The sequence below is a fragment of the Sinorhizobium glycinis genome (genome assembly GCF_001651865.1).
GTDB classification, from domain to species: domain Bacteria; phylum Pseudomonadota; class Alphaproteobacteria; order Rhizobiales; family Rhizobiaceae; genus Sinorhizobium; species Sinorhizobium glycinis.
In genome coordinates, this window is record NZ_LPUX01000062.1 from 171613 (window position 1) to 228572 (window position 56960).

Annotated in this window: 50 protein-coding genes (1 of these 50 running past the window's edge); 21 read left to right on the forward strand and 29 right to left on the reverse strand. The window is 64.2% G+C overall.

The window, feature by feature from the left end; genetic code table 11:
- The 3 genes in view from AU381_RS18940 to AU381_RS18950 are tightly spaced (at most 45 nt apart) and all read left to right on the forward strand, a layout consistent with a single transcriptional unit that may run on beyond the window.
- A protein-coding gene (locus tag AU381_RS18940) for a GFA family protein (RefSeq protein ID WP_064243288.1) crosses the window boundary here: on the forward strand, window positions 1–138 show its final stretch. Its footprint begins 261 nt before the window's first position; 138 of the gene's 399 nt are visible here — the last part of the coding sequence; the start codon falls outside the window, past its left edge; the stop codon is at window positions 136–138.
- A 45-nt stretch (window positions 139–183) separates the two neighbouring features.
- Window positions 184–1428, forward strand: a complete 1245-nt coding sequence (locus AU381_RS18945) for an aconitase X (protein ID WP_064243289.1) — start codon at window positions 184–186, stop codon at window positions 1426–1428.
- Window positions 1425–1847 (forward strand): aconitase X swivel domain-containing protein, encoded by a 423-nt coding sequence (locus AU381_RS18950; RefSeq protein WP_064243290.1) that lies wholly within the window; start codon window positions 1425–1427, stop codon window positions 1845–1847. Before AU381_RS18945 ends, AU381_RS18950 begins: the two co-directional genes overlap by 4 nt.
- A 174-nt stretch (window positions 1848–2021) precedes the next feature.
- Here the strand turns inward: AU381_RS18950 and trhO are convergent, their stop codons facing one another.
- The 3 genes from trhO to AU381_RS18965 form a co-directional block, all read right to left on the reverse strand.
- Window positions 2022–2966 carry an oxygen-dependent tRNA uridine(34) hydroxylase TrhO gene (trhO, locus tag AU381_RS18955; RefSeq protein WP_064243291.1) on the reverse strand — a complete coding sequence of 315 codons (945 nt, stop codon included), beginning with the start codon at window positions 2964–2966 and terminating at the stop codon, window positions 2022–2024.
- 68 nt (window positions 2967–3034) lie between these two features.
- Complete coding sequence (locus AU381_RS18960) at window positions 3035–3943, reverse strand: CHAD domain-containing protein (RefSeq protein ID WP_064243292.1); 909 nt, start codon at window positions 3941–3943, stop codon at window positions 3035–3037.
- Entirely contained in the window at window positions 3940–4413 is a 474-nt protein-coding gene (locus tag AU381_RS18965) for a CYTH domain-containing protein (protein ID WP_064243293.1), read from the reverse strand. The genes AU381_RS18960 and AU381_RS18965 overlap by 4 nt, the downstream gene beginning before the upstream one ends.
- 197 nt (window positions 4414–4610) lie before the next feature.
- Here AU381_RS18965 and AU381_RS18970 point away from each other — a divergent pair, with 197 nt between their 5' ends.
- The 4 genes from AU381_RS18970 to AU381_RS18985 all read left to right on the forward strand — a co-directional run bounded on the left by AU381_RS18970 (window position 4611) and on the right by AU381_RS18985 (window position 7136).
- Window positions 4611–5249: a 2-dehydro-3-deoxy-phosphogluconate aldolase gene (locus AU381_RS18970; RefSeq protein WP_064243294.1), complete on the forward strand. Its 639-nt coding sequence runs from the start codon at window positions 4611–4613 to the stop codon at window positions 5247–5249.
- Between the two features lie 157 nt (window positions 5250–5406).
- Window positions 5407–6105, forward strand: a complete 699-nt coding sequence (locus tag AU381_RS18975; RefSeq protein ID WP_064243295.1) for a tellurite resistance TerB family protein — start codon at window positions 5407–5409, stop codon at window positions 6103–6105.
- 120 nt (window positions 6106–6225) lie between these two features.
- Window positions 6226–6924, forward strand: a complete 699-nt coding sequence (locus AU381_RS18980; RefSeq protein WP_064243296.1) for a GNAT family N-acetyltransferase — start codon at window positions 6226–6228, stop codon at window positions 6922–6924.
- Window positions 6921–7136: a hypothetical protein gene (locus tag AU381_RS18985; RefSeq protein WP_064243297.1), complete on the forward strand. Its 216-nt coding sequence runs from the start codon at window positions 6921–6923 to the stop codon at window positions 7134–7136. The genes AU381_RS18980 and AU381_RS18985 overlap by 4 nt, the downstream gene beginning before the upstream one ends.
- A 210-nt stretch (window positions 7137–7346) precedes the next feature.
- Here the strand turns inward: AU381_RS18985 and AU381_RS18990 are convergent, their stop codons facing one another.
- The 3 genes from AU381_RS18990 to AU381_RS19000 all read right to left on the reverse strand — a co-directional run bounded on the left by AU381_RS18990 (window position 7347) and on the right by AU381_RS19000 (window position 10042).
- Window positions 7347–8384, reverse strand: a complete 1038-nt coding sequence (locus AU381_RS18990; protein ID WP_064243298.1) for a nickel/cobalt transporter — start codon at window positions 8382–8384, stop codon at window positions 7347–7349.
- A complete protein-coding gene (locus tag AU381_RS18995; RefSeq protein ID WP_064243299.1) occupies window positions 8378–9022 on the reverse strand; it encodes a DUF1007 family protein in 645 nt (214 codons plus the stop codon). The genes AU381_RS18990 and AU381_RS18995 overlap by 7 nt, the downstream gene beginning before the upstream one ends.
- A 126-nt stretch (window positions 9023–9148) precedes the next feature.
- Window positions 9149–10042 (reverse strand): LysR family transcriptional regulator, encoded by an 894-nt coding sequence (locus tag AU381_RS19000; protein WP_064243300.1) that lies wholly within the window; start codon window positions 10040–10042, stop codon window positions 9149–9151.
- A 604-nt stretch (window positions 10043–10646) separates the two neighbouring features.
- Between AU381_RS19000 and odc2 the strand changes: the two genes are divergently transcribed.
- Window positions 10647–11780 carry an ornithine/lysine decarboxylase gene (gene odc2, locus AU381_RS19005; protein ID WP_064243301.1) on the forward strand — a complete coding sequence of 378 codons (1134 nt, stop codon included), beginning with the start codon at window positions 10647–10649 and terminating at the stop codon, window positions 11778–11780.
- Between the two features lie 88 nt (window positions 11781–11868).
- On the forward strand, window positions 11869–12459 hold the full coding sequence (locus AU381_RS19010) for a GNAT family N-acetyltransferase (RefSeq protein ID WP_064243302.1): 591 nt from the start codon (window positions 11869–11871) through the stop codon (window positions 12457–12459).
- A gap of 119 nt (window positions 12460–12578) precedes the next feature.
- On the opposite strand, the gene AU381_RS19015 is transcribed toward AU381_RS19010, so the two are convergent.
- Window positions 12579–13214, reverse strand: coding sequence for a LysE family translocator (locus tag AU381_RS19015; protein ID WP_064243303.1), 636 nt, complete (start codon window positions 13212–13214; stop codon window positions 12579–12581).
- Between the two features lie 283 nt (window positions 13215–13497).
- On the opposite strand from AU381_RS19015, the gene AU381_RS19020 reads away from it, so the two are divergent.
- Window positions 13498–13944, forward strand: a complete 447-nt coding sequence (locus AU381_RS19020; protein ID WP_064243304.1) for a glyoxalase superfamily protein — start codon at window positions 13498–13500, stop codon at window positions 13942–13944.
- Between the two features lie 169 nt (window positions 13945–14113).
- On the opposite strand, the gene AU381_RS19025 is transcribed toward AU381_RS19020, so the two are convergent.
- The 3 genes from AU381_RS19025 to AU381_RS19035 all read right to left on the reverse strand — a co-directional run bounded on the left by AU381_RS19025 (window position 14114) and on the right by AU381_RS19035 (window position 17170).
- Entirely contained in the window at window positions 14114–15103 is a 990-nt protein-coding gene (locus AU381_RS19025) for a WD40 repeat domain-containing protein (RefSeq protein WP_064243305.1), read from the reverse strand.
- Between the two features lie 64 nt (window positions 15104–15167).
- The gene (locus tag AU381_RS19030) at window positions 15168–16265 is read right to left on the reverse strand and encodes a CobW family GTP-binding protein (protein ID WP_064243306.1); all 1098 of its coding nucleotides are present in this window, start codon (window positions 16263–16265) and stop codon (window positions 15168–15170) included.
- Between the two features lie 113 nt (window positions 16266–16378).
- A complete protein-coding gene (locus AU381_RS19035) occupies window positions 16379–17170 on the reverse strand; it encodes a creatininase family protein (protein ID WP_064243307.1) in 792 nt (263 codons plus the stop codon).
- Window positions 17171–17283: 113 nt separating this feature from the next.
- On the opposite strand from AU381_RS19035, the gene AU381_RS19040 reads away from it, so the two are divergent.
- The 3 genes from AU381_RS19040 to AU381_RS19050 all read left to right on the forward strand — a co-directional run bounded on the left by AU381_RS19040 (window position 17284) and on the right by AU381_RS19050 (window position 19946).
- Window positions 17284–17787, forward strand: a complete 504-nt coding sequence (locus AU381_RS19040) for a MarR family winged helix-turn-helix transcriptional regulator (protein WP_064243308.1) — start codon at window positions 17284–17286, stop codon at window positions 17785–17787.
- A gap of 97 nt (window positions 17788–17884) precedes the next feature.
- On the forward strand, window positions 17885–18907 hold the full coding sequence (locus AU381_RS19045; protein ID WP_064243309.1) for a LacI family DNA-binding transcriptional regulator: 1023 nt from the start codon (window positions 17885–17887) through the stop codon (window positions 18905–18907).
- A gap of 76 nt (window positions 18908–18983) precedes the next feature.
- Window positions 18984–19946 (forward strand): 2-hydroxyacid dehydrogenase, encoded by a 963-nt coding sequence (locus AU381_RS19050; RefSeq protein WP_064243310.1) that lies wholly within the window; start codon window positions 18984–18986, stop codon window positions 19944–19946.
- 6 nt (window positions 19947–19952) lie between these two features.
- Here AU381_RS19050 and AU381_RS19055 read toward each other — a convergent pair whose 3' ends face one another.
- Window positions 19953–20708 (reverse strand): gamma-glutamyl-gamma-aminobutyrate hydrolase family protein, encoded by a 756-nt coding sequence (locus AU381_RS19055; protein WP_064243311.1) that lies wholly within the window; start codon window positions 20706–20708, stop codon window positions 19953–19955.
- Between the two features lie 348 nt (window positions 20709–21056).
- Between AU381_RS19055 and AU381_RS19060 the strand changes: the two genes are divergently transcribed.
- The 4 genes from AU381_RS19060 (at window position 21057) to AU381_RS19075 (ending at window position 24583) form a co-directional block, all read left to right on the forward strand.
- Window positions 21057–21281 carry an aa3-type cytochrome c oxidase subunit IV gene (locus AU381_RS19060; protein ID WP_012709412.1) on the forward strand — a complete coding sequence of 75 codons (225 nt, stop codon included), beginning with the start codon at window positions 21057–21059 and terminating at the stop codon, window positions 21279–21281.
- A gap of 333 nt (window positions 21282–21614) precedes the next feature.
- The gene (locus tag AU381_RS19065; protein WP_064243312.1) at window positions 21615–22763 is read left to right on the forward strand and encodes a Re/Si-specific NAD(P)(+) transhydrogenase subunit alpha; all 1149 of its coding nucleotides are present in this window, start codon (window positions 21615–21617) and stop codon (window positions 22761–22763) included.
- Window positions 22763–23173, forward strand: a complete 411-nt coding sequence (locus tag AU381_RS19070) for an NAD(P) transhydrogenase subunit alpha part 2 (RefSeq protein ID WP_012709410.1) — start codon at window positions 22763–22765, stop codon at window positions 23171–23173. The genes AU381_RS19065 and AU381_RS19070 overlap by 1 nt, the downstream gene beginning before the upstream one ends.
- A gap of 9 nt (window positions 23174–23182) precedes the next feature.
- Complete coding sequence (locus AU381_RS19075) at window positions 23183–24583, forward strand: NAD(P)(+) transhydrogenase (Re/Si-specific) subunit beta (protein WP_064243313.1); 1401 nt, start codon at window positions 23183–23185, stop codon at window positions 24581–24583.
- Window positions 24584–24767: 184 nt separating this feature from the next.
- Here the strand turns inward: AU381_RS19075 and AU381_RS19080 are convergent, their stop codons facing one another.
- The 4 genes from AU381_RS19080 to rpsU form a co-directional block, all read right to left on the reverse strand.
- Window positions 24768–25988: an adenylate/guanylate cyclase domain-containing protein gene (locus AU381_RS19080; protein ID WP_064243314.1), complete on the reverse strand. Its 1221-nt coding sequence runs from the start codon at window positions 25986–25988 to the stop codon at window positions 24768–24770.
- A gap of 173 nt (window positions 25989–26161) precedes the next feature.
- Window positions 26162–26635, reverse strand: coding sequence for a DUF992 domain-containing protein (locus tag AU381_RS19085; RefSeq protein ID WP_064243315.1), 474 nt, complete (start codon window positions 26633–26635; stop codon window positions 26162–26164).
- 155 nt (window positions 26636–26790) lie between these two features.
- Entirely contained in the window at window positions 26791–27681 is an 891-nt protein-coding gene (locus AU381_RS19090) for a tetratricopeptide repeat protein (RefSeq protein ID WP_064243316.1), read from the reverse strand.
- Window positions 27682–27928: 247 nt separating this feature from the next.
- Window positions 27929–28141, reverse strand: coding sequence for a 30S ribosomal protein S21 (rpsU, locus tag AU381_RS19095; protein ID WP_012709405.1), 213 nt, complete (start codon window positions 28139–28141; stop codon window positions 27929–27931).
- Window positions 28142–28474: 333 nt separating this feature from the next.
- On the opposite strand from rpsU, the gene AU381_RS19100 reads away from it, so the two are divergent.
- From AU381_RS19100 to soxG, 4 genes are all read left to right on the forward strand, one after another.
- Window positions 28475–29728: a sarcosine oxidase subunit beta family protein gene (locus AU381_RS19100; protein WP_064243317.1), complete on the forward strand. Its 1254-nt coding sequence runs from the start codon at window positions 28475–28477 to the stop codon at window positions 29726–29728.
- Window positions 29729–29797: 69 nt separating this feature from the next.
- Entirely contained in the window at window positions 29798–30139 is a 342-nt protein-coding gene (locus AU381_RS19105; RefSeq protein WP_064243318.1) for a sarcosine oxidase subunit delta, read from the forward strand.
- Window positions 30136–33129: a sarcosine oxidase subunit alpha gene (locus AU381_RS19110; RefSeq protein WP_064243319.1), complete on the forward strand. Its 2994-nt coding sequence runs from the start codon at window positions 30136–30138 to the stop codon at window positions 33127–33129. Before AU381_RS19105 ends, AU381_RS19110 begins: the two co-directional genes overlap by 4 nt.
- Window positions 33122–33670, forward strand: coding sequence for a sarcosine oxidase subunit gamma family protein (soxG, locus tag AU381_RS19115; protein WP_064243320.1), 549 nt, complete (start codon window positions 33122–33124; stop codon window positions 33668–33670). The genes AU381_RS19110 and soxG overlap by 8 nt, the downstream gene beginning before the upstream one ends.
- 286 nt (window positions 33671–33956) lie before the next feature.
- On the opposite strand, the gene AU381_RS19120 is transcribed toward soxG, so the two are convergent.
- The 14 genes from AU381_RS19120 to AU381_RS19185 all read right to left on the reverse strand — a co-directional run bounded on the left by AU381_RS19120 (window position 33957) and on the right by AU381_RS19185 (window position 56841).
- Window positions 33957–34445 carry a MaoC family dehydratase gene (locus AU381_RS19120; protein ID WP_064243321.1) on the reverse strand — a complete coding sequence of 163 codons (489 nt, stop codon included), beginning with the start codon at window positions 34443–34445 and terminating at the stop codon, window positions 33957–33959.
- Window positions 34446–34522: 77 nt separating this feature from the next.
- Entirely contained in the window at window positions 34523–36487 is a 1965-nt protein-coding gene (gene glgX, locus AU381_RS19125; RefSeq protein WP_064243322.1) for a glycogen debranching protein GlgX, read from the reverse strand.
- A gap of 287 nt (window positions 36488–36774) precedes the next feature.
- Window positions 36775–38403 carry an alpha-D-glucose phosphate-specific phosphoglucomutase gene (locus AU381_RS19130; RefSeq protein ID WP_064243323.1) on the reverse strand — a complete coding sequence of 543 codons (1629 nt, stop codon included), beginning with the start codon at window positions 38401–38403 and terminating at the stop codon, window positions 36775–36777.
- 5 nt (window positions 38404–38408) lie between these two features.
- Window positions 38409–39851, reverse strand: a complete 1443-nt coding sequence (glgA, locus tag AU381_RS19135) for a glycogen synthase GlgA (RefSeq protein ID WP_064243324.1) — start codon at window positions 39849–39851, stop codon at window positions 38409–38411.
- Window positions 39852–39860: 9 nt separating this feature from the next.
- Window positions 39861–41123 carry a glucose-1-phosphate adenylyltransferase gene (gene glgC / locus AU381_RS19140; protein WP_064243325.1) on the reverse strand — a complete coding sequence of 421 codons (1263 nt, stop codon included), beginning with the start codon at window positions 41121–41123 and terminating at the stop codon, window positions 39861–39863.
- A 114-nt stretch (window positions 41124–41237) separates the two neighbouring features.
- Window positions 41238–43448 carry a 1,4-alpha-glucan branching protein GlgB gene (gene glgB / locus AU381_RS19145; RefSeq protein ID WP_064243326.1) on the reverse strand — a complete coding sequence of 737 codons (2211 nt, stop codon included), beginning with the start codon at window positions 43446–43448 and terminating at the stop codon, window positions 41238–41240.
- On the reverse strand, window positions 43445–45910 hold the full coding sequence (locus AU381_RS19150; RefSeq protein WP_082910225.1) for a glycogen/starch/alpha-glucan phosphorylase: 2466 nt from the start codon (window positions 45908–45910) through the stop codon (window positions 43445–43447). Before AU381_RS19150 ends, glgB begins: the two co-directional genes overlap by 4 nt.
- A 271-nt stretch (window positions 45911–46181) precedes the next feature.
- Window positions 46182–47423, reverse strand: coding sequence for a vWA domain-containing protein (locus AU381_RS19155; protein WP_064243327.1), 1242 nt, complete (start codon window positions 47421–47423; stop codon window positions 46182–46184).
- A gap of 173 nt (window positions 47424–47596) precedes the next feature.
- Complete coding sequence (locus AU381_RS19160) at window positions 47597–48475, reverse strand: transglutaminase family protein (protein WP_064243328.1); 879 nt, start codon at window positions 48473–48475, stop codon at window positions 47597–47599.
- A gap of 264 nt (window positions 48476–48739) precedes the next feature.
- Complete coding sequence (locus tag AU381_RS19165; RefSeq protein ID WP_064243329.1) at window positions 48740–51148, reverse strand: circularly permuted type 2 ATP-grasp protein; 2409 nt, start codon at window positions 51146–51148, stop codon at window positions 48740–48742.
- On the reverse strand, window positions 51149–54475 hold the full coding sequence (locus AU381_RS19170; RefSeq protein WP_064243330.1) for a transglutaminase family protein: 3327 nt from the start codon (window positions 54473–54475) through the stop codon (window positions 51149–51151). It lies immediately after the preceding gene.
- A gap of 252 nt (window positions 54476–54727) precedes the next feature.
- On the reverse strand, window positions 54728–55492 hold the full coding sequence (locus AU381_RS19175; RefSeq protein ID WP_064243462.1) for a VOC family protein: 765 nt from the start codon (window positions 55490–55492) through the stop codon (window positions 54728–54730).
- 46 nt (window positions 55493–55538) lie between these two features.
- A complete protein-coding gene (locus tag AU381_RS19180) occupies window positions 55539–56012 on the reverse strand; it encodes a DUF1579 domain-containing protein (protein ID WP_064243331.1) in 474 nt (157 codons plus the stop codon).
- A gap of 121 nt (window positions 56013–56133) precedes the next feature.
- The gene (locus AU381_RS19185; RefSeq protein WP_064243332.1) at window positions 56134–56841 is read right to left on the reverse strand and encodes a DUF899 domain-containing protein; all 708 of its coding nucleotides are present in this window, start codon (window positions 56839–56841) and stop codon (window positions 56134–56136) included.
- Window positions 56842–56960 lie beyond the last annotated feature (119 nt).

Sequence of the window (56960 nt, forward strand, 5' to 3'; positions counted from 1 at the left end):
GACCAATGGACGGTTTTTGCGGGCACGCTCGACGACACCGCGTTGTTTGAACCGACAAATGCGGTCTTCACCCGGAGCCGCCCGCATTGGGACCCGCCCGCCCTTCGCGTGGACGAGTACGAGATGCTGCCGGTCTGAAAGGCCTGAATTGACAACCGGGCGAGGCTCACGTCTAACGTCGACATGCGTGTTCAGCTTTCCACCTTCGACCAGTTGCTTCTTGCGGGCGACGAGGGCGAGGCTGCCGCCTTCGCCATGCGGCTGCTTGTCCGCTTCGCCGAGGCCGTCGGCGCGGCGCGCTTCGTAGATATCGAAGCGGCGCATATCGACGGCTGTCTCTATCTCGGCGAGGTGAGCCTCGATTTCGTCGAGCATCTGCTGCGGCTCGGCGGCCGCGTTCGCGTGCCGACGACGCTGAATGTCGGCTCCGTCGATCTCATCCATCCGGAGCTTTTCGTCGGCAGCGACCAGGTCGGCCGGGGCGGGGCGCGGCTGATGAAGGCGCATGAGGAACTCGGCTGCGTGCCGACCTTCACCTGTGCGCCCTATCAGACGATCTTCCGGCCGCGCTTCGGCGCCCAGATCGCCTGGGCCGAGTCGAACGCCATCGTCTTTGCCAATTCCGTGCTCGGCGCCCGCACCAACCGCTACGGCGATTTCATCGACCTCTGTTGCGCTTTGACCGGTCGCGCGCCCTATTACGGCCTTCATGTCGGCGAGAACCGCCGCGCGCGCATCCTTGTCGAGGTCGAGAGCGTGCCTGAGGAATGGGCGGAAGCAGGGCTTGCCTGCGTCGCCGTCGGGCATGCGGTCGGCCGGCGCTGCGGCGACCGGGTGCCGGCGATCACCGGTCTGCCGGCCTCGACGAGCGAGGACGATCTGAAGGCGCTCGGCGCCGTAGCCGCTTCCGCGGGTGCTGTTGCGCTTTTCCATGCAGTCGGTCTGACGCCGGAGGCGCCGACCGTCGATGCGGCTTTCCAGGGCCGAGCGCCGGAAGAGGTGATCCGGCTCACGGCGGAGGATCTCCGTGAGACTGTGCGCAAGCTTTCGACCGTTCCGGACGGAACGCCGCTGACCGCCGTCAGCCTGGGCACGCCGCATTTCTCGCTTGCCGAGTTCGAGCGGCTGATGCCGTTGATCGACGGCGTGCGGCCGATGATCGACGTCTATGTCAACACCCATCGGGCAGTGCTCGAGGAGCTGCAGCGACGCGGCTGGGAGGAGCGCCTGCGGGCAGCCGGGGTGACGCTGGTCATCGATACCTGCACCTATGTGACGACGGTGATGCGCGACCTGTCCGGCACCGTCATGACCAATTCCGGCAAGTGGGCCTACTACGCGCCCGGTAACATCGGCGTCGATGTCGCCTTCGGATCGCTCGCGGACTGCGTCGCATCGGCCCGAGCCGGAAAGCTGGTGCGACTGTGACGGTGCGACTTGAGGCGACGACGCTGGTGAGTGGATCGGCGCAGGCAGAAACGCTGGTGCTTTCCGAGCCTCTGAGCTTCTGGGGCGGTCTCGACTCGGCGACCGGCCGGATCATCGACCAGTGGCATCCCGAGAGGAACGACGTGATGAACGGCCGGATCCTGGTGATGCGGGCAGGGCGCGGATCGAGCTCCGGGAGCTCGGTGCTGGCGGAAGCGCTGCGGCGCGGCACCGGTCCGGCAGGTATCGTGCTGCTGGCGGGCGACGCGATCGTCACCGTCGGGGCGATGGTCGCGGCCGAACTTTATGGCAAGACCTGTCCCGTGGTCCTTGCCAGCGAGGCGGATTGGGCGGCGATCACCGGGGCCGGATACCTCGCGATCGAGGCGCGAGAAGAAGCGGCAGTGATTGAGATTTGATGCTGGCTTGTGGGCCCTTGGTTACGACTCTGATTTGCCCCTCTCCTCGGGTTTAACCCGAGGACTAACCCTCTCCCCGCACGCGGGGAGAGGGGACTTCAGAGGGTGCTGCGAGTCTCCTTCGCCCCGCTTGCGGGAGAAGGTGGCCGGCAGGCCGGATGAGGGGCGGACCGTTCAGCTTCCCAAATGCCGCTCGCCGCGCTTCTTTGCCAGAGCGATCTGCCGCTGCCGCTCGCGGTAGCGCTCGCGGTCCTCGTCAGTGCGTACCTCATGGCAATGGACGCAGGAGACGCCCTCCTCGTGAAGCGGCGACAGGAGGTCCTCGGCCGTCAGCGGCTGGCGGCAGGCATGACAGAGCGTGTGCTCGCCTTCCGCAAGACCATGCGTGACGGATACGCGTTCGTCGAAGACGAAGCAGGCGCCGTCCCAGAGGCTTTGCTCGGCCGGGACCTCCTCAAGGTATTTGAGGATGCCGCCCTTGAGGTGGTACACCTCCTCGAAGCCCTGTTCCTTCATGAAGGCGGTCGCCTTCTCGCAGCGGATGCCGCCGGTGCAGTACATGGCGATCTTCGGCTTGTTGTGCAGGCCGGTGTGATTGCGGACCCAGTCGGGAAACTCGCGGAACGTCTTGGTCTTCGGATCCACGGCGCCGCGGAAGAGGCCGATCGCCGTCTCGTAGTCGTTGCGCGTGTCGATAACCAGCGTTTCGGGATCGGAGATCAGCGCGTTCCAGTCCTGCGGCTCCACATAGGTGCCGACCACTTTGTTGGGGTCGACGGTCTCGACGCCCATGGTGACGATCTCCTTCTTCAGCCGCACCTTCATGCGCAGGAAGGGCATGGCCGAGGCCCGGCTTTCCTTGTGCTCGAGGCTGGTGAATTCGGGCTGTGCGCGCAGATAGGCAAGCACTGTCGCAATGCCCTCGTCGGTGCCGGCGATCGTGCCGTTGATGCCTTCATGCGCGAGGAGCAGCGTTCCCTTCACGCCGCTGGCGTCGCAGATCGCCTGCAGCGGCGCGCGGAAGTCGCCGAAGCGCGGGAAGGAAACGAAATGGTAGAGCGCGGCCACCAGAAACTGGCCCTGCGGCTCCGGGCGCGGTGTCGTGAACATGTCGGTCATGGGCACGCAGATACAGCTTTCGGGCGCCAAGCGCAATTGCGGCGGATCGCGCGCACCTTCGGCTCACGCTACCGCCCCGCCTTGAGCCACAGCAGCTCTACCGTTCTGCTTTCCCACTCAGGGGCGTCCAGGAAGACTGCCTCGGCCCGCCGCAAGGCTTCCGGCCTCAGTTCCGCTTGCCGAGCAATGACGGCGGAAAGCAGATGCGCTTGATTCTGGCTGTCTCCGGCGAGTTCCGGCTCTTCGTCGATGAGACAGGTCATCGTGGCGAGGTCGTTCAAATGACCAAGCACCTCGACCAGTTCCTTGGCAGCCGCCCTCTTCGCCTCCATGGCCGAGGGCCATGCCTCGCGCAGGAGCGCCAGATGCATCCTGTAATCCTGGGCACGCTTGCGCAACTCGTGGAGGAACGCGGCCTCCGTACTCGTTTCGCAGGTGGCCCTGGCACGCGCCGCGCGCTTCAGTGTCCGCCGCCAACCTTCCTCCATCCGGCGGGCGGATTTTCGCTTGCCGTCGTGAAAGGAAACAAGCGCGAGAGCCGCAAGCGCCTGCTCGCAACTGGCGATGGTCGCCTCGATCTTTCCGTCGAGATCGGTCTCGCCCTCGGCAATCCGGTCGCGGCGGTCGGCAAGGATCAAGCAGACCGTATCGAGGGCCAATTGCTGCTCTTCGCTTGCCGCATAGCCGCGCAGGTAGTTGGCGTTTTCAACGAGGGCTGCGGCGTCGCGGACGGTCGAGAGGTTCCGTGCCATGTTCCGGATTCGGGCGTTTTCCTGCTTCTGAAAAAGAGGTGCGTCCGAGGCGACGAGCCGGTAGAGCGAGCGCAGGCGCTTGAAATTCTTGCGGGCGTCGTGGATGGCCTCGTGCACGCCCGCCGGCTGATCCTGAAGCACCGCCACCGCGCACTCGATCTGCTCGGCACCGACGGCACGAAAGTCCTCGGTGAAGGGGTGGCTCGGATTGAAGGCGTAGGTCATGGTTGCGCGACCAAGAGTCCCTCGGTGGCCAGCGCCTGATTGGAATAGCGGCGGTCGCCCGTGATCTCGCGCCCGAGCCACTCCGGCAGCGCGGGCAGGTCCGTTTCCTTCTTCATCTCCACCTCGGCGACCACGAGGCCTTCGAGCGCTCCCTCGTAGACATCCACCTCCCAGGTGAAGCCCTTGTGCGGCACGCGATAGCGGCGCTTCTCGATCACGACGCCGATCGCCTGGGCCAGCAACTCGCGGGCATCCTCCATCGGCAGGTCGTATTCATACTCGTTGCGGACGAGCGACGACTTGCCGATCTTGACGGTAAGGCGCGCCCATTTGTTGCCGTGGATCCGAACCCGTACCGAACGATCCTCCATGGTCGCGACATAGGCCTGACGAAGCTTGATACCCTTGTCCGCCTGCTGCCGCCAGCCGTCGGAAACGACCAGGAACTTGCGCTCTATCTCCTTCGCCATGGATGTCCTGCCACGTTGAGGTCGACCGTCATCAAACTATCGCATTGCGGGTTAGGCTCAAGTCATCTCTTCGTTGCAGATGAGATTTAGCCGTCTGCTTTTGTTCGGCTGGGCCGTACCGCGCCTTTCGGTCTCGACAATGACAGGCGGCCGGAGTATGCGAGTGCAGATTCAATCGTTTTAAAAGGACGGCGGGCATGAGCGCGAAGACCGACAAGCTTCTTTCCATCCTCAAGCTGCAACCGGTGGTGCCGGTGCTGGTGATCGACGATGCGGCAACCGCAGTTCCGCTCGCGCGGGCGCTCGTCGCCGGCGGCTTGAAGGCGATCGAGATCACGCTGCGCACGCCGGCGGCGCTCGAGGCGATCCGCGCCGTGGCGAACGAGGTCGAAGGCGCGGTTGCCGGCGCCGGCACCATTCTCAACGCCGCCCAGTTCGAAGACGCAGTGAAGGCCGGTTCCGAGTTCATCGTCAGCCCCGGCACGACACAGGAGCTGATCGATGTCGCCAACGACCACGCCGTGCCGCTGCTGCCGGGGGCGGCAACGGCGAGCGAAGTGATGGGGCTGCGCGAGGAAGGCTACGACGTCATGAAGTTCTTCCCGGCCGAACAGGCCGGCGGTGCCGCCTATCTGAAGTCGCTGTCCTCGCCGCTTGCCGGCACCTTGTTCTGCCCGACCGGCGGGATTTCGCTCGGCAATGCGCGCGACTATCTTTCGCTGCCGAACGTCGTCTGCGTCGGCGGTTCCTGGGTGGCGCCGAAGGACCTGGTCGCCAGGGGCGACTGGGCCGGCATCACCAAGCTTGCCGCCGAGGCTTTTGCGCTCAAGGGCTGACAGGGCCAAACTGACAACCCACAAGAAGCCGGGCGCACGTCCGGCTTTTTCGTGTCCGGCGCCCATTTGTATTTTCGCCTCGCGGTTCCTATGTCTCACTCCGCAACGACGTGGCGAGGCGAGAGCTTCCGCGCGTCAATTCCAAGGAGCGAGGCCGATGTTCGACGCGAAGAAATTGCTGGATCAGTTCCTGGGTTCGCAGCTGCCCGGTGCCGGCGGAACGGTTGGCGGCCGCGCCGATCAGGTGACCAAGCTCGCCAAGGACAATCCGCTGGCGACCGGCGCGATCGCGGCGGTACTGCTCGGCACCAAGTCGGGACGCAAGCTGGCGGGCAATGCGGCTGTTCTCGGCGGTCTGGCGGCGATCGCCGGCCTCGGCTACCAGGCCTACAAGAACTACCAGGCCGGCCAGGCGCCGCAGCCGGCGTCCCGCGCACCCGCCGAACTTTCCGCACCGCCGGCCGATTCCGGCTTCGCGGCGCCGGAAGCGCTCAGCAACGACTTCGCGCTGGTGCTCGTCCGCGCCATGATCGCCGCCGCCCGGGCGGACGGCCATATCGACGAGACCGAGCGCGGCCGCATCATGGACAAGCTCTCCGTTTCGGGTCTCTCCGCGGATGCTGCGGCTTTCCTGGAAGCGGAGCTCGCCAATCCGATCGATCTGGACGCCATCGTCGCTGCCGGCGAGACGGAGGAGGAGCGGGTCGAGATCTATACGGCGTCGCGGCTTGCGATCGAGCCGGATGGCCGGGCGGAGCGCGGCTATCTCGATCTTCTCGCCGGCCGGCTTGGACTTGCCGATGCGCTCGTCGACCACATCGAGGCGACGGTTTCGGCGGCAAAGGTATCCGTCTGAGATGCAGCGCGAAATGAACCGAGCGTATCCGTTCCGCTCATGGTTCGATCACCAGATTGAATTTGAAACGGGTTGGCGTCTGCCCTATTGCCGAAGCAAGTGAAACGCAGGGAGTGACCGATGCGCGATCTTGCCAATTGGAAGGGATGCCCGGCGCCGCAGCCGGTCTCGATCGAAGGCCGGTATGTCCGGCTGGAGCCCTATGACCGGGCGGCGCATCTGGAACCGCTCTGGCACGACGCCTTCGGCGGCCTGGCGATCAACCCGCTGCTCAAATATTTCACGCAGGACGATTTTCCGGGAATCGGCGCCTTCGATGCCTGGCTCTCCGCGGTTCAGTCGAAGTCGGGCTGGATCACCGAGGTGTTTCGCGAGAGCGCGACCGGCATGGTCGTCGGCATGGCGAACTACATGCGTGCGGACCCCGCCAATGGCGTCGTCGAGGTCGGCGGTGTCGCGCACGGCCCGGCCATGGCGCGGTCGCCGCTTTCAACGGAAGCGCACTACCTGTTGGCGAGGCACGTTTTCGAGGATCTCGGCTATCGCCGCTACGAGTGGAAATGCCACAGCGAGAACCAGCCGAGCCGCAAGACGGCGCTCAGGCTCGGCTTCACTTTCGAGGGCATTTTCCGCCAGCACATGATCTCCAAGCACGCCAATCGCGACACGGCCTGGTTCTCGATGATCGATGGCGAATGGCCGCTCCTCAAGGCCGCTTTCGAGGGCTGGCTTTCGCCGGACAATTTCGATAGCGAGGGGCGCCAGAAGCGGCGTCTTGAGGACATCCGCGCCGGACTCGCGAAAAAGGAGCGGGCGTGAACATACCGGAGAAGAAGGAAAAGTCGCCGGCGATCGCGGCCGCGATCATTATGGCAGTCGTCGGCATCGGCTTCTTCGTGCTGCCGTCGATCATAGTCCGGCTCGGCGACGTTTCCCCATGGCTCGCCGCCGGCGTCGGCGCGCTCTTCGTGCTCGGCTTCTTCCTGATCTTCTGGCTCCGCGCCCGCCATCAGCGGCGCAAAGGGCTGTGATTGCGCCGATTCGGTAATGTCGCAGACTTGGGATGCCGTCGAGGAATCGCCCCTCTCCTCGGGTTTAACCCGAGGACTAACCCTCTCCCCGTCAGAACGGGGAGAGGGGACATTGGCGGCGCGGCATATCCCTTCTCCCCGTCAAACGGGGAGAAGGTCGCGGCAGCGGGATGAGGGGCAGCAGCGGACGGAGAGTTTTTGGAAACTCTCTCACCCCTGCAGGGCAGCACCCAACAGAACAAGCCCCAGAATCAGAACCAGCAGCGCACCGGCGATTTCGATGCCGTTCGAGATGCGTGCCGCTGCCGATTGGCTGGCGGCATAACGCAGCGCAAAGCCCTTGGCTGTGACGGCCATGGTGGCGAGGATCGACACGGTGATCGCAGTGCCGATCGACATGGCGAAGACCGAAAGGACCCCGCCCAGATAGAGCCCGTTGAGGAGCGCGAAGGAAAGTACGATCAGGGCACCGGAGCAGGGGCGCAGGCCGACCGCGACGATTGCCGACCAGGCTTCGCTGAGCGCAAAGCGATCGCCTTTCAGCAGCGCCGGGTCGGGCGCATGGGCGTGGCCGCAGGTGGCGCAGACCTCGCCGGGGCCATGTGCGTGTGCTTGAACAGGGTGATGATGATGATGCGAGTGATCGTGGCTATGCTGCCCACGATCGTGGTGGGCGTGCCCGCCGGCAATCGCCGGCGCCGGCCGCGTCATTGACCTGAGTTTGCGGAAGACGAGCCAGCCGCCGAAGGCCGCGATCAGCGCGTAGCTTGCGACCTCGAGCGAATGGGTCGCGCGCGTCATGCTGATGGAGGAGCCGCGCAGCACGAGGTAGACGGCGCCGATCAACAGGATTGCCACGACGCCCTGCAGGATCGAGGAAAGGAACGACAGGAGGACGCCGCGTTTCAGTTCCGTCTCATTGGCGATCATGTAGGAGGAAATCACTGCCTTGCCGTGGCCGGGGCCGGCCGCGTGGAAGACGCCATAGGCGAAGGAAAGGCCGATCAGCGACCAGAGCTGCCAGGGGTTCTCGCGCATGTCCTTGAGCGCGCCGGTCAGCAGCCGATAGAAGCTCTGCTGCTCCATGTTCACCCAGGCGAAAAACCCGCCGAAGATGCCGGTGGTCTGTATCGAAGGCTCGGCGGAGCCGATGCCGAGCGGCGATTGCGCGAGAGCGAGCGTCGCCGATATTGTCGTCAACAAAAGTGCAGCCGCCAACAGGCGGCCGGTCCTTCGGACGTTCAGCATGTGACCTCGATCCTCGTTGCGAAGAGTTTCGACATGTCGGTGCCGGTCGGATCGTTCCAGAAGGCGTCGGTGAGCGTGTCCTTGTTCTCGGCCAGCACCTCGTCCGGATCCGGCCGCACGACCTGATGCTTGCACGCCTCGATCTTCTCGCCGACGACGGTGAGGTCGTCATCGGTCGGGAAGTCCATGGCCGTGTACATGGTCGGGTCGTAGACGCCGAAGGACAGCTTGCCTTTGAGCGGCATCGCCTCGGCCGGCTTGACCGCGAACATCATCAGGAGCTGGTTGTCCTTGTAATCGACGGTGATGCTGTCGGGCTTGTTGACCTTCACCGATTTTCCATTGTCGGAAATCGTCGTGTAGTAGTTGTACTCCGAAAGCGACTCGAGCACCGTTTGGCCGACCTCTTTCAACTCGTCCGGGTCAAGCGTGGCGTTGGAATTCTTGTCGAAGTCGAGCACGACGCTTGCCGAGAACAACTCGTCGAACCGCCAGACGTTACGCAGCTCGCCAATATTCCCCTGGTCGTCCGAGACGATCTCCAGCCGCGCTTCGGCGAAAATATGCGGATGGGCGGCAGCGAGCTCGGGCGTCAAGAGCGTCGCAAGGCCGGCCAGGACGAGGCGTTGTGTGTTCATTGAAACGGGAAATCCTTTTCGGTCGAAGCGGACCGGACGATTCGCCCCTCGAATGTACCGAAAATGGGACGGAATTGGGACTTGGCGGAGCAAAGCTTTGATTGCCCCCCAAAGGCTGCGGCGCCTTCATTGCGTATTGCGGAACCAGCCGTGGAGAAAATCCACGAAGGTACGCACCTTGGTCGGCAGATAACGCCGGTGCGGATAGATCGCGTAGATGCCGCGGTCCTTGGGCACGTAGCCGTCGAAGAGCGTCACGAGCTCGCCGGACAGGATCCTCGGCCGAGCGATGAAGTCGGGGAGGACCGCGACCCCGATGCCGGTCACTGCGGCGCGGGCTGCGGCAAGCGGGCTGTTGACCTCGATCGGACCGCTCACCGGAACCGTGAATGGCGACCCGTCCGGCTCGATGAAACGCCAGTTCGAATAGGACCGGCCGTTCGTATCGAGGATGCAGGGTATCTTCGAAAGCTCGCTCGGGTGCGCGAACGGACCGGTCTTCGCCATGAAGTCCGGCGAGGCGCAGACCAGAATCTGGAAGTCGTCGAGCTTGCGGGCGATCAGCGTCGAGTCCTCGAGCCGGGTGATGCGGATAGCCACATCGAACCCCTCTTCGACGAGGTCGATGAAGCGGTCGTCGGAAACGATTTCCAGCGACAATTCCGGGTGCTGCCGGCCGAAATCGATCAGCGACTGGCCGATCTCGGCATCGACGAAGGTCCGCGGCACGGTGATTCGAAGCCGTCCGCGCAGGTCCGAATTGTTGGCGCGGACGAGATCGGCAAGATTGTCGATCTCCTTCAGGATTTCGGAGGCGGAGCGGTAGTAGGTGTGACCGGCCTCGGTCAGCGAGAACTGCCGAGTCGTGCGGTTGAGGAGCAGCGCGCCGAGCTCGTCTTCGAGCTCGCGGACATATTTCGACAGCAGCGCCTTGGATTTGCCGACGCGCCGGGCGGCGGCCGAGAAACCCTCTGCGTCCACGACGTCGATGAAGGCGCGGATCCGGGTCAAGGTGTCCATGATTCGTCTTTCTGTTCTGACCCGCGGGAGCCGGAAAGCTCCATCGAATCCCCGGTTTGGGATATCTCCGCGGCGCGCAACGGCGCGGCTGCAATCGTTCATCTAAAGTGAACACTCCCGCCCTGGCCCGGTCCAGAAAAAATTAGGGGCGAAATGGAAAAAACTCTTGATTACGACAGTGATTTTTCTTACCTACGCCCTTGCCCAAAGTCGCACGTGCCTGTGGGTGTCCGCCGACCCTCGATTAGGTGAGGATCTCGGTAAGGTACCTGGAACTAACCCCTCCAGTCGCTATTCCGGCCAACCGGGAAATGCGAGGACATCTTGAAGCAACGACGGTGCGGGCCTTTCTGGTGTCTGCCGGCTCTCCAACAGCCGGGGTTACTGAAGAGGCACACCTTCATTGCCGGAAGTGCGGTTGGGTTATTCCCTCCAATCCATGGCAGACAAAGCCGAGTCTTAGCCTTTGCGGGCTTCGATTCACCGTTACGCGCATCGAGCGCATGCATGGTTCCGGGGTCTCCACCGGCTGGTTCCAGTGCAAGCGCGCGTATGCCCTTTGTCCTCCACAGTCGTGGAGTTTAATGGATCGGGGAATAAGGCCATGACCACCGCACGCATCATCGACTTCCTCAACACCCGACGACCCGAAGGCCCCTGCCTCGTTGTCGACCTCGACATCGTGCGCGACAATTTCAAGGCCTTCCGTCACGCGCTGCCGGACAGCGCGATTTACTACGCCGTGAAGGCCAATCCGGCGCCGGAAATCCTGCGTCTTCTCGCCGGTCTCGGCTCCAATTTCGATTGCGCCTCCGTCGCCGAAATCGAAATGGCCCTCGAAGCCGGTGCGACCCCGAGCCGCATTTCTTATGGCAACACCATCAAGAAGGAGCGCGACATTGCGCGTGCCCATGCGCTGGGGATCAACCTCTTCGCGGTCGACAGCCATGAAGAGGTCGAGAAGGTGGCGCGCGCCGCTCCGGGCGCCCGTGTCTTCTGCCGCGTCCTGACGGACGGCGAAGGCGCCGAGTGGCCGCTGTCGCGCAAGTTCGGTTGCGTGCCGCAGATGGCCGTCGACGTGCTCGTCTATGCGCACCAGCTCGGCCTCGTCTCCTACGGCGTGTCGTTCCATGTCGGCTCGCAGATGACGAAGCTCGACGCCTGGGATGCGGCGCTCGCCGACGCCAAGCGCGTCTTCGTGCAGCTCGCCAAGCAGGGCATCGAGCTCAAGATGGTCAATATGGGCGGCGGCTTCCCGACGAAGTACCTCAGGGACGTTCCGTCGGCCGAAGCCTATGGCCAGGCGATCTTCGGTGCGCTGAAGAAGCACTTCGGCAACAACATCCCGGAGACGATCATCGAGCCGGGCCGCGGCATGGTCGGCAATGCCGGCGTGATCAAGGCGGAGGTCGTCCTTGTCTCGAAGAAGTCGGACAATGACAGCCACCGCTGGGTCTTCCTCGACATCGGCAAGTTCGGCGGTCTCGCCGAGACGATGGACGAGGCGATCCGCTATCCGATCCGCACGGCGCGGGACGCCGACGCGATGGAGCCCTGCGTGCTTGCCGGCCCGACCTGCGATTCGGCCGACGTGCTCTACGAGAAGAACATGTACCCGCTGCCGATCTCTCTGACGATCGGCGACGAGGTTCTGATCGAAGGCACCGGCGCCTACACGACGACCTACTCGGCTGTCGCCTTCAATGGCTTCGAGCCGCTGAAGGCCTATGTGATCTGACCCTGCCTGCTCCCGCTTTGCCGCGGGAGCGGCGACTTCACAATCATCTTTGGTCCGCCTGAAGCGGTTTTGATGACGGGAGGCCCCGATGGCCGCTGTTGTTGACACCCTGCGCGCGTTCTTCGCGCCATCCACCTTTGTGATCGATTCCGAAAATCCGGGCGACGTCGTCGCGCGCGAAAACCTGCTCGACCGGGCCATGGGCCCCGGCCGCCGCAAGAAGTCGTCGGAAAAGCTGCGGCGCGGCCGTGTGCCGGCCGAGGGCCTTGCCCTTGTGGCGCGCGACGTCGACGGACACGTCATCGGCACCGTGCGTCTCTGGGATATCGAGGCCGGTGTCACCCGCGAAGGGCAGGCCGTGCCGGCACTGCTCCTCGGGCCGCTGGCCGTCGACCCGGCGCATGAGGGCAAGGGGATCGGCGGCATGCTGATGCGTGCGGCAATCGAGGAAGCGACGAGCCGCGGCCACGGCGCCATCCTGCTTGTCGGCGATGCCCCCTACTACGAGCGTTTCGGCTTCTTCGCGGAGCGGACGCAGCACCTCGTTATGCCCGGCCCGTTCGAGCGCAACCGCTTCCTGGCGCTCGAACTCAAGGAAGGCTGGCTCGAGGGTGCGGCCGGCATGCTGGTCGCCAGCGGCCGGAAGCTCGCGCTGCCGCCGGTCGAGCGCGCCGCCTGACGTTTCTTCCGCCTCTCACCCTGCGGAGGCGACATGAACAGCGCTCCCGTCGCGAGGCGGGAGCGCTGTCATTTTTGGGGCCGTACTCACGAGTTGAAGGCAGCTCGTTCGTGGAGCCCTCAAGAGGTTGCGCGCCGATAGAAGGCCAGCGATCCGGCAAGCGCCAGAAGCGCACCGCCGCACACCCGGTCGAGCCAGATCGCGCCGGACCGCTTCAGGAAGCGCACGGCCTGCGAGCCAAGCAGCGCATAGCCGCACATCACCATGAAATCGATCGATGCGAAGACGAGGGCGAGCACGGCGTATTGTTGCGCTTGTGGCAGCGCGGGGTCGATGAACTGCGGCAGGAAGGCGGAAAAGAACAGGTAACCCTTGGGATTGGTGACGGCGACGAGAAAACTCTTCAGGAAGACTGCGCGCGGCGTGCCGGGACCGACCGCCTGTACGTCCTGCGATGCGATGTCGAGCGTGCCGCGGGAGCGCAGCAACTGGACGCCCAGAACGGCGAGATAGGCGGCGCCCAGCCATTTGACCACCGTGAACCAGAACTCCGACGCGGCGAGCAGCGCGCCGAGGCCGAGCGCCACCGCTCCGATCAGCACGAAATCCGAGAGCACAGCACCGATCATTCCGTAGCCAGCGCGGCGAACGCCATAGCGCGACCCGTTGGTCAGCGCCAGGAGCACGGTCGGGCCTGGTGTTGCGATGCCGATGAAGGCGACCGCGGCGAATGCAAGGATGGTCGTCTCGTTCATGGAAATCTCCTCTCTCGCGTGACATAGTCGTTCCACATCTTCGAAAGCGCTGCAACGAGGAATTGCGTGGCTCGGTGGCGCGAGCCTGCCGTGGCGTCACCGGAACATTTGACAGCCTGCGCCGCTTCGCCTATGGAGGCGGCGGGCGAGGGCCCCAGCCGTCCGCGAGCGTCAAGCTTTGGTGAAGTCCCTCTTTTCGACTCGGTCACGCCGCGAGGCATGCGAACCGATGGCAATGCGGGCACCATCCAAACGAGCGCATGCCTGAGCAGGAGACCCTGTCATGACGCAAGGATCGCGCACCCTTCCATCATTGGATACGCTGAAGGCCCAGGCCAAACGCTTGCGCGCCCGGCTTGCCGCCGGCGGCGAGCAGATCGGGCATTCGAAATCCCTCGAGCTGATCGCCGCGCAATACGGCTATCGGGACTGGAACACGCTTTACGCCGCCGCCGGCAACCGGCCGCCCTTCAACCCGTGGATGCTCGGCGCGCGGGTGAGGGGCCAGTATCTCGGCCAGGCATTTGAGGGCGAAATCCTTTCGGCCCAGGCGCTGACCGCACAGCCGGGGCGCTATCGCCTAACATTCAAGTTCGACGAGCCGGTGGATGTCGTCACCTTCGAAAGCTTCTCGGCCTTCCGTCAGCGAGTGACGGCGACGATAGACGAGAGCGGACGGACGATCGAAAAGACCTCGAACGGGCGGCCGCATCTGGAACTGGAGTGGTGAGGTTTGGCGAACGAGAGTTGACGTTGGCCCCTCATCCGCCTGCCGGCACCTTCTCCCACAAAGCGGGGCGAAGGGGTATGCCGCGCCGCCTTGTCCCCTCTCCCCGCATAGCGGGGAGAGGGCTAGGGTAAGGGCTAGGGTGAGGGGCTATTGCGTCCGCAAATCCTCTCTATCCCGCAAGGTCCACCACGCCGCAATCGCCGGCAGCCGAGCCGAAGGCAAGCTGCCGGCCGCTCCTGTTCCAGGCCATGGCGGTGATCGCGCCCTTTCCGGGGCGGCGCAGCAGCACTTCCTTGCTGTCGGCGAAACGGGCGGCGATGATCATGCCGTCCTCATAGCCGATGGCGACGATGTCCTCGGCAGGGTGGCAGGCGACCGTCGTCACCATTGTGTTGCCACGCGTGCCGAGTTCGAGCGGCGCCTTGCCCATCGGCCCGTCCTTGCCCTGGAACGGCCAGACGATCGCCGCCGGCGCGCCTGAGGAGGCAAGCCATTTGCCCTTGGCGGACCAGGAAAGCGACTTCACCTTGGCAGGGTAGCCGGTCATGCGCATGTGCCGCGCCTCGGCCCCCGGCTTCGCATCGAGCTTCCAGCCATGCAGCGCATTCTCCTGCATGGTGGTAACGACGAAGCGGCCGTCAGGCGAAAAGCTGACGTCCGTATGCGCGCCCTTCCATTCAAGGTCGACCGGCTGGCCGGCCATTCCCACCCAGTGCAGCGACACGCCATTATAGCGCGCAACCGCGATGCGCAGGCCCTTGGGGGCGAAGGCGATGCCCTCGACGGTGCGTTCCTCGGGGAATTCCTTCGTGGTGCCGTCGGCAAGGCGGACATAGCTCGTCTTGCCATAGGCAAAGGCGACCGCCCTCTGCGGCCCGGCGGCGACTTTCGAAATCCATTTGCGCGGTGTCTCGGCGACAAGGCTCGCCGTTCCGTCGGCCGAAACGCGCATCACCTTGCCGTCCTCGCCGCCGGTCAAGAGCGTATCGGTTGCCTCGTCATAGGCCAGCGATAGCAGGCCGTCGTGCAGCTCGGTCGTCTTGTGGCCCTGATCGAGACGGTGGATGGTGCCGGCGGCTCCGGCGAAAAAGGGAATGTCCTTGAGAAAGGCGACGCCGACGACGTGGCCTTCGAGATCGAGCGGAGCGACGGTCGGCATCAGTTGGCTAGGCTCTCTTGTTTCAGCATGATCTGTTTCGGAAACCGGTGACCACTGTCCGGGATCATGCCTGGACTTCGCATGCCTTGAAGGTGCGCTCGAGCTTCTCGCGGTCGAGGTCTCGGCCGATGAAGACGAGGCGGGTCTCGCGCTTCTCGCCTTCCTTCCAAGGCCGCTGGTGGTCGCCCTCGATGATCATGTGAACGCCCTGCACCACATAGCGCTCCGCATCGCCGGCAAAGGCGATGATGCCCTTGAGGCGCAGGATGTTCGGGCCGTCCGTCTGGGTGATCTTCTGGATCCACGGGAAGAAACGGTCCGGGTTCATCTCGCCGCCGCGCAACGAGATCGACTGCACCGTCACGTCGTGAATCGGAGACGGGGCATGATCGTGGTGATGATGATGATGATCGTGGTCGTGATCATGGTGGTGATGGTCATGATCGTGATGATGATGGTCGTGATCGCAGTCGGGCCCACAGACGTGATCGTCATGCTCGTCGTGGTCGAGGAAGTGCGGATCGTTCTCCAGCGCCTTTTCGAGGTTGAAGGCGCCCTGGTCTAGTACTTTGCCGAGATCGATCTCCGACCGCTGCGTCCGGTAAATGCGGGCGGAGGGATTGATCACGCGAACGGTCGCCTCGATGCGCTCGAGTTCTTCGGGCGTCACGAGATCGGTCTTGTTGAGCAGCACCACATCGGCAAAGGCGATCTGGTCTTCCGCCTCGCGGCTGTCCTTCAGCCGGAGCGGCAGGTGCTTGGCATCGACGAGCGCGACGACGGCGTCGAGCTCGGTCTTGGCGCGCACGTCGTCATCCATGAAGAAGGTCTGGGCGACCGGCACCGGATCGGCAAGGCCGGTCGTCTCGACGATTATCGCGTCGAAGCGGCCGGGACGGCGCATCAGCCCCTCGACGACACGGATCAGGTCGCCGCGCACGGTGCAGCACACGCAACCGTTGTTCATCTCGTAGATTTCCTCGTCCGACTCGACGATCAGGTCGTTGTCGATGCCGATCTCGCCGAATTCGTTGACGATGACCGCATATTTGCGGCCGTGATTTTCGCTGAGGATGCGGTTGAGCAGCGTCGTCTTGCCGGCGCCGAGATAGCCCGTGAGCACGGTGACGGGGATCGGCTTCTGCGTGGTCGTTTCGGTCATGGGAGCCTCGAGGATTGGCGATGCGCCGCGGGCATCTTGCGTTGGGGTCTCATATAGGAGATGGCGCGGCGATGCGCAAATGTGCGGCGCGCCTTTTCGCCGCCGTGAACCGCTCAGGCAAAGTCGTCGATCTCGAAGGCCTGCACGTCCCTGAGCAGTTCGATGATGCCGCCGACCGCATGGCCGAGGAGAGCCTCGCCGCGCTCCGCCGTGGCGGCGGCCGCATCGCCGGCCACGCCCACCCGGCTGAGATCCGACATCTTCCAACCGAAGGCATGCGGTCCATAGGCGCGCAGATGCTTGAACCGGTGCTGGAACTCGCTCTGGCGGGAAGGGAAGAGGCGGGCCTTTGCCATGTCCACCCTGTCCGGGTGGAGTGCCAGCATCACCGAAGTCTCGATGTCGCCGCCATGGATGTCGACCGCCTTGTCCTCATCGCTTATCCAGCCCGCCGGCTGCCCGAAACGGGTCCAGCCCGTCGCGACCGCAAGCATTCCGAAGCGCACTCGCGCTTCGGTTGCCACGATGGTCATCAGCGGGGAATTGCCGCCATGCGCATTGAGCATCACGAACTTGCGGATGCCGAGCCGATTAATGTCTTCCGCGATGCCGAGCCAGCGCGAGATCGCTTCGTCATAGGCAAGCGTCCGGGTTCCGGCGACGTCCATATGTTCGATCGAATAGCCGACGGGCTCCACCGGCAGGAAGGTCGCGGGCAGGTCACGGGGCAGCCCTGCAATGACCCGACGGACGATGCCTTCGGCGATCAGCCGATCGGTTTCGAAGGGCAGATGCGGCCCGTGCTGCTCATGCGCGCCGAGCGGCAGAACGGCGATCCAACCCCGCCGTCCGGCGGGAGCGAGATCGGCGGGATTGTCGTCCCAGCGGGGCTTCGGCAGCGACATTTCCGTTCGGTCCTCCGCGTCGATTGTCGTAAAATCGTTATTTGAGTCATAGAGTTCGTAATCTCAAGCTGTATTGCTATAAAGGCAGTGTAAGGGATTCGGCGGGAGGTCCAATGGGCAAGAAGAGCAAAGCCGAAAAGAAGGCCAAGAACGGCAGGAAGAGAGACGAACCAGCTGCAGAAGTGCATGACCACGACCTTGCTACGCTGCTTGTCCAGGCTGCCCGCTCGATGCGCACCGTGCTCTCCCGCAACCTCGTTGAAAGTGGTCTCTATGCGGGCCAGGACGGCGTCATGCTTGCCCTTGCCGAAACGGACGGCCTGACCGCCGGAGCGCTCGCAGCCAGGCTCGGTGTCAAGGCGCCGACCATGACGCGCACGATCGGCCGCATGGAGGCCCAGGGTTTCCTCGAGCGAAGGCCGGACGAGGACGACGCGCGGCTGACCAAGGTCTTCCTGACGGCCTCGGGGCGCGACCGCCTGCAGGCGATCGTCGAGGCCGGCCAGCATTCCGAAAATCTCGCCACGCGCGGTCTCACCGACAAGCAGGTGCGCACACTTCTGAAACTCCTGCGCGTGGTCGACAGCAACCTTCAGGCGGCGCGCGGCGCCGACTGACGCACGCCTTTAGCGCACTTCCCGATTGCAGCGGCGATTTAAACAGTTTAAAGAGGGTTTAAAACGGGCCGAGAAATCGACGGGCACGGGGGGCACGGTGGCGCAGAAGGTCAAGCTTTCGACAATCGCGGAAACTCTCGGACTTTCGACGGCGACCGTATCCCTGGCATTGCGAGACAGCCCGCTTGTGGCGATCGCCACCCGCGAGAAGATCAAGGAACAGGCGCGCGCCCTCGGCTACATCTACAATCGCCGCGCTGCCAGCCTCAGGACCTCGCGCTCCGGCATCATCGGCGTCGTCGTCCACGACATCATGAACCCGTTCTACGGCGAGATCCTGAAATCGATCGAGGCGGAACTCGATCGCGACAAGCAGACCTTCATTCTTTCCAATCACTACGATTCCGTCGACAAGCAGCGCGATTTCATCGAAACGCTGCTGCAGCTTGGCGGTGACGGCGTCATCATGTCGCCGGCGATCGGCACGCCGCCGGAGGATATCCAGCTGGCCGAGGACAACGGCATGCCGGCGATCCTGATCGCCCGTTCGATCGAGGGGCTCGACGTGCCGATCTTCCGCGGCGACGACGCCTACGGCATCGCGCTTGCCACCAACCACCTGATCGGCCTCGGCCACCGCTGCATCGCGATGGTTGGCGGTACCGACCAGACCTCCACGGGGCGCGACCGCTACCAAGGCTATGTCAATGCCTTGCGCAAGGCGAATATCGAGGTCGATCCGGACCTGCGAATCCCAGGACCCCGTTCGAAGCAGGGCGGCTTCGAGGCGGCCGTGCATCTTCTGTCGCTGCCGCAGAAGCCCACCGCGGTGGTCTGCTGGAACGACCTGGTGGCGATCGGCATGATGAACGGCATCGCCCGCGCCGGCCTCGTGCCGGGCGTCGATATATCGGTCACCGGTTACGACGATCTCGAGGAAGCCTCGATCGCGACGCCGGCGCTGACGACCGTCTGGAACGGCCAGGCGGAAGTCGGCCGCAGCGCGGCCCGCGCGCTGCTAGACAAGCTTTCGGGCAGCCACGAGCCGGACGGCATCCACCTGATCAAGCCGGAAATGCGCATCCGCCAGTCGACCGGTCCGCTCCGCGTAACGGCTTGATCCATTTCGGCGAGTCGGAACAGGATGCGGGGAGCGATCGTCCGCTTTTTCGTCACGCTCCGGAAAGGGAACCTTGATGAGCCGTCCTAAAATCCTCGTGCCCGGCAAGATCAACCCGCGCATCCTCCAACGATTGCCGGAGATGTTCGAGATCGTGCGCATCGAGCGCGCCGATGCGGCCCTGGTGACGGCGGACATGGCGGATGTCGCCGGCATTGCGGTCTCGGGGCGCCTGCCGACAGAATTGATGGATGCCTTCCCTCGGCTCGAAATCGTCGGGAATTTCGGCGTCGGCTATGACGGAGTCGATGTCACCCGTGCGGCGGCGCGCGGCATCGTCGTCACCAACACGCCGGACGTGCTGACGGAGGAGGTCGCCGATACGGCGATCGGGCTGCTCCTCAACACGGTGCGCCAGCTGCCGCAGGCGGAGCAATGGTTGCGTCAGGGCCGCTGGGTTCGCGACGGCGCCTTTCCATTGTCGCCGCTGTCGCTTAGGGGCCGGAAGGTCGGTCTTTTCGGCCTTGGCAGGATCGGTCTGGCAATCGCCCGCCGGCTTGAGGCGTTCCGCGTGTCGATCGCCTATCACACGCGCACCCCGCGCGAAGACCTTGCCTTCGCCTATTATCCGAGCCTGTTGAGCCTCGCCGAGGCGGTCGACACGCTGATCGTGATTGTGCCGGGGACCCCGAGCACCGCGAAGGCGGTCAATGCGGACGTTTTCGCCGCGCTTGGCCCGCAGGGGGTCGTGATCAATGTCGGCCGCGGTTCGACGCTGGACGAGACCGCTCTCATCGCGGCGCTCCGGAGCGGCACTATCGCTGGTGCGGGGCTCGATGTTTTCGAAAACGAACCGCATGTGCCCGAGGCGCTGATTGCTCTTGCGAACGTCTCACTGCTGCCGCATGTCGCGTCCGCATCGGTCGCCACCCGCAATGCCATGGCCGATCTGGTCGTCGACAATCTGAAGGCCTGGTTTTCAACCGGACGAGCGCTCACTCCGGTCGCCGAGACGCCGTTCGAGCGTAAAGACCGATAGGAGCGGCTATTCGCCCTTGCTTTCTCGATAGGCGCGCACCGCATCGCCGAAAGCCTTGAAAAGGGCGGCGGAGGGGCCGTCGGTCCGGACCCAATATTCCGGATGCCACTGGACGCCGACGGCGAATGCCTTGGCACCGATGACCGATACGGCCTCGATCGTTCCGTCGTCGGCGACGGCCTCAACCGCAAGACGCGGGGCTGTTGCGGCGATCGCCTGGCGATGCAGCGAGTTGACCCGGATCCGGCCGGCGCCGAGGACGGGAGCGAGGCAGCTTCCCTCTTTGACGACAACGTCCTGGCGGATGCCGTAGGCGATGTCGAGATCGGGCACGTCCGGCTTGCGATGATCCGAAATTCCCGGCAGGTCCTGAATTTCTGTTGCGAGCGTGCCACCGAGGGCGACATTGAGTTCCTGAATGCCGCGGCAGATGGCGAGCAGCGGGACGCCGCGCTCGAGCGCCCGGCGGATCAGCGGGAGGCTGGTCGCATCGCGGCCCGGATCGAAAGGTCCATCCGCGTCCGTTGCCGCTCTGCCGTAAAGCGACGGATGGACGTTGGAGCGGGCGCCGCTCGCGAGCACGCCGTCGACCCGGTCGAGGATTTCGTCGGTGTCGTTGCCGGTTTCGAGCGCCGGAACGAGGAAAGGCATGACGCCCGCCCCCTCGACGGCCGCACGCACATATTGATGGGCGACCACGTGCCAGACATTGCCGTCGAACTCGCGGAAATCGCAGGGGATGGCAACGACAGGTTTCGACATCATCAAACTCCAAAATCATCGTATGGAAAAGCCTTGCCGCCAGAGCGAGGTCAAAGTCAACCGCGGAGAAGTACCCGTTTGGCAAGTGTGCTCGACCCCGCATTCGCAGGGTCGATGAATCCTGAAAAGCGGCGCCGACGCCGGCCGCCGCGATCGACGCGGGAACTTGCCGGCATCGGCGTTCGACTATGCCGCAGCCTGGCGGGGCGGGTTTTCGTTGCGAAGGGCCGCCGCTTTGTGTATGCGGAAGCTAAAGGACCGCTCTCTCGTCTTGTCGCGGAGCGGTTCCGACAGCGGGTCAAAGCGAACCGCCGAAAGGCGGTGCCACAGCATTCTGGAGAACTGGAGATGGCAGAGCATCACACGGGACCGGCCGAGACGGGCGCCCCGATGGATTATTCCGAGCATGAGAAGACCTACAAGTTCTTTCTCAACGCAACGAAATACGGCACGCTGTTTTGCGTTGCCCTGCTGATCGCCATGGCCGCCGGCTTCTTCACCACTATGGGCTTCATCAGCTCCGTCGTGCTGTTCATCCTTCTCAACGTCGCCGGCTACTTTTTCCTGCGCTGAGCGGCCTCTCCGACATTTCCTTTCGAAGGCGGGGGAGGAGGACGCCCCTGCCTTTGTCTCCGGATGCGATCCGGTACTTACCTCACCGCGTGAGGAGCGTTTTTTCGACGGCGGGCTCCGCCTTCGAAGGAAGAGTGCCTGTCGCCGCAGCGACGTGTGCCTTGCACAATCCTCGCTGCAGCGCTTCGAAATGGTGCATGGCTTCTCTCCTTGAATCGGGCCCGATTCAAGGAGCCAGCATTCGGGGCGGCTCGGTTCAAGCGGCCGGCTCGGCAGTCGAACATGTACCCGCATTTCAGGGAGGGCCTGGTTGTGGGGCGGAGAGGGGGAGTATTGAGCCAGATTGTCTTTATTGCCAAGGAATCGGATCCGGGTGAGCCGCGCGTTGCGGGCTCCGTCGAGAGCGTCAAGAAGTTGAAATCACTCGGCTTCGACGTCGTTGTCGAGGCCGGCGCGGGATTGCATTCCCGCGTTCCGGATGCCGAATACGAAAAAGCCGGTGCCCGGATCGGAAGCGCCGCCGATGCGAAAGAGGCCGACGTCGTCCTCAAGGTGCGCCGGCCGAGTCCGCAAGAGATCGCCGGATACCGGTCGGGGGCGATCGTCATCGCCATCATGGACCCCTACGGCAACGAGGAGGCGATCGCCGCCATGGCGGGCGCCGGACTCACCGCCTTTGCCATGGAACTGATGCCGCGCATCACCCGGGCGCAATCGATGGACGTGCTTTCCAGCCAGGCGAACCTCGCCGGCTACCAGGCGGTGGTCGATGCGGCCCATGAATACGACCGGGCCCTGCCGATGATGATGACGGCGGCCGGCACCGTGCCGGCGGCGAAGGTGTTCGTCATGGGCGCCGGTGTCGCCGGCCTGCAGGCGATCGCCACGGCGCGGCGAATGGGTGCCATGGTGTCGGCCACCGACGTGCGCCCCGCCGCCAAGGAGCAGGTCGCCTCGCTCGGCGCCAAGTTCATCGCCGTCGAGGACGAGGAGTTCAAGGCGGCCGAGACCGCCGGCGGCTATGCCAAGGAAATGTCGAAGGACTACCAGGTCAAGCAGGCGGCGCTCGTCGCCGAGCACATCGCCAAGCAGGACATCGTCGTCACCACGGCGCTGATCCCGGGCCGGCCGGCGCCGCGGCTGGTGACCCGCGAGATGCTTGACGCCATGAAGCCCGGCTCGGTCGTGGTTGACCTCGCCGTCGAGCGCGGCGGCAATGTCGAGGGGGCGGAAGCCGGCAAGGTCGTCGAACTCGGCGGTGTCAAGGTCGTCGGCCACCTGAACGTGCCGGGCCGCATCGCCGCCTCCGCCTCGCTGCTCTATGCCAAGAACCTCGTCACCTTCCTGGAGACCATGGTTTCGAAGGAGACGAAGGCCTTGGCGCTCAACATGGAGGACGAGCTCGTCAAGGCGACGGCGCTGACCCACGGCGGCGCCGTGGTGCATCCGGCCTTCGGCGGCGCGAACGGGGGGGACAAGTGATGGCGAACGAACTTCTGGACAAGGCATTGACCGACCTCGAACGGGCGGTCGAGGCGGTCAGGACCGCCGCCGAATACGTGCCGGATGCGGCCGGCGCCGTGGCGCATGGCGCGACCGGCGGGGCGATCGACCCCTTCGTCTTCCGGCTGGCGATCTTCGTCCTGGCGATTTTCGTCGGCTACTACGTCGTCTGGTCCGTGACGCCGGCGCTGCACACGCCCCTGATGGCGGTCACCAACGCGATCTCCTCGGTGATCGTCGTCGGTGCGCTCCTGGCGGTCGGGATCTCCGCTTCCGGGCTCGCCACAGGCTTCGGCTTCGTCGCTTTGGTGCTCGCCTCCGTCAACATCTTCGGCGGCTTCCTCGTCACCCAGCGCATGCTCGCCATGTACAAGAAAAAAGACAAGTGAGGCGAGCCGATGAACGCTAACTTCGCAGCCTTCCTCTATCTCGTCTCCGGTGTCCTGTTCATCACGGCGCTCCGCGGCCTGTCGCATCCGACCACCAGCCGCAGGGGCAACGCCTACGGCATGATCGGCATGGGGATCGCCATCGTCACGACGCTGTTGCTCGCCATGCCTTCGATCGGCGGTTTTCTGCTGATCGTCGTCGGTCTGGCGCTCGGCGGCGGCGCCGGCGCCTATATCGCCAAGCGCATTCCGATGACGGCGATGCCGCAGCTCGTCGCCGGCTTCCATTCGCTGGTCGGCCTTGCCGCCGTCCTGGTCGCCGCCGGCGCGCTCTACGCGCCGTCCTCCTACGGTATCGGCGCGATCGGCGCCATCCATGCCCAGGCGCTCGTCGAGATGGCGCTCGGCGTGGCGATCGGCGCGATCACCTTCACGGGCTCGGTCATCGCCTTCCTGAAGCTCGACGGCCGCATGTCGGGCAAGCCGATCCTTTTGCCCTACCGGCATCTGATCAATCTGGGGCTCGCCGCGCTCATCGTCTTCTTCATCATCGGCCTGGCGCTGACCGAAAGCCATTTCGACTTCTGGGCGATCGTTCTTCTGTCGCTGGCGCTCGGCGTGCTGATCATCATTCCGATCGGCGGCGCCGACATGCCGGTCGTCGTGTCGATGCTGAACTCCTATTCCGGCTGGGCGGCGGCCGGCATCGGCTTCACGCTCGGCAACCTGGCGCTGATCATCACCGGGGCGCTGGTCGGATCGTCCGGTGCGATCCTCTCCTACATCATGTGCAAGGGCATGAACCGCTCGTTCGTCTCGGTGATCCTCGGCGGCTTCGGCGGCGAGACGGCCGCCGCCGGCGGCGACGACGGCGTGCAGCGGACCGTCAAGCAGGGCTCGGCGGACGATGCCGCCTTCCTGATGCAGAACGCCTCCAAGGTGATCATCGTGCCGGGCTACGGCATGGCGGTGGCCCAGGCCCAGCATTCGCTGCGCGAGCTTGCCGACAAGCTCAAGCAGGCGGGCGTCGAGGTCAAATACGCGATCCACCCGGTCGCCGGCCGCATGCCCGGCCACATGAACGTGCTCTTGGCCGAGGCGAACGTCCCCTATGACGAGGTGTTCGAGCTCGAGGACATCAATTCGGAATTCGCCCAGGCCGACGTCGCCTACGTCATCGGCGCCAACGACGTCACCAACCCGGCGGCGCGCGACGACAAGACCTCGCCGATCTACGGCATGCCGATCCTCGACGTCGACAAGGCCAAGACCTGCCTGTTCGTCAAGCGCTCGCTCGGCTCCGGCTATGCCGGCATCGACAACACGCTGTTCTACAAGGACGGCACGATGATGCTGCTCGGCGACGCCAAGAAGGTGACCGAAGAGATCGTCAAGGCGATCAACCACTGAGGGCTTTCTCGAAGGAGTCTGCCCCTCATCCGGCTGCCGCCACCTTCTCCCCGCAGGCGGGGCGAAGGGGTACGCGGCGGCCGCCTGCCTCAGTCCCCTCTCCCCGTCAGACGGGGAGAGGGCTAGGGTGAGGGGCATCACGGGGGAGGGCTGGGGTAAGGGCTTGGGTGAGGGGCATCCACGATCAACCTCCTGTGATTTCCGGATCCCACGTGAACAGCTCCTTCGCCCTTGCGACGCCGCGCAGCGCGAAGCGCCCGAGCGAAACCGCATTGGCGCGATGCGCGGCAGGCGAAGCCTCGATGAATTCCGAAGACATGATGAGGTGCCGTTCGACCGAGCGGCACATCGAGACGATGCGGCTCACCTCGTTGACGGCGGGCCCGACAACGGTGAAGTCGAGTCGATTCTCGCTGCCGATATTGCCATAGAAAACCTCGCCGATATGCAGCCCGAGATAAACGTCGGTTGTCGGCTTTCCCTCATCGAGCCGTCGCGCGTTCAGGTCGGCGAGCATGATGCGCAGTTGCCGCTCGGCGGCGATCGCCGCGTTGCAGGCGTCGGACGGCTTGCGGCCGTTGAAGATGGCGAGAACACCATCGCCGATCAGCTTCAGCACGCTGCCCCCATGGTCCTCGATCGCAGCGATCACCGTGCCGGAATAATCGTTGAGGAAGGGAATGACCTCTTCCGGCGCGATGCTCTCGGCGATGCGCGTGTAGTTGCGCAGGTCGGAGAACCACATGACCGCCTCGATGCGCTCGGCCGCCCCCCGTTCGATGCTGCCCTCGACGACCCGGCGGCCGGCGTCGTGGCCGAGATAAACGTCTGCGAGCGTGCCGATGATGCGGACGCAGGAGGCCGCCTTCACGGCGAGCGCGAGCGTCGGCACCAGCGTTCGGAGCGCATGGAGGTCCTCGTCACTGAAGCCTGCACGTCTCTTCGTCGTCCAGTAAGAGTAGAAACAATCCATCTGTCCGACGCGGCCGCGGTCGGTGAAGTGATTGATGAAGCCGACGCAGTCGGTGTGCCCCTCGGCCTTCAACTTGTCGAGCATGGTGAAGGCGATATGCGGCTCCTCGGCGAGGCGGACGCGGTGTTCGGTTTCGTTTTCCCGGAGCATGTGGAAGAAGACCGAGCGCTGCCAGTTCTCTTGTGCCTCGCCGCCGCTCGTCGAGCCGTAATGCACGACGTCCGGCACTTCATCGCTTTCGCTGTTCCACTGGAAGGCGCGTCCCTCGAACTCCGGGTGGAGCGTGTCGATCAGTCCGAGGGCTCGATCGATGTGGATCCCGGCGGCGTGGCACCGATCGCAGAAGCCTGCGAGAAGGTCCTGCTCCTTGAGGCCGCGAATTCCCTCGTCCGACATCCACAGAACGATGTCGCGGATTGCCTGATCCTTCATCCTATATCCCGTCGTGCTACGCACCGGTTCAAACAGCTGTCAACAGCACAGTGGCGCGCCTTGCCTCGGCGCGCAAGTCGCCGCGGATTGCGTCGCGGAACGAGAGGGTCGCGGGGAGGAGTGGCCCGTGCGAGGCCCCCGACCGGGCCTCGCAACGTTATTCGCTCGTTTCGTCAGCCCGCCGGCGCCAGAACCAGGTGATCGATGCCGAGGGCAACGTTCAGGCCTTCCTGAACCTGGACATTGACCGGCTGCAGCATGAAGGCCTTGTTCGTGCCGCCGGCGATGACCTTCGCTCCACCGCCGACAGCAAAGCTCGCATCGGCGCCGACGCCGACATATTCCCCAGCCAGGGCAAATTCGGTGAACGGCGTGCCGGTTTTCGCCAGCACGTCCCAGATCATCACGGTCTTGCCGGTCGACCCGATGTCGAGGCCGATTTTGGTGATCCTGCCGGCATAGACGGCTCCGGGCGAACCATCCGCAGGCTTGAAGGTGCACATCAGGTTCTTGGTGGAGGTGACGATGAGCCCGGTGCCGCCTTCTGAGCCGCAGGTGAGACGGCCGAGCGCCACATAATTCTGGGCCGGGGCCGTTCCTGACAGGGCCGCCAGGGTGGCCGCCGCAAGGATGGTCTGTTTGATCATGACTGATCTCCTTGTTGAAGCCATGGTCAAACAGATGGAACGCGTGATGGTTCCGCATTTGCCGATCTGCCGAGGCCCCGAACAGTGGCGTGGCCGGCAAACAGAAACGCCCGCGACATTGCCGCGGGCGCCCCCGAAAACAAAGGAAAGGCCTGTCAGGACATTGCCTTGACGCGGGCAAGCCCGGCCCGGGCCGGCTCGTATTTGGGATCGAGCTGCAGCGCGTGCGAATAGGACTTCTGGGCCTTGGCCTTTTCGCCGCGACGCTCGTAGATCAGCGCCTGGTTCGCCCAGGATTCTGCAAGCTTGCCGTTGAGGTTGATGGCCGTGTTGAAGTCCGAGAAGGCATTGTCGTCGTCGCCTTGCGCCACATAGGAAATGCCGCGGCCGTTATAGGGCTCGGCCGAGCTCGGCGACAGCGAGATTGCCGTCGAGAAATCCTCGATCGCCTGGGCGTGATCGTTGCGGGCCTGATAGATCAGGCCGCGATTGTGGTAGGCTCGAGGATCGGTGGTGTCGAGCTGGATGGCCTTGTTGAAATCGTTGAAGGCTGAGTCGAGCTGGTTGGCCTGGCGGTAGAGATTGCCGCGGCCGATATAGGCGACGTCATAACTTGAATTGAGCTGCAGGGCCGCATTGTAGTCGGCGAGGGCGGCCTGCTGGTCGCCCATGTTGCGGTGGACGAGCCCCCGATTGGCATAGGCCTGGTAGAAGCTTGGGTTGAGCTTGATCGCCTGGTCGAAATCGGCAAGCGCCCGGCGGAATTCACCGGCCCGGCCGTAGGCCGAACCGCGCACGTTATAGGCTTCCGGGTCGCTCGGATTGGAGGCGATGACGCTGGACAGCGAGGCGATGTTTTCATCCGAGCCTTGCGCCCGCTCGACGCGGATCATCGATTCGGAGGTGTTGTCGGTCTGGCATCCGGCAAGCAGCAGGGCCGAGCCGAGTATCAGCATGGCAGCAAGCTTCGGATTGCGCTGGTGGCGGCGATGCGCCTCATGGATGGTGAAACCGGAGACGTCCGCAGTCATGGCAGCAAGTGTCAAAGTCGATCCCTCAAAGCGACAAGGTCCCAGTGCTTTCCTTTACGGAGAGCGGCGAAGGCGGGGGCTCCGGGGCTCAATGAGCGCCTCGGGTAAACCGTCCGGCCCTTTTTCCGGGCGGCTGACCGTCGCCAATTGATGCAGCAGCCACGCTAGACTGCCGACGGACAGGGTGTCCATATCAAAATGGCGGCGGCGATGCCTCGCCCCCGCCACGATTTACATTGGAAAGCGTCGAAAAAACGGCCGATCAGCGGGCCAGAAGGCCTTCACGCTGTGCGCGCTTGCGGGCCAGCTTGCGAACGCGGCGGACGGCTTCAGCCTTTTCGCGCGCACGCTTCTGGGACGGCTTTTCGTAGAAGTCACGCATCTTCATTTCGCGGAAAATGCCTTCGCGCTGCATCTTCTTCTTGAGAGCGCGGAGCGCCTGATCGACATTGTTATCGCGGACAAGTACCTGCACGTGAATCCCGTTCCTTTGTTCGAGTTGGCAGCCTCACCATCAGGTTTGGGAGGCAATAAGTCTGCGTTCGCTGAGCCGAAAGCTCTACGATTAGAGGAGCGGATACCAGATGACAGGCCCGAAGTCCAGCGGCGAGATCGTCGCTCTCGGGAAAAATGCGCCATGACCGGGATCGATGGGCACTCGCGCGCTCGCTTGTCGCAGTTTGTCGCCCATGTCGCAAGTCCGTCGAAGTTCGCCGGATCGCGTCGCAAAAGAAACGTTGCGTCGCCACCGGATTTGCGATTTCTAACGCCGAGGTACGTTTTTCGGGGTTCATGGAGTAGCAGGCGGATGCGCAAATATTCTGTTTTCGCCGTGGCGCGCGAGGCACTGCGCGGCCACAAGGGGTGGGGCCCCCACTGGGCCTCGCCGGAGCCACGCCCGCAATATGATGTGGTCATCATCGGCGGTGGCGGGCATGGCCTCGGGGCGGCCTACTATCTTGCCAAGGAGCACGGCATCACCAATGTGGCCGTGCTCGAAAAGGGCTGGATCGGCGGCGGCAATACCGGCCGCAACACGACGATCATCAGGTCCAACTATCTCTATGAAGAGAGCATGGACATCTACGAGCATTCGCTGAAGCTCTGGGAAAACCTGTCGCAGGACCTGAACTACAACGTGATGTACTCGCCGCGCGGCGTGATGATGCTGTCGCACAACATTCACGACCAGCAGTCCTTCAAGCGGCACATCAACGCCAACCGCCTCTACGGCATCGACAACGAATGGCTGACGCCGGAACAGGCAAAAGCTTATTGTCCGCCGCTCGATATCGCCAAGACCGCCCGCTACCCGATCAACGGCGCGGCGCTGCAGCGGCGTGGCGGCACGGCGCGTCACGACGCGGTCGCCTGGGGCTATGCACGTGCGGCATCCGACCGCGGCGTTCACATCATCCAGAATTGCGAAGTGACGGGCATTCGCCGCGACGAAACCGGCCGGGTCACCGGCGTCGATACCAATCGCGGCTTCATCGGCGCGAAGAAGATCGGCATTTCCGCTGCCGGCCATAGTTCGGTGCTGATGCAGATGGCGGACGTGCGCGTGCCGCTGCAGAGCCAGCCGCTGCAGGCGCTGGTCTCCGAGCCCTTAAAGCCGATCTTCCCCTGCGTGGTGATGTCGAACTCGGTGCATGCCTATATCTCGCAGTCCGACAAGGGCGAGTTCGTCATCGGCGCCGGTACCGACCAGTACAATTCCTATTCGCAGACCGGCGGCCTGCAGATCATCACCCATACGCTCGACGCGATCTGCGAACTCTTCCCGATGTTCCGCCGTGTCAAGATGATGCGGCAATGGGGCGGCATCGTCGACGTGACGCAGGACCGTTCGCCGATCCAGGGCGTCACGCCGGTGCCGGGGCTCTACCTCAATGCCGGCTGGGGAACGGGCGGCTTCAAGGCGACGCCGGGCTCGGCCAATCTCTTTGCCCATCTGATCGCGCGCGGGGAGCCGCACAGGCTCGCGGCGGGGCTGACGCTCGAGCGCTTCCGCACCGGGCGGCTTATCGACGAGGCGGCCGCTGCCGCCGTTGCGCACTAGAGTTGAAGGATAGAGCGACCTTGGCGCCTTGTGTCGAAGGCGCGGCGCTCTAACGCGAGGACATTCCAGATGCTTCTGATTTACTGCCCCTACTGCGAGGAAGAGCGCTCCGAGCTCGAATTCCGCAACGGCGGCGATGCCCATATCGCCCGCCCCACCAATATCGCCGAGATCAGCGACGAAGAATTCGAGGCCTATTTCTTCCTGCGCGACAATCCCAAGGGCGTGATCTTCGAGCGGTGGCGGCACATCCACGGGTGCGGCCGCTTCTTCAACGCCGCCCGCGATACCGTCAGCGACCGGTTCCTCACGACCTACAAGGCCGGCGAGCCGAAGCCTGACCTCGATGCCGAACCGAAGACGAGCGCCGAGGTCGAAACCTACGAGGCTCTGGAAGGAGCGGCCCAATGAGCGGCGTCAATCGCATTTCGGGTGCGGGACGCCTGACGCCGGCCCGCACCGCACGCTTCACCTTCGACGGCCGCACGCTGACGGCGCTCGAGGGCGATACTGTCGCCTCGGCGCTGATCGCCAACGACATTCACCTCGTCGGCCGGTCGTTCAAATATCACCGGCCGCGCGGCATTCTTTCCGCAGGTGCCGAGGAGCCGAATGCGCTGCTCGATGTCTCTCGCGACGCGGCCCGGCGGCAGCCGAACGTGCGCGCGACCGTGCAGGAAGTCTTCGACGGCATGAAGGTGTCGTCGCAGAACCGCTGGCCGTCGCTCGCCTTCGATGTCGGCGGCTTCAACGATCTCCTGTCGCCCTTCTTCGCCGCCGGTTTCTACTACAAGACCTTCATGTGGCCGAAGGCGGCGTGGCACAGGCTCTACGAGCCCTTCATCCGCCGGGCGGCCGGTCTCGGCGTGGCTCCGACCGAGCCCGATCCGGATCACTATGCGAGCCGTTACGTCCATTGCGATGTGCTGGTCGTGGGCGCCGGCGTCGCCGGTCTCGCGGCCGCACTCGCTGCGGCAAAGGCCGGCGCCAAGGTCATACTGTGCGACGAACAGCCTGAAGTCGGGGGGGCGCTCCACCACGACACGGGTACGGTCGTCGACGGCAAGCCGGGCTATGCCTGGGCACAGGAGACCGGAAAGGCGCTGGCCGGCATGGAGAACGTGACCGTGCTGCCGCGCACGACGGCCTTCGGCTATTACAACCACAATTTTGTCGGCCTCGTCGAGCGGGTGACGGACCATCTCGCGGCCGTCGACAAGACGCTGCCGCGCGAGCGGCTCTGGCAGGTACGGGCCAAGAAGGTCATCCTCGCCAACGGCGCGATCGAGCGCCACATGGTCTTCGCCAATAACGACCGGCCGGGCATCATGCTGGCATCGGCGGGCCGCACCTATCTCAACCACTTCGGCGTCGCGGTCGGCAAGCAGGTCGGCATCTATACCGCGCATGATTCCGCCTACGAGGCCGCATTCGACCTCAAGAAGGCCGGCGTCGCGGTTCCGGTGATCGTCGATTGCCGCGAAAGGCCGGGTGATGCGGTGCTGGAGAAGGCGAGACACCTCGGCATCGAGGTGCTGAAGGGGCACTCCGTCGTCAACACGACGGGCAAGCTTCGGATCGCCTCGATCACCGTCGCCCGCAACGGCGGCGGCGGTGCGCGCAAGATCGCCGTCGATGCCCTCCTGGTCTCGGCCGGCTGGACGCCGTCTGTGCACCTCTTCTCGCAGTCGCGCGGCAAGGTGAAGTTCGACGCGGCGACGGAGCGGTTCCTCCCCGGCACCTATGCGCAGGACTGCCTGTCGATCGGCGCCTGCAACGGCACCGACGATCTCCAGGCGACGATCGACGAGGCGCTTGCCGCCGGCGAGCTGGCCGCCCGGGCTGCCGGCGCCGAAGGCGGTGCGCAGGTCGCTCTTACCGGTCAGAACGCCTTCGAATGGACCGGCGGCATGATCGGGGCTGCCGAAGGGGCGGGACCGGATACGACCGTCAAGGCGTTCATCGACTTCCAGCACGACGTCTGCGCCAAGGACATTCGCCTTGCCGTGCGCGAGGGCATGCATTCGGTGGAGCATATCAAGCGCTTCACCACCAACGGCATGGCCTCCGACCAGGGCAAGCTTTCCAACATGCACGGGCTCGCGATCGCGGCGGAAGCGCTCGGCAAGGGGATCCCCGAAGTGGGGCTGACGACCTTCCGCCAGCCCTATACGCCGATAACCTTCGGCGCGATCGTCAACCACTCGCGCGGCAGCCTGTTCGATCCGGCCCGCAAGACGCCGATGCATGCCTGGGAGGAGGCGCAGGGCGCCGAGTTCGAGGATGTCGGCAACTGGAAGCGCGCCTGGTTCTATCCGAAGGCGGGCGAGGACATGCATGAGGCGGTCGCCCGCGAGTGCAGGACCGTCCGCGAAGTGGCTGGCGTCTTCGACGCGTCGACGCTCGGCAAGATCGAGGTGGTCGGCCCCGACGCCGCAAAGTTCCTCAACTTGATGTACACCAACGCCTGGGACAACCTGAAGCCCGGCCGCTGCCGCTACGGCATCATGCTGCGCGATGACGGTTTCGTCTATGACGACGGCGTTGTCGGCCGGCTGGCCGAGGATCGTTTCCATGTGACGACGACCACCGGCGGCGCGCCGCGCGTCCTGCAGCACATGGAAGACTATCTGCAGACCGAGTTCCCTGATCTCAAGGTGTGGCTGACCTCGACGACGGAGCAATGGGCCGTCATCGCCGTGCAGGGACCGAAGGCGCGCGAGATCATCGCACCGCTCGTCGAAGGCATCGATCTTTCGAACGAAGCCTTCCCGCATATGAGCGTTGCCGAAGGCCGCATCTGCGGCGTGCCGACCCGGCTCTTCCGCATGTCGTTCACCGGCGAGCTCGGCTTCGAGGTCAACGTCCCGGCCGACTACGGCCAGGCGGTCTGGGAGGCGATCTGGGGCCGTGCCGAGCCGATGGGCGCCTGCGCCTACGGCACCGAGACGATGCACGTGCTGCGTGCCGAGAAGGGTTACATCATCGTCGGCCAGGACACCGACGGCACCCTCACCCCCCACGACGCCGCGCTTTCCTGGGCGGTCTCGAAGAAGAAGCCGGATTTCGTCGGCATCCGCGGCCTGAAGCGGCCCGACCTCGTCAAGGACGGCCGCAAGCAGCTCGTCGGTCTCCTCACCAAGGATCCGAAGGTGGTGCTGGAGGAAGGCGCGCAGATCGTCGCCGACCCGAACGAACCGAAACCGATGACCATGCTTGGCCACGTGACGTCGTCCTACTGGTCGTCGAATTGCGGCCGCTCGATCGCGATGGCGGTCGTCGCCGGCGGCCAGGCGCGGCTCGGACAGACGCTCTACGTGCCGATGGCCGATCGGACGATCGCCGTCGAGGTGAGCGACATGGTGTTCTTTGACAAGGAAGGAGGTCGCCTCCATGGCTGACCAGGCAATTCGCAAAGCTCCGCTCGCCGGTCTCAGGGGCGGCTCGCACGCAGCGATCCTCACGCCGGCCGCACCCGCCTCGCGTATCTCGTTGCGCGCCGGCAAGGACGCGGTTCCGGCGCTCTCTGCCGCCCTCGGCGTGACGCTTCCGCTCAGGCCGAAGACCTCGGCGTCGAGCGGCAAGCGCCATGCGCTCTGGCTCGGTCCGGACGAGTGGCTGGTGATCGACGAGGACGACGCCGACCTGATGGCCGCCGCCGGCTCGAGCGGCGCCCTTCATTCGGCCGTCGACGTCTCGCACCGCAATACGGCTATCATCGTCAGCGGACCGGGGGCGGAAGTGGCGATCAACAGCGGCTGCCCGCAGGACCTGTCGCTCGGTCTTTTCCCGGTCGGCGCCTGCTCGCGCACCATCTTCGGCAAGGCGGAGATCGTTCTCTTGCGCACTGCCGAGGATACGTTCCGCCTCGAGTGCTGGCGGTCGTTCGCTCCCTTCGTCTTCGGCCTGCTTTCCGAAGGCGCTGAAGACGCGGCGCACTGAAGCGGCGCGTTGTCGAGCTTAAGCGGCGGAGCGATCTGCCGCTTTTCTTTTGTCCGCCTTTGCTGTGCATTGGCCCCTCATCCGCCTGCCGGCACCTTCTCCCCGCAACGCGTCCGCAACGCGGGGAGAAGGGAAGTGCCGCGCCGCCTTGGTCCCCTCTCCCCGCCCGCGGGGAGAGGGCTAGGGTGAGGGGCAAAAATGCCTCGCTCACTTCTCTTTGCTCGAACGTCCTGGGATCGGCTGCTGTTCGCAAAACGCCTTGCCGACGGTCTCAGCCAGCCTACCGTCAGGCATCCGCCGGCCGGTCCTTCGGGTCGAACTGGATGATCGTCTGCCACACCGCCGTCAGGGCCGGCTTGCGTTCGCCTTCGACTTCCACGGTCGCGTCATAGGTGATCATCAGCATGCCGGCACCGCGGAAGCGGGCATCGGCCATGGTGAAGCGGCCGCGCACCCGTGCGCCGCTCTTGACGGGCGCCATGAAGCGCACCTTGTCGAAGCCGTAATTGATCCCCATCGTCTGCTCGCGGATCTTCGGTAGGCAATTGTAGTTCATTGCCGAGAGCAGCGAGAGCGACAGAAAGCCGTGCGCAATCGTGCCGCCGAAGGGCGTTTCGGCCGCCGCGCGCTCGGGATTCGTGTGGATGAACTGGAAGTCGCCCGTCGCCTCGGCAAAATTGTCGATGGTCTTCTGGGAAACGGTGATCCAGTCGGATACGCCGATCTCTTTGCCGATCAGATCTCTTACGTCGGAAAGTGAAATGTCTTGCGGCATGTGCTTGTCCTGAACCAGCGGCCTCCCTAACGATCTATAGGCCGGCCGGGCAATTTCTAGCAAGTGGCGGTAAAACTTTAGAAAACCTCGACCAGGAAGGTGACTGAACGCGCCGGGGCGCAGGCCGGCAGCGCCACGCCCGTAAGGGCGTCGCGCCATTCGCCGTCGAGGCTCGGGGGCGGCCTGAAGGGGTGCGGCGCATGGCTGCGGTTGATGACCACGGCGAGCCGGGTCGATCGCTGCTGTTGCCGATCTCCCGTCGCCAGCACCATGATAAAGTTGTCGGTCGCCGGATGTTCCCAATCCTCGACGGTCATCGGACGGCCGTCGAGCCGCAGCCAGTCGACGTCGCCCTGTCCGGTGAAGAAGGATGTCTCGACGAAGACCCCGAAGCGGCGGCGCATGGCGGAGAGCGCAGCCGTGTGGTCGACGAGTTGCTGGTCGAGCGCCTCCCAGTCGAGCCAGGTAATCGCATTGTCCTGCGCATAGGCATTGTTGTTGCCGTGCTGGCTGCGGCCGCCCTCGTCGCCTGCCGCCAGCATGATCGTTCCGCGCGAGGCAAACAGGCTGCCGGCGAGCGCCATGGTATCGCTCCGCCGCGCTTCCACCACCTCCGGATCCTCGGTCGGGCCTTCGGCGCCGTTGTTCCAGGAGTAATTCTCGTTGTGTCCGTCGCGGTTGCCTTCGCCATTCGCCTCATTGTGCTTGCGCGCATAGGCGACGAGGTCGAAGAGCGTGAAGCCGTCATGGGCGGCGATGAAGTTGACGCTGCGCGTCGTCGTCTCGCCCCAGCGCGAGAAGGTGTCGGAGGAACCGGTGAGCGCTGTGGCGAGCGCGCCGACGGCATGCCGGTCGCCGCGCCAATAGCGGCGGATATCATCGCGCGCCCGGTCGTTCCATTCGAGGAAGGCGGGAGGGAAATTGCCCAACTGATAACCGCCGGGGCCGGTATCCCAAGGCTCGGCGATCAGGATGCGGTCCGACAGCAGCGGATCGGCCGCGATTGCCGCGAAGAGGGCGGCGTCGCGATGAAAGCCGCCCATGTTGCGGCCGAGGATGGAGGCAAGGTCGAACCGGAAACCGTCGACGCCGGCAGCAAGAACGAAATGGCGCAGGCTGTCGAGGATCAGCCTTTGGACCATCGGGTGATCGCAGGCGATGGTATTGCCGCAGCCGGTGTCGTTGATGAGCTCGCCGGGCTGGTCGGTGACATGGCGATAATAGGTGAGATTGTCGAGGCCGCGCATCGAAAGCGTCGTGCCGTAGCGGTCGCTCTCGCCGGAATGGTTGAAGACGAGATCGAGAAGGACGCCGATGCCGGCCTTGTGCAGGGCCTCCACGGTCTGGCGCAGTTCCTTGACGCCCCGCGGCACGAGGCGCGGATCGAGCGCCATCGGCGCGATCGGGTTGTAGCCCCAGCCGTTGTGGAGCCCGAGCGGCGGCAGGTGCCGCTCGTCGATCCAGGCGACAATCGGCATCAGTTCGACGGCGGAGACGCCGAGGCGGGTGAGATGCTCGAGGACGACCGGCTCGGCAAGGGCAGAGAGCGTGCCGCGCTTCTTTTCCGGGATGTCCGGATGGAGCATGGTGAACGGCTTGACCGCGACCTCGTAGATCAGTCCACCCGGCTGGAACAGCGGCGGCTTCGGCTTGACCGCCTTGACGTCCGTCACAATCGCCTTCGGCACGAGGTCGGCCGTTTCCTCGCCGAAGACCGTCAGCCGTGGATCGTGGCGAAAGGGGCGGTCGAGTTCAATGGCATAGGGGTCGACCAGCAATTTCGACGGGTCGAACCAGAGGCCGTGGTCGGGGGAGTAGACGCCTTCGGCGCGCAAGCCATAGCGGGTGCCGAGCGGTACGTCGGCAATTGTGATGCTGTGCATGTCGCCATCCCGCAGCATCGGCAGGCGGCGCAGTTCATTTTCGCCTTGCTTGTCGAACAGGCAGAGATCGATGCGGGCGGCGGTGTGAGACCAGACGGCAAAACGCGTTCCGTCAGTCGTGCGGGTCACGCCGAGGGGTGGGATTCCGGTCGACGGCATGAAGGGCGTCCCTTTCTGGTCGTGGTCTTGCGGTTAAGATCAGTGCCGCCGGCCACCCCCTCTGGCCTGCCGGCCATCTCCCCCACAAGGGGGGGAGAAGACTCGCGGCTCGCTTGGTGCCTCAGGGGGCGTTCTGCTTGCGAAGGTCTGTCGTTGGGGCGAGGGGAAGCCGCACATATTCTCCCCCCTTGTGGGGGAGATGGCCGGCAGGCCAGAGGGGGTGGCCGGCGGCACCAGTTTGGAAAAAAAGGAGGGCCGCGCATCGCAGCCCCATTTGATCCTGAGCCTCAGGTAATAACGCTCGGCTCCTGGCGGCCGGTGCGCGACTTGATCTCGGCGATCTCGTCGGCGACGGCGATCAGGTCGGCAAGCGCTTCCTGGGTGTCGAGGTCGTGGCGCGCCGGGTCCGGCTCGAAACGTTCGATATAGACGCGAAGTGTCGCGCCGGACGTGCCGGTACCGGAGAGGCGGAAGACGACGCGCGATCCGCCCTTGAAGAGGATGCGGATCCCTTGGTTATTGCTTACCGACTTGTCGACCGGATCGTTGTAGGAGAAATCATCGGCGGTCTCGACCGTGAGCGCGCCGAAGCTCTTGCCCGGCAACGCGGCGAGCTTGCCCCGAAGCGCGGCGATCAGGCCGTTTGCGGCGTCGGAATCGACCCCCTCGTAGTCGTGGCGCGAATAATAGTTGCGGCCATAGGTCGCCCAGTGCTGGCGCACGATGTCGAGGGCGCTCTCCTTGCGGACCGCCAGAATGTTGAGCCAGAGCAGCACTGCCCAGAGCCCGTCCTTCTCGCGCACGTGGTTGGATCCGGTGCCGGCGCTTTCCTCGCCGCAGATCGTCGCCAGGCCCTCGTCGAGCAGGTTGCCGAAGAATTTCCAGCCGGTCGGCGTCTCGTAGAGACCGATGCCGAGCTTTTCGGCGACGCGATCGGCGGCCCCGCTCGTCGGCATGGAGCGGGCGATGCCGGCAAGGCCCTTGGCGTAGCCCGGCGCCAGATGCGCATTGGCGGCAAGGATTGCAAGGCTGTCGGAGGGGGTGACGAAAATGCCCTTGCCGATGATCAGGTTGCGATCGCCGTCACCGTCGGAAGCGGCGCCGAAATCGGGGGCATCGGGCGCCATCATTGTTTCGTAGAGGGCGCGGGCATGCACGAGATTCGGATCCGGGTGGTGGCCGCCGAAATCCGGCAGCGGAATGAAGTTCATCACGGAACCCTTCGGCGCGCCGAGCCGCTTCTCGATGATCTCCTTGGCATAGGGGCCGGTGACGGCGCTCATTGCGTCGAAGACGACGCGGAAGCCGCCGGAGATCAGCTTGCGGATCGCCGAGAAGTCGAACAGGCTTTCCATCAGTTCGGCATAGTCGGAGACCGGGTCGATGACCGTTACCGTCATGTCCTCGACCTGCTGCGATCCCTCAATGTCCAGATTGACGTCGGCGGCGTCGGCGATCCTGTAGCCGTCGATCACCTTGGTGCGGGCGAAGATCGCATCCGTCACCTTTTCCGGTGCGGGACCGCCATTGCCGACATTGTACTTGATGCCGAAATCCTCGGTCGGACCGCCGGGGTTGTGGCTCGCCGAAAGCACGATGCCGCCGAAGGCCTTGTATTTGCGGATGACATTCGAGGCGGCCGGAGTCGACAGGATGCCGCCGCGGCCGACGAGCACGCGGCCGAAACCGTTCGCCGCCGCCATCTTGATCGCCTTCTGGATGACTTCGCGGTTGTAGTAGCGGCCATCGCCGCCAATCACCAGCGTCTCTCCCGCGAAGCCTTCGAGCGAATCGAAAATGGACTGGATGAAGTTCTCGGCATAGTTCTTCTGCTGGAAGACCGGAACCTTCTTCCTGAGGCCCGATGTGCCGGGTTTCTGGTCGCTATAGGGATTGGTGGAGACGTCTTTTATCATCTGTCTTAGCCTTTCGCGAGAAGACCGGAGTAGAGCGAAGCATAGCGTTCCGCACTCCTGGCCCAGGAAACGTCGGACTTCATGCCCTGGTTCTGCAGGCGCGCCCATACTTTCGGCTCGCTGTATGCACGCATCGCGCGCCGGATCGCAAGACGCAAGCCGTCGGCGGTGACCGGGCGGAACTGGAAGCCGGTCGCGACCCTTGCCGACAGCGCCGCCTCGTTGGCATCGATCACCGTGTCGGTCAGACCGCCGGTGCGGGCGACGACCGGCACGCACCCATAGCGCAGACCATAGAGCTGCGTCAGTCCGCAGGGTTCGAAACGCGATGGGATGAGGATCGCGTCGGAACCCGCCTGCATGAGGTGTGACAGGGGCTCGTCATAACCCGTCACCATGCCGATGCGGCCGCGATGGCGCGAGGCGGCGGCCATGAGGGACCCCTCCAGAGCGATGTCGCCGGAGCCGAGCACGATAAGCTTGCCGCCGAGCGCCACGATATCGTCGGCCACTTCGGCCAGGAGGTCCATGCCTTTTTGCCAGGTGAGGCGGCTGATGACGCAGAAGATCGGGCCGGGGCCCGGGTCCAGGGCAAAACGCTCTTCCAGAACCCTGCGGTTGGCCGCACGTTGCTTGATCGCGGTCGGACCGTAGTTTCGGGCAATGTGCGGATCCGTTTCCGGGTTCCAGGTGTCGACATCGATGCCGTTGACGATCCCGGTCAGGTCCGTGGCGCGACTTGCCAGAAGCCCTTCCATCCCCATGCCGAATTCCGGCGTCAGGATCTCATGCGCATAGGACGGACTTACCGTGGTGATCGCCGTCGCCGTCTGCAGGCCGCCCTTGAGAAACGCGACATCGCCGTAATATTCGACGAACGGCATCGAGAAGGCTTCGGGCGGCAGGGAGAGCTCGGGGAAGACGGAAGCGCCGAACTGGCCCTGGAAGGCGATGTTGTGGATCGTCAGCACCGTCGGCATGGTCCGCGCCGAGCCGAAGCGCATATAGACCGGCGTCAGCGCCGCCTGCCAGTCGTGGACATGGACGATGTCCGGCTTCCAGCCGGGAACGACGTTGTCGCCGGCGATTTCGGCAGCCGCGAGCGACAGGGCGGCGAAGCGGCGGAAATTGTCCGGGTAGTCGCGCCCGGTCGGATCCAGATAAGGCCCGCCGTCGCGCTCGTAGAGCGCCGGTTGATCGAGTACGAGCAGGTCCAGCCCGTCGAATTCGGCCGCGAGCACGGTCGCAGGATGGCCGAACAGATTGTCGATGCCGCCGACCACCTTTTTCTTCTTGAGCTTGTGGAGCACGGCCGGATAGCCGGGCACCAGGGTGCGGGTCCGGATGCCGTGGGGAAGAAGCGCCGCGGGAAGCGCGCCGACGACATCGGCGAGCCCCCCGGTCTTGACCAGCGGGTAGACCTCGGAGGCAACGGACAGGATGTTCATACGGCGGACCTACATTCCCAACTTGTCGATCATCGTTTGCGTGATCAGGCAGACGCCGTTCTCGGACCGGCGGAAGCGCTTGGCGTCGAGCTCCGGATCATCGCCGACGACCAGCCCTTCCGGAATCACGACCCGGCTGTCGATGACGACGTTGCGCAGGATCGAGTGCCGCCCGATGGTCACGTCGGGGAGAACTACGGCATTTTCGAGTCGGGAGTATGAATTGACCCGGACGCCGGTGAACAGGAGACTCTTGTTGAGCGCCGCACCGGAGATGATGCAATCGCCCGAGACGAGCGAGGAAGTCGCCGAGCCGCGGCGGTCTTCGTCGTCGTGGACGAACTTGGCGGGCGGCTTGATTTCGGAGAAAGTCCAGATCGGCCAGGTGCTGTCGTAGATGTCGAGCTCGGGCGTAATGTGAGTGAGGTCGATGTTCGCCTGCCAATAGGCGTCGATCGTGCCGACGTCGCGCCAATAGGCCTCGCGTTCGAAGTCCGAACGGACGCAGGAGTGGGTGAAGCGGTGGGCGACCGCCTTTCCGTGCTCGACGATATGGGGGATGATGTCCTTGCCGAAGTCGCGACTGGATTTCGGATCGGCCGCATCCCGGCGCAGCATGTCCATCAGGAACTTGGTGTGGAAGACGTAGATGCCCATGGAGGCCAGCGCCATCTCCGGGTTGCCCGGGATGCCGGGCGGGTCGGCCGGCTTCTCGACAAAGGCGATGATGCGATCCTTGTCATCGACATGCATGACGCCGAAGCCTGTCGCCTCCATGCGCGGCACTTCGAGGCAGCCGATCGTCACGTCGGCGCCGGAATCGACGTGCTGCTGCAGCATCAGCTCGTAGTCCATCTTGTAGATGTGGTCTCCGGCGAGGATCACCATGTATTCGACGCCGTGATCCTCGATGATGTCGATGTTCTGATAGACCGCGTCGGCCGTACCTTCGTACCACTGCGTCTCCGAGACGCGCTGGCTCGCCGGCAGGATGTCGAAGCTCTCGTTGCGCTCGGGGCGGAAGAAGTTCCAGCCGCGCTGCAAGTGCCGGATCAGCGAATGGGCCTTGTACTGGGTCGCCACTCCGATGCGGCGGATACCGGAATTCAGCGCATTGGAAAGCGCGAAATCGATGATGCGCGCCTTGCCGCCGAAATAGACGGCCGGCTTGGCACGACGGTCGGTCAGTTCCTTCAGTCGGCTGCCGCGGCCGCCGGCGAGAACATAGGCCATGGCATCACGAGCCAGGGGTTGCGTACGTTTTTCCACCATTTGTCCTCCCCAAGATCAGTTCTTTTCGGGGACCGTCCGGCGGCTTTCTGCGACGCCTCGCGGGCCCCATGATTCATCCTGCCCGTCCGCCGGCGGTGCCGACCGACCTGCTCCTCAATCCTGCTCCAGCATCAGCGTCGCGAGCGGCGGCAGCGTGATGGTGGCCATTGTCCTTCCGTTTGACTTCTTTTCCGCTTGCACGGCGCCGCCGTTGCCCTTGCCGCTTCCTCCATAGATCTCCGCATCGGTGTTGAGGATTTCCTTCCAGCGTCCGGCGACTGGCAGCGGCACGTCGTAGCCCTCGCGGTAGACGGGGGTGAAATTGGTGACGACCGCGACCAGCTTCTCGCCCGGCGCCTTTCTCAGCCAGGCGAAGACCGAATTGTCCCGGTCGTCGGCGATCAGCCACTCGAAGCCCTCGCCCTCGCAGTCGCGCGCGTGCAGCGCCGGCTTCGCGCGATAGGTGCCGTTCAAGTCGCGGACCAGCCGCCGCATGCCTTCGTGAAGGTTGTATTCAAGCAGGTTCCAGTCGAGCTGGCGCTCTTCCGACCATTCGCGCCATTGCGCGAACTCCTGTCCCATGAAGAGCAGCTTCTTGCCCGGATAGCCCCACATGAAGCCGTAATAGGCCCTGAGATTGGCGAACTTCTGCCAATCGTCGCCGGCCATCTTGGCGATCAGCGATCCCTTGCCGTGCACGACCTCGTCATGCGACAGCGGCAGGACGAAGTTCTCGCTGAAGGCGTAGAGCAGCCCGAAGGTCATGTCGTTGTGGTGGAACTTTCGATGCACCGGCTCGCGCGACAGATATTGCAGCGTGTCGTGCATGAAGCCCATGTTCCACTTGAAGCCGAAGCCGAGCCCGCCCGTATGGACCGGATGGGAGACTTTCGGCCAGGACGTCGACTCCTCGGCGATCGTCAGGACGCCCTGATGGATGCCGTAGAGGCGGGTGTTCATCGTCTGCAGGAAGCGGACCGCCTCGAGATTTTCGTTGCCGCCATATTCGTTCGGCACCCATTCGCCGTGCTTGCGGGAATAGTCGAGATAGAGCATCGACGCGACCGCGTCGACGCGCAGGCCGTCGACGTGGAACTTCTCGGCCCAGTAGAGGGCGTTGTTGACGAGATAGGTGGCGACCTCGTCGCGGCCGAAATTATAGATTGCCGTGTTCCAGTCGGGATGGAAGCCCTGCCGCGGATCCTCGTGCTCGTAGAGCGCGGTGCCGTCGAACCAGCGAAGCCCGTGCTCGTCGGTCGGGAAATGCGCCGGCACCCAGTCGAGGATGACGCCGATGCCGACCTTGTGGCAGCCGTTGACGAAGCGGGCAAAGCCTTCCGGCTCGCCAAAGCGGGCCGTCGGCGAATAAAGACCGGTGGTCTGGTAACCCCATGACGGATCGTAGGGAAATTCGGAGATCGGCAGGAATTCGATATGAGTGAAGCCCATGTCGACGCAATAGGGGATCAGCCGCTCCGCCAACTCGTCCCAGGTCAGCATGTCGCCATTGTCGCGGCGCTGCCAAGAGGCGGCATGGACTTCATAGATCGCAATCGGCTGCCGGCGCGGATCGACATCCTCCCAGTGCTGCCGGTGCGCCGCGTCGTCCCAGACCTGGGCGATTTCGCCCGTCGTCACCGATGCGGTGTCGGGGCGGAGTTCCGAGCGCCGCGCGAAAGGATCGGCCTTCAGCGGCAGCAGCGTGCCGTCCTTGCCGAGGATCTCGTATTTGTAAGGGGCACCAATCGGCACGCCGGGGATGAAGATCTCCCAGATGCCCGTGTCGGCGCGCAGGCGCATGACATGCCGGCGCCCGTCCCAATCGTTGAAACTGCCGACGACGGAAACACGCCGGGCGTTCGGCGCCCAGACGGCGAAGTGAAAGCCTTCGGCGCCGTCATGCGCGATCGGGTGGGCCCCCAACTTGTCGAAGAGGCGGAGGTGCGAGCCTTCGCGGATGTAATAGTCGTCCATGGGTCCGAGGACCGGGCCGAAACTGTATGGATCGACCACGATCCATTCGCCGCCCTCGTTGCGAGCCCGGTAGCGGACCGGCTGCTCCTTGCGGACCGAGACGGAACCCTCGAAAAAGCCGGCGTCGTTGCGCCGTTCGAGTATTCCGATTTCCTCTCCGGATAAGGTCTCCGCAACAACCGCTTCCGCGCCGGGGATGAAGCATCGCGCCACATAGCTCATGCCGGATGCATGCACGCCGAGAACGGCAAAGGGATCGTTATGGGTGCCGGAAAGTATTGCCTCAATTTCCTGCGCCGGCAGAAAGCCTGGCGCAGCGGGCGGTTCGTCCTTGCCGGGCGGTGACGTCATCCAGCTCTCCAGATTTCGCCGGCATATTGCCGGATCGTGCGGTCGGAGGAGAACCAGCCCATGCGGGCCGTGTTGCGGATCGTCTTCGAATACCAGTCGGAGGGGGTCGTCCAGAGTTGGTCGACCTCGCGCTGTGCCTTGGCATAGGCTTCGAAATCGGCGGCGACCATGAACCAGTCATGGTTGTAGAGGCCGTCGACAAGACCCGCGAAGCGGTTGCGGTCGTCCGGTGAGAAGACGCCGGAAGCGATCGCCGAGAGCGCCTGCGACAGCTCGCGCGAGGCCTCGATGGTCGCACGCGGGTTGTGCCCCTCGGCCCGCGCCGTCGCCACTTCCTCGGCGGTCATGCCGAAGATCTTGATGTTTTCCTCGCCGACCCAGTCGCGCATCTCGACATTGGCGCCATCGAGCGTGCCGATGGTCAGCGCGCCGTTGAGGCCGAACTTCATGTTGCCGGTGCCGGATGCCTCCATGCCGGCTGTCGAGATCTGCTCGGAGAGATCGGCGGCAGGAACCATCACCTCGGCAAGCGAAACGTTGTAGTTGGGAACAAAGACGATCTTCAGGAGACCACGCACGGCCGGGTCATTGTTGACGACGCGCGCGACGTCATTGGCAAGCTTGATGATCAACTTGGCGTGATGGTAGCTCGGTGCCGCCTTGCCGGCGAAGAGCTTGACGCGCGGCACCCAGTCGAGCTCCGGATGCGAGCGGATCTGATCGTAGAGCGCCACGGCCTCGATGATGTTGAGCAATTGGCGCTTGTATTCGTGGATGCGCTTGATCTGGATGTCGAACATCGCCGATGGATCGAGCCTGATCCCGAGGCTCGCCTGGACCAGTTTCGCCAGTCTCACCTTGTTGGCGCGCTTGACGGCGGCGAAGTGCTCCTGGAAGTCCGCCTTGTCGGCAAAGGCGTCGAGTGCCTGCAGCGCTTCGGTGTTGTCGATGAACTCGTCGCCGATCGCGTCCCGGATCAGCGCGAAAAGGCCGGGATTGCATTGCATCAGCCAGCGGCGTGGCGTGATGCCGTTCGTCTTGTTGTTGATGCGGTCCGGGTAAAGACGGTGCAGATGGGCAAAAACCGTTTCCTTCATCAGGTCGGTATGAAGCGCCGAGACGCCGTTGATCGAGTGCGATCCGACGAAGGCGAGATTGCCCATGCGCACGCGCCGCTCGCCCGTTTCGTCGATCAGCGAGATGCTGCGGATCTCCTCGTCGGTCGCATGCTTCTGCCTGCGCGCCTCGATGAGGACCTTCGCATTGATCGCGTAGACGATCTGCATGTGGCGGGGCAGCAGCCGCTCGAAGAGCGGCACCGGCCAGCTTTCGAGCGCTTCCGGCAGCAGCGTGTGATTGGTGTAGGCGAAGGTCCGCCGCGTGATGTCCCAGGCCTCCTCGAATCCGAGCCCGTGGACGTCGGTCAGCAGGCGCACCAGTTCCGCGACGGACACCGCCGGGTGCGTATCGTTGAGCTGGATGGCAACCGCATCCGGCAGCGACGTGAAGTCCGGATATTGCTGCAGATGGCGGCGCAGAATGTCCTGCAGCGAGGCGGAGGAGAAGAAATATTCCTGCCGGAGGCGCAACTCCTGGCCGGCCGGCGTGGCGTCGGCCGGATAGAGCACGCGTGTCAGGCTCTCCGCCTTGTTGCTCTCGCGCAGCGCACCGATATGGTCGCCGGCATTGAAGGCGTCGAGCAGGATCGGGTCGATCGGCTGGGCCGCCCAGAGCCGCAATGTGTTGACGCGCTTCGCCCGCCAGCCGACGGCCGGCGTGTCGAAGGCGGTGGCGATCACCCGCTCTGCCGGCTTCCAGACGTAGCGCTGAACCTCTTCGTCGATATTGACCGTTTCGACGCTGCCGCCGAAGCCGATCTCGTAGGAGCTCTCCCGCCGCTCGAATTCCCATGGATTGCCGTGGGCCAGCCAGGTTTCGGGCAGTTCGACCTGCCAGCCATCGGCCATCTGCTGGCGGAACAGGCCGTGCATGTAGCGGATGCCGTAGCCATAGGCGGGGACGTCGACGGTCGCCATCGACTCCATGAAACAGGCGGCGAGGCGTCCAAGGCCGCCATTGCCGAGAGCAGCGTCGGGCTCGAGCTGGGCGACCACGTCGATATCGACGCCGAGAGAGGCAAGCGCATCACGCATCTCGTCCATCAGGCCGATATTCGTCATGGCGTCGCGCATCAGCCGGCCGATGAGGAATTCGAGCGAAAGGTAGTAGACCCGCTTCGCCCCGGTCGCATAGGTCTTGCGCGTCGATTCCATCCACTTGTCCGTGATCCGGTCGCGGGCAACCAGAATGGCGGCGGTCAGCCAGTCGTGCGGCTTTGCGACCTTCGGATCCTTGCCGATGCGGTATTTGAGGCGCTCGAGAATCTCGACGGCAAGCTGGCCCGGTTCGGAGGATCTCAGGGCCGGCTGCGGCAGTTCGTTTGTGGAGAGCCGATTCATCATGAGAACTGTCAAACCCTTGTTGCATTTCAGGAAACCGTAAGCCGAACCGGCCGGGAACAGGCATTTATGCATCGATCCGAAGCGCTTGCAACAGGTGTTTTTAAATGGATTAGATCGCTATGCCGCCCGGCGCGGATGCACTTCGCATGCTATTTCAATAGTTTCGCAGGAAGAAAAATGCCGTCCGGCAAAGGCCGAACGGCATGGCAAAAGGGCGGGTTTGCGAGATTTTTCGGGCCCCACGACCTGTGGTCCCGCCGCTCAGGGTCGGTCATTTCGTCAGGCGGGAAATCATTGCCGAGGCGCGTTCGCCAATCGCCTTGAAGGCCGCGACAAGGTCTGCGGTTTCCTCGGCCTCGAAGTAATGCGAGGTGGAGGAGGCGCAGTATCTCAGCAGATCCTGGCCGCGCTGCGGCGCCATGAACGCGACGCTATAGATCTCGACCTTGTTGGCCTTGGCGGTATCGCACCATTGCTTCGTAACCGTATCGTCATTGGCGTAATTGTTCTCGCCATCGGTCATGAAGACGATGTATTTCGTCGGCACCTGGCCGTTCTTGGCGGCATGGGCCGTGTTTTCCGTTTCAGCGCTGACCTTCTGGTAGGCCGTCTTGAAAGCACTGCCCGATGCCGTGCCGCCGGTTGCGACGAGCGCATTGACATAGGTCGCGGCACCGCTCGTACCCCAGGCGAGGTTTCCCGCGGCGTCCTGCGCGGAGTTATACGAGACTGCAGCGGTACGAACATAGATCTGATCCGGGTCCGCTACCAGCAGCTGCGCCAGCAGGTCGCTGACGGCACTCTTCAGAGCGTCGATCTTGGTGACGTAGCACGGGCTGCTGGCGGCGAGACGCGGGAACTTGCTCCAGTTGGCTTCCGTATAGTTCGGGCAACTCGTTTTCGCGGTGTTGATCGTGTTCGTCTTCCATGCCATGGAGCCGGACCGATCGAGGACGAGATACATCGACAGCGCATTCTTGGTCTCGGTGGCGCTTTCCGCCGTGGAACTGGCTGCAAGCTCGATCGAATCCGTGCCGAGCAACTGCGTCATGGCGTTGAACTCGAGAACGCGCTTGTTGACCACGGTGACCTGAAAGATCTTCCCCTTCGCACCGTTCGGTGTCTCGGTGATGTTCACCTCAAGCGTATTGACGTCGTCCCAATCGGGTGTCGACGATGCAGCGCCGGAGGAGGCTCCCTCTCCGCTTTCGGCCGGATCATCGGGCGATGTTGCGCCGCCCCCCTGGGTCCTCAGGAATTTGCGGGCGATCTCCTTGGCAGCAGCGATATCCGGCTGTTCGTCGGAGACGAGCGCGGACGCGGCCGCAAGGGCGGCCGCGTCGGTCGCATCCTGGAGCTGGTTCTTCGTCATCAGCATGTTGGCCATGTCGATGGAAACGCCGCCGGCTGCGAAAAGCAGCGGCGCTGCAACCGCCGTCATCATTCCAAAATTACCGCCCCGGTCCTTCAGCATCATAATGAAGGACCGGCCGATCACGGACCGACTTCCCATATTTGCGCACCCCCGCACGTTGTAGCCACTCATCCGTGACACTAGTGGTGATGCGTTACCGTCCCGTTGAGGCGATCACCGCAATCTTATAGGATCTGCCAGAAAGCCCCTGTTTTCAGGGGTATTCTCCGGCGCAATATGTGTGAAAACGGCGCGAGCTGTGCCGTTTGAGGTCATTCCACCGGGACGACGTCGACAGCCTGTTCGGTTGTGTGGCTGCCGTAGCTTTTCAGCACGCCGATGACCGGAGCCACGTCGCCATAGTCGCGCCCATGGCCGACGACGATATGGTCGGTGCCTGCCGGAATGTTGTTGGTCGGGTCGAGTTCCATCCAGCCGCCCGTCGTGCCGCACCAGAAGCGGACCCAGGCATGCATCGCGTCGGCACCTTCGAGCCGCTCCTTGCCGGGCGGCGGCAAGGTCCTGAGGAAGCCGCTCACATAGCCGGCGGGGATGCCGAGGCTGCGCAGCGCAACGATCATCACATGCGTGAAATCCTGGCAGACGCCGCGCTTCAGCCTGAAGGCTTCGGCGGGCGTCGTGGTGACGGTGGTCGCGTCGGCATCATAGGCGAAATCGCGGTGAATGCGCTCGCAGATGGCGGCGCCGATCTGAAGCACCGTCATGTTGTCCCCGGCGATCTCGCGCGCATAGGCGGCAATTTCCGGAGCCTCGGGCAGCAGCGGACTCGGGCCGATGAAATGGTGCGGCGATTCCGCATCGATCGACCAGGAGGAGGCGAGTTGCGAGGGCAGGCCCTCCAGCGGCGGCGAAAAATCGGCGGTGAGCGCCAATGCTTCGGCCTGTACGCGCGCCTGCATGCGAATGACCAGATCCTCATGTACGGAGCGGAAGAGGATGGAGGTGGTAGCGTTTGCGAAGAAGTCGACGCTCTCCGACCGCTCGCCCGGCGTGGGCTGGAATGTCAGGGAGCCGGCGATCAGGCGCTGGCGGCCCGGGATCGAAGCAGGCAACACGCGCACGAGATGGCGCCCGCCGCTCACCGGAACCTCGTAACCGTAGGTGATCTTCAGGTTGATGTCATAGAGCATCGGAAAGGCCGTTCTTCGTTAGATCACCTACAGTTTCGGTGGGTGGAGAAAACCCCTCCCCAACCCCTCACCACAAGGGCCCACAAGGGGGGAGGGGCTTAGCGGCCGCTGCGATCGTCTGCCACTTCCCCCAGCGCGTCGAGCACAAAGGTCGACAGGGGGGCGGAGGCGGTGCGGCGAAGATTGCCCCTCCCCATTGTGGGGAGGGGTTGGGGAGGGGTTACATATGTGCACTCGTGCGCTGCTGTGTGGCATCGTCCCGTTCTATCCGAGATAGGTTCGTGCGAGCAGGTCCGAGAGTTTTTCGATATCCTGCTCGAGCCGCTTGTAGACCGTCGCGGTCATCGCTTCCGGCGTCATCACCGCAAGGCCGGAATGAAGCCGCATCGTCTCCCGGTAAAAGGGCGACATCTGGCCGTTGACGAAGGCGTTCGGCAGCAGTTCGACCTCCGTCTTGATCTCGTTCAATTGGAAAAGGACGGAGCGCGGGTTGAGCGGGTCGAGCGCCAGAAGGTCGGTGACCGTCAAGGCGGCCGTGTTGACGTTGTAGCGGCGGCGATGGGTCATGACGCTGTCGCCGATCTCGAGCAGCATGTCATAGGCGCCGTCCGGAGCCTCCGGTCCGGACATGTGCCCGAGCAGTCTCGTCATGTGCAGGCCGCGCTCGAGATAGCGACCGATCGACAGGAATCGCCAACCGGTAAAACGGTACATGTTCTCGTGGACGAGGCCGGCAAAGCCCGCAAGCTTGCGCAAGAGAATGGTCATCGCGTGGGTCGCGTCGTCGCCCGCCTGCACGGTCGCATGAAACTTGCGCGCGGTTTTCGACAGGTCGTTCAGGGCGAGCCAGCCGTCGGGGGAGAACCGGTCGCGGATATTGCCGGCGCTGAAAAGTGCGCTGTCGATATTGGCAAGCAGGCTCGCCGGCACCGGCTGGCGCGTGCGGATGTCGAGCGCGGCGAGATAGCTGCTGACATCCTTGAGGAGCGGCATGTTCGGATCTGCCGCTTCGGCAAAGCGAGCGTGCCAGGCGCGCAGGATTCGAAGCGCCCCCTCCGCCCTCTCGATATAGCGGCCGAGCCAGAAGAGATTGTCCGCCGCGCGGCTCGGCAGGCTGCCCGGCAGGTTGCGGGTGAAGCTCTCCTCGGCCGGGAGCAGCGTCGTGCGCTCGACCGGCTTGTCGCTGACGATCCAGACATCGGCGGCCGTGCCGCCCGCCTGCATGGCGATCGCCGCGACGTCGTCGCCCGAGCCGATGCGGGCGAAGCCGCCCGGCATGATCTGCCAGCCGTCGCGGGTGCGCGCCGCAAAGACACGCAAGCTCATCGGCCGCGGCGTCAGCCGGCCGCGGACCCAGGCCGGCGTCGTCGACAGCGTCACCACCTCCTGACCGACCAGCTTGCCTCCGCCTGTCGCCAGCCATTCGGCGGCCGACGTCTTGGTGGTTTCGCGCAGCGCGGTGCCGAGCACCGATTGCCCGTTGTCGTCGAAGAAGGGCCGCGTCGAATAGGCCGGACCGATGACCATTCCCTCGATGTTGCTGGCGACGTGCTGGCGCTCCTGTTCCTGGCCGCACCACCAGGTGGCGATCGACGGCAGCTTCTGCTCTTCTCCAAGCAGGTGGCGACAGAGCGTCGGCATGAAGGCGAGGAACGCACGCGTCTCCAGAATGCCGGAGCCGATCGCGTTGACGATCGAGACGGAACCGGCCCGGAGCGCTTCGACGAGACCGGGCGTGCCGATATGGGAGGATTGATCGAGTTCGAGCGGATCGGCGAAGGAGGCGTCGAGGCGGCGCCAGAGCACGCCGATCGGCTTCAGGCCGGCGACCGTGCGCACCATCACCCGGCCGCCGACGACCGTGAGGTCCTCGCCTTCGAGCAGCATGAAGCCGAGATAGCGGGCGATGTAGGCATGCTCGAAATAGGTTTCGTTGGCGATGCCGGGCGAGAGGACGGCGATGCGGTCGTCCGGATGCAGCTTTTGCGCCTGGAGAGTATCGCGGAAAGCCCCGAAGAAGCTCGCCAGGCGATGGACGTGGGTCTCGGCGTAGAGGTTGGAAAAGGCGCGCGTCGTGGCGACACGGTTTTCGAGCGCAAAGCCGGCGCCTGATGGCGCCTCGCTCCGGTCGGACAGAACCCACCAGTTGCCGTCAGGGCCTCGCCCGATCTCGAAGGAACAGAAGTGCAGGAAGTGCCCGCCCGCCGGCTCAACGCCGACCAGCGGTCGCAGGAACTGCGGATTGGAGGCGACAAGTGCCGGCGGCAGCAGCCCTTCCCGCACAAGCCGGTTCTCGCCGTAAATATCCGCGACCACTCTCTCGAGGAGCTCGGCTCGCTGGATCAACCCCTCGGAAACGGCGGCCCATTCGGCTTCGTCGATCAGCACCGGTATGTGCGAGAGCGGCCAGCTTCGTTCGGTGTTTTCCTTGCCATAGGCCCGATAGAACACGCCGGCGTCGCGCAGATAACGGTCGGCACGAGCGAAGCGGTTGGCGAGCTCCGTTTCGTCCATCCGGCCGAGCGCGGCAAGCAGACGCTGCCAGACCGGCCGGACGTTGCCCTGGGGGTCGAGCATCTCGTCGGCGACGCCCGGCAGGGCGCGATAGCCGAATGCCGGATCGCCCTCGAACCGCCCCTTGCCTGTTGCCTCTGCCGCCTGCTTCTTCGCCATTTACACTCCTGCCGGACGCCTTAGGTCGAGCGTCAGGGGAAACTCCGCCGATGGGGCCTCAGGGCGCAGCCGATACATGCCGGTCGTGTGGCCCCAGGGTTCGAAGCGCGCCAGCCGGCGTGCCTCTGCCTCGTTGCCATTGACCGGGAACGTCTCATAGTTACGCCCGCCTGGATGCGCAACATGGTAGACGCAGCCGCCGATCGCCCGATTCGACCATGTATCATAAACGTCGAATGTAAGGGGAGTGTTCACGGGCAACACGGGATGCAGCCCGGAGGCGGGCTGCCAGGCCTTGTAGCGCACGCCGGCGACGGCGACGCCGTTCGTGCCCGTCCTGGAAAGCGGCACCGGCCGGCCGTTGCAGGTCACGATGTAGCGATCGGGATTGCCGGTCTCGAGCTTCACCTGCAGGCGCTCGACCGACGAATCGACATAGCGCACCGTACCGCCGATCGCGCCCTGCTCGCCCATCACGTGCCAGGGCTCGAGCGCCTGACGGATTTCGAGCTTCGCTTCCTCGTATTCCACTTCGCCGCAGAAGGGGAAGCGGAATTCGAGCTGTGCCGCGAACCATTCCGGCCGGAAATCGAAGCCATGCGCTCTCAGATCGGCGAGAACGTCGAGGAAATCCTGCCAGACATAGTGCGGCAGCATGAAGCGGTCGTGGAGCGCCGTGCCCCAGCGCACGAAACCTCCTTCTACCGGGTTCTTCCAGAAACGGGCAATGATGGCGCGCACCAGCAATTGCTGGGCGAGCGACATGCGCGCATTCGGCGGCATTTCGAAGCCGCGGAACTCGATGAGGCCGAGCCGTCCGGTCGGGCCGTCAGGCGAAAACAGCTTGTCGATGCAGATCTCCGACCGGTGCGTGTTGCCGGTGACGTCGACGAGCAGGTTGCGGAACAACCGGTCGACGAGCCACGGCAGCGGCGGCATGCGGCCAGCGCCGGGCGAGGGTACCTGGGCGAGGGCGATCTCCAGCTCGTAAAGCGAGTCGTGGCGTGCCTCGTCGATGCGCGGCGCCTGGCTGGTGGGTCCGATGAACAGGCCGGAAAAGAGATAGGAGAGCGAGGGATGGCGCTGCCAGTGCAGCACGATGCTCTTCAAGAGATCCGGCCGGCGCAGGAAGGGACTGTCATTGGGGCTGCGGCCACCGACCACCACGTGGTTGCCGCCACCGGTTCCCGTATGGCGGCCGTCGATCATGAACTTGTCGGCGCCAAGCCGGCTCTGGCGCGCCTCCTCGTAGATCGCCGTGGTGATGTCGACGCATTCCCCCCAGCTCGAAGCCGGGTGGATATTGACCTCGATCACGCCCGGGTCGGGCGCCACCCGGATGACATTGATGCGTTCGTCCTGGGGCGGCGCATAGCCTTCGATATGGACGGTGAGACCAAGCGCTGCCGCGGCCCGTTCGGTCGAGGCGATCAGGTCCAGATATTCCTCGATGTCCGTCGTCGGCGGCATGAAGACGCTGAGTCGGCCCTCGCGCGGCTCGACGGTGATCGCGGTGCGCACGGAGCCGCCGATCTCGTCGCGCGCGACGGGCAGCGGCGTTTGCGGCTCCTCGGAGGGCTGGAAGCGTGACTGTTGGGCGCGACCCTTCTCTTCGGTGAAATCGGGCAGGTCTGTGCGCGGAACTGTCGGGTCGAGGGGATTGATATAGGGATAGGCGGAGGGCGAGATATAGGGCAGCGAACCGAGCGGCAGGCGGTAGCCGACTGGGCTGTCGCCGGGCACCAGGAAGATGCGGCCGCGCCGGGTCGCCCACTTCTCGCTCGTCCACTTGCGGCCGAAAGCCCGTGAATTCCAGGCCTGGACCGGCAGCACGTAGCCCGTCGGCGTCGTCAGGCCGCGTTCGAAAACACGGGCGAGGCGGCTGCGTTCCTCCGGGTCCTTGAGCTTCGAGTTGGACGGATCGACATTGTTCGGCAGGTTCGCTTCCTTGACGATCCATTCGGCCGGATCCTCATAGGCCGGAACGACCATGTCCGCTGCGACGTCGAGCTCGCCGGCGATGGCGACCAGCAGGCGCTCGGCATCGCGCTCGGTCACATCGTTCCTGCCGCGCTCCTCGGCAATCAGTTCCGGCCGCTGCCAGATCGGCAGGCCATCGCGGCGCCAATAGAGCGAGAAGGTCCAGCGCGGCAGGCTTTCGCCCGGATACCACTTGCCCTGTCCGTAGTGCAGGAAGCCGCCGGGCGCGAAGCGCTCGCGCAGGCGGCGAATGAGCGTGTCGGCCTTCTCGCGTTTTGTCGGGCCGACGGCGGCGGTGTTCCACTCGTCAGATTCGAAGTCGTCGATCGACACGAAGGTCGGCTCGCCGCCCATCGTCAGGCGAACATCGTTGTCGGTCAGCACCCGGTCGACCTCGTTGCCGAGCGCGTTGAGCGCCTCCCAGCTTTCGTCCGAGAACGGCTTGGTGATGCGCGGATGCTCGGCGACGCGCGCGACCTTCATGTCGAAGGCGAAGTCCGACTGCGTGTCCGGATCGCCGAAAAAGCCGCCGGAGATCGGCGCGGCATTCCGGAAATGCGGGGTGGCGGCGAGCGGAATGTGGCTCTCGCCGGTCAAGAGGCCGGAGGTCGGATCGAGCCCGACCCAGCCGGCGCCCGGGAGATAGACCTCGGCCCAGGCGTGAAGGTCGGTGAAGTCGTATTCGGTGCCGGAGGGGCCGTCGAGCGCCTTCAGGTCCGGCGTCAGCTGGATGAGATAGCCGGAGACGAAGCGCGCGGCAAAGCCGAGATTGCGCAGGATCTGCACCATGAGCCAGCTCGAATCGCGGCAGGAGCCCCTGGCGAGACCGAGGGTCTCCTCCGGCAACTGCACGCCCGGCTCCATGCGGATGACGTAGCCGATCTCCTTCTGCAGCCGCGCATTGAGGCCGACCACCATGTCGACGGTGCGCTGACGCGAGCGATCCACGCCTTCGAGGAACGCCGAAAGCCTTTCGCCCACCGGCTCCGGCGTCATGTAGATCTTCAGGTCCTCGCTGAGGTCTTCAGGATAGCGGAACGGCCAGTGCTCGGCTTCCTCCTCGACGAAAAAGTCGAAGGGGTTGTAGACGGTCATGTCGGCGACGAGATCGACTTCGATCTTCATTTCCGTCACCGGATCGGGAAAGACGTAACGGGCGAGGTAGTTGCCGTAGGGGTCCTGCTGCAGGTTGACGAAGTGGTTTTCCGGCGAGACCTTCAGCGAGTGGCTGATGACCTTCGTCTTCGAGTGTGCGGCCGGTTTCAACCTGATGATCTGCGGTGAGAGCCTGACCGGCCGGTCATATTTGTAATGGGTCAGGTGATAGATGCTGGCCTTGATCGACATGCGGCGTTTTTCCCCTCGACGGCGGGTACGTCGCCCGCCATTCGAAAGGACTTTGTGCAATGCGATGAAAGAAAGCAAGCCGAAACCGGGCTGGTTTCGGCTGCCCTTCGATCCCCTCGCGGTCACCCCTCCCAGCGTCTCAGATGGGCGGCGGATTGATCCGGGCGAAATCCTGAAGCGCTGGACGCACGGGCGTCAGGACAGGCGAAGGCTCGCGAGAACCGAGAGCCTTCCATTCTGACGGCGTTTGCATCAGCGCTTCGGTGCAACCAGAGCGAACATTGCGCCCTGCGGATCGGTGCCTTGCACGATCCAGGCGCCGCCGGGCACCTCCATCGGACCCTGGATGATCTTGCCGCCGCCGGATGTGGCACGATCGATCGCCGCATCCAGCGCCTCGACGTTGAAGTAATAGAGCCAATAGGGGGGCGCGGGAATTTCCTTCGGCTTGGTCATCATGCCGCCGATCGGCTGGCCGTTGAAAGCGAAGATCTGGTAGACGCCCATATCGCCCATATCTATCGCCTGGTCCTTGGTCCAGTTAAACAGCTTCGAATAGAAGTCGAAGGCGGTGTCGAGGTCGCCGGCCATCAGTTCGTGCCAGCCCACATTGCCGGCGGCCATCTGGTCCATGGCTGGCGGCGGCTCGCCGGTCCCCTTGAAAAGGGCGAAGGCGGCGCCATGCGGGTCGGTGACGATCGCGAAGCGACCGACGCCGGGTATGTCGTCCGGTGCGCGGTGGACGGTGCCGCCCGCGGAGGCGAGCTTGTCGGCGGTCGCATCGACATCATCGACCGCCACATAGCCGAGCCAGGCCGGCGGCACCTTAATCTCGAGCGCGCCCTCGGGCATGGTCATCAGGCCGGCCACCTGGTGGTCGCCCATGGAGAAAAGCGTGTAGTCCATGCCAGGCATGCCCGCGTCGCGGGCGGACCAGCCGACGACGCTCTTGTAGAAGGCTTCTGCGGCCTTCGTGTCCGTCGTCATCAGTTCGTACCAGATGAATTTCCCATGCATGATTGCTCCTCCGGTTGTTGGTGCATGCAGCATCGGCCGCATCAAGCTATCGGCGGCGGTACTCCGCCCTCATCATCTCCTTCCAGCTTCCGTCTTTGGCCTGGACGCGGGCCGTCAGCGTGCGGCGGTTCGCGTCGATGAGTGTTATTCTGTCCTGATACCTGGCGGACCTGCCGGGATTTTCAAAGTCCGGGCCTTCACAATTCAGCGCGAGCGTTTTGCCGTCGTCTTCGATCTCGCCGTCATAAACCCACATATGCGTCATCATGGAGCCGACCCATGTGCCGACATAGCGCCCGGTCAGGGGATTGAATCCAAGCGTCATCAGGGTCTGGCCGGAATTTCCGTCCGGCATGGTGCCTTGCCCTTCGCAAACCAACCATAGGCCCCGCATCGAACGAACGTTCTCCACCCATGGAGCACTCGCCTCGCCGCTTCCCGTCGAATCTTCTGACGTGACAGTCCACTCGCCGAGCAATTGTTCCAGCCAGCGATGTTCTTCCTGAGGCTCTGTTTCCACTCTTACCTCCTGGATTTCGCCATAGCGGTGATGCACCCCTCCTCGAGGCTACGAGGGGCGGTACGAGAGATAGGGCCGGCTGCCGTTCTGTCCATTCAGTTTGAGCGGCGGACCGCTTCGGTCAGTCCTCATACTCGTCGTGGCGGCGGACGAAATCCATGATCGTGCCTTCGTTGCGGCCCTTGGGCGCCCGATCGAGCAGCATGAAAGTGCCGACCAACTCCTCCAGACCGCGCGCATAGGTTGAATAGGTGTGATAAACGGTGCCGCCCTCGTCCTGGTAGAAGGCGCTGAGGCCCGGCAGCTCCTCGTAGGCGTCCTTCGGGGCCATCTCGGTGAAGTTGTAGACGACCTTGTCGCCCGCCATTTCAGTGGGCGTGAAGGACACGTGGAAATCTCTGTTGAACGCGCTGCCCCGGGCGGACACCCAGGGAAAATCCCAGCCCATTCGCTTGCGATAGGCCTCGATTTTTTCGAGCGGCGCGCTCGATGCGGCGACCAGCGTGACGTCGTGATGGTTGAGATGGGGCAGGGTGCCACCGAAATGATCGACGAGGAAGGAGCAGCTTGGGCAACCGGCCTCCCAGTTTTCGCCGAACATGAAGTGGTAGACGAGAAGCTGGCTTCGTCCGTCAAAGAGGTCCGCCAGGCTCCTCGGGCCGTCCCGGGTATCGAACCTGTAAGATTTCTCGACCTTCACCCAAGGCATCGCCTGACGCCCGGCATTGACCTTGTCTCGCAGATGGGTGTGCTCCTTTTCGAGCGCCAGCAGCGACTTGCGTGCCTGCAGCCATTCCTCCTGCGACACGACGGCGTGGTTCGGTCCCATATCCGTTCCTCCAAGGGCCTTCGATCGAATTTTCGTTGGAGCACCGATTATAACGCAGCTCGGAACTTGCGGTGAGCACGTCGAACGGTGGATGCATCGCCATTAGTGCTTGACTATTT

Coding starts and splice junctions, on each gene's coding strand:
- AU381_RS19175 (WP_064243462.1), bottom strand. CDS start 55,492: ATGCATGGGAAATTCATCTGGTACGAACTGATGACGACGGACACGAAG.
- AU381_RS18995 (WP_064243299.1), bottom strand. CDS start 9,022: ATGAACACACAACGCCTCGTCCTGGCCGGCCTTGCGACGCTCTTGACG.
- AU381_RS19055 (WP_064243311.1), bottom strand. CDS start 20,708: ATGTCGAAACCTGTCGTTGCCATCCCCTGCGATTTCCGCGAGTTCGAC.
- glgC (WP_064243325.1), bottom strand. CDS start 41,123: ATGGTGGAAAAACGTACGCAACCCCTGGCTCGTGATGCCATGGCCTAT.
- AU381_RS18980 (WP_064243296.1), top strand. CDS start 6,226: ATGCGCGATCTTGCCAATTGGAAGGGATGCCCGGCGCCGCAGCCGGTC.
- AU381_RS19105 (WP_064243318.1), top strand. CDS start 29,798: ATGCTTCTGATTTACTGCCCCTACTGCGAGGAAGAGCGCTCCGAGCTC.
- AU381_RS19110 (WP_064243319.1), top strand. CDS start 30,136: ATGAGCGGCGTCAATCGCATTTCGGGTGCGGGACGCCTGACGCCGGCC.
- AU381_RS19085 (WP_064243315.1), bottom strand. CDS start 26,635: ATGATCAAACAGACCATCCTTGCGGCGGCCACCCTGGCGGCCCTGTCA.
- glgX (WP_064243322.1), bottom strand. CDS start 36,487: ATGCCGTCGACCGGAATCCCACCCCTCGGCGTGACCCGCACGACTGAC.
- AU381_RS18945 (WP_064243289.1), top strand. CDS start 184: ATGCGTGTTCAGCTTTCCACCTTCGACCAGTTGCTTCTTGCGGGCGAC.
- AU381_RS19130 (WP_064243323.1), bottom strand. CDS start 38,403: ATGATAAAAGACGTCTCCACCAATCCCTATAGCGACCAGAAACCCGGC.
- AU381_RS19035 (WP_064243307.1), bottom strand. CDS start 17,170: ATGTCGCTGCCGAAGCCCCGCTGGGACGACAATCCCGCCGATCTCGCT.
- AU381_RS19165 (WP_064243329.1), bottom strand. CDS start 51,148: ATGGCGAAGAAGCAGGCGGCAGAGGCAACAGGCAAGGGGCGGTTCGAG.
- AU381_RS19040 (WP_064243308.1), top strand. CDS start 17,284: ATGGGCAAGAAGAGCAAAGCCGAAAAGAAGGCCAAGAACGGCAGGAAG.
- AU381_RS19020 (WP_064243304.1), top strand. CDS start 13,498: ATGACGCAAGGATCGCGCACCCTTCCATCATTGGATACGCTGAAGGCC.
- AU381_RS19060 (WP_012709412.1), top strand. CDS start 21,057: ATGGCAGAGCATCACACGGGACCGGCCGAGACGGGCGCCCCGATGGAT.
- AU381_RS19000 (WP_064243300.1), bottom strand. CDS start 10,042: ATGGACACCTTGACCCGGATCCGCGCCTTCATCGACGTCGTGGACGCA.
- AU381_RS19160 (WP_064243328.1), bottom strand. CDS start 48,475: ATGCTCTATGACATCAACCTGAAGATCACCTACGGTTACGAGGTTCCG.
- AU381_RS19050 (WP_064243310.1), top strand. CDS start 18,984: ATGAGCCGTCCTAAAATCCTCGTGCCCGGCAAGATCAACCCGCGCATC.
- glgB (WP_064243326.1), bottom strand. CDS start 43,448: ATGACGTCACCGCCCGGCAAGGACGAACCGCCCGCTGCGCCAGGCTTT.
- AU381_RS19025 (WP_064243305.1), bottom strand. CDS start 15,103: ATGCCGACCGTCGCTCCGCTCGATCTCGAAGGCCACGTCGTCGGCGTC.
- AU381_RS19030 (WP_064243306.1), bottom strand. CDS start 16,265: ATGACCGAAACGACCACGCAGAAGCCGATCCCCGTCACCGTGCTCACG.
- AU381_RS19155 (WP_064243327.1), bottom strand. CDS start 47,423: ATGGGAAGTCGGTCCGTGATCGGCCGGTCCTTCATTATGATGCTGAAG.
- AU381_RS19100 (WP_064243317.1), top strand. CDS start 28,475: ATGCGCAAATATTCTGTTTTCGCCGTGGCGCGCGAGGCACTGCGCGGC.
- trhO (WP_064243291.1), bottom strand. CDS start 2,966: ATGACCGACATGTTCACGACACCGCGCCCGGAGCCGCAGGGCCAGTTT.
- AU381_RS19015 (WP_064243303.1), bottom strand. CDS start 13,214: ATGAACGAGACGACCATCCTTGCATTCGCCGCGGTCGCCTTCATCGGC.
- AU381_RS19170 (WP_064243330.1), bottom strand. CDS start 54,475: ATGTCGATCAAGGCCAGCATCTATCACCTGACCCATTACAAATATGAC.
- AU381_RS18960 (WP_064243292.1), bottom strand. CDS start 3,943: ATGACCTACGCCTTCAATCCGAGCCACCCCTTCACCGAGGACTTTCGT.
- AU381_RS19075 (WP_064243313.1), top strand. CDS start 23,183: ATGAACGCTAACTTCGCAGCCTTCCTCTATCTCGTCTCCGGTGTCCTG.
- AU381_RS19080 (WP_064243314.1), bottom strand. CDS start 25,988: ATGAAGGATCAGGCAATCCGCGACATCGTTCTGTGGATGTCGGACGAG.
- AU381_RS18975 (WP_064243295.1), top strand. CDS start 5,407: ATGTTCGACGCGAAGAAATTGCTGGATCAGTTCCTGGGTTCGCAGCTG.
- AU381_RS19185 (WP_064243332.1), bottom strand. CDS start 56,841: ATGGGACCGAACCACGCCGTCGTGTCGCAGGAGGAATGGCTGCAGGCA.
- AU381_RS18965 (WP_064243293.1), bottom strand. CDS start 4,413: ATGGCGAAGGAGATAGAGCGCAAGTTCCTGGTCGTTTCCGACGGCTGG.
- soxG (WP_064243320.1), top strand. CDS start 33,122: ATGGCTGACCAGGCAATTCGCAAAGCTCCGCTCGCCGGTCTCAGGGGC.
- AU381_RS19070 (WP_012709410.1), top strand. CDS start 22,763: ATGGCGAACGAACTTCTGGACAAGGCATTGACCGACCTCGAACGGGCG.
- AU381_RS19150 (WP_082910225.1), bottom strand. CDS start 45,910: ATGATGAATCGGCTCTCCACAAACGAACTGCCGCAGCCGGCCCTGAGA.
- AU381_RS18970 (WP_064243294.1), top strand. CDS start 4,611: ATGAGCGCGAAGACCGACAAGCTTCTTTCCATCCTCAAGCTGCAACCG.
- AU381_RS19010 (WP_064243302.1), top strand. CDS start 11,869: ATGGCCGCTGTTGTTGACACCCTGCGCGCGTTCTTCGCGCCATCCACC.
- glgA (WP_064243324.1), bottom strand. CDS start 39,851: ATGAACATCCTGTCCGTTGCCTCCGAGGTCTACCCGCTGGTCAAGACC.
- AU381_RS18990 (WP_064243298.1), bottom strand. CDS start 8,384: ATGCTGAACGTCCGAAGGACCGGCCGCCTGTTGGCGGCTGCACTTTTG.
- AU381_RS19120 (WP_064243321.1), bottom strand. CDS start 34,445: ATGCCGCAAGACATTTCACTTTCCGACGTAAGAGATCTGATCGGCAAA.
- odc2 (WP_064243301.1), top strand. CDS start 10,647: ATGACCACCGCACGCATCATCGACTTCCTCAACACCCGACGACCCGAA.